We start from the raw sequence: 57,671 nt of genomic DNA on the forward strand, positions 1-57,671 counted from the left end.
GGCGGAGGCAGTGTTGGTCTCGTCCTCGTCGGTCCAAGCGTGCTTAGGCATGGGACGGAAGATCTGGAAGAGCATCGCGACCAGCAGCACGATAGCCACAACCGTCCAGATACCAAACTGGCCAAGAACGAGCAAGTTGTAGAACTGGTTGATGAACAGGCCGATGACCCATGCGAAGGCGCACTCGTAGCCGATGGCAATCGCGGTCCACTTGCCGGAGTCCATCTGATTGCGGATGGTGCCCATGGCGGCAAAGCACGGGGCGCACAGCAGGTTGAAGGCGCCAAAGGCAACGCAAGCGCCCATAGTCGGGAACATGCCGGCAAACGCGGTCCACAAACTCGGGTCGGTCTCGGCAGCGTCGGCAACCGACAACAGCGAGCCGGCGGTGGCGACGACGTTCTCCTTGGCGACAAGTCCAGAGACAGTCAGTGCAGTTGCCTGCCAGGTGCTAAAGCCGAGCGGGGCGAAGATCCAGGCGATCAGGTTGCCGAGCATGGCGAGCACGGAGTAGTCCATGAACTCCTCGGGGATGCCGCCCATCGCAGGCAGGAAGCCAAAGGAACCGTTGTAGCTACCAAAGTTGGACAGGAACCAAACCACGACAGTGGACGCGAAGATGACCGTGCCGGCCTTCTTGATAAAGGCCCAGCAGCGCTCCCACACGTGCAGCGCCCAAGAGCGGATCGCCGGGAAGTGGTAGGCGGGAAGCTCCATAACGAACGGCGTCGGGCGACCGGCGAAGAGCTTTGTCTTCTTGAGCATAAGGCCCGAGGCGATGACGGCAAAGACGCCCAGGAAGTAGAAGAGCGGGCTGATCCACGCCGCGGTGGTGGAAGAGTCGCCGATGATGGAACCCATGAGCAGGGCGATGATCGGCAGCTTAGCGCCGCAGGGGATGAACGTGGTAGTCATGACCGTCATGCGGCGGTCCTTCTCGTTCTCGATGGTCTTAGTAGCCATGACACCGGGGACGCCGCAGCCCGAAGACACGAGCATGGGGATGAACGACTTACCGGACAGGCCAAAGCGGCGGAACACGCGGTCCATGATGAAGGCAACGCGGGCCATGTAGCCGCAGTCCTCCAGGAAGGACAGCATCACAAAAAGCAGGAACATCTGCGGCACAAAGCCGAAGATGGCGCCCAGGCCGCCGACGATACCGTCACAGACGAGCGAATCGACCAGGCCACCGTCCTCGGTGCCACCCGCCACAAGCGCGTCGTGGACCATAGTAGTGATACCCGGAACATAGGGGCCGTACTGTGCCGGGTCGACCGAGTCGGCATTGTCGCCCGCAGCCTCGACAGCCGCGTCGTAGGCGTCGCGGCCCTGGCCGAGCACATACCAACCGTCGGTACCAAAGAGCTGGTCGTTGGTGAAGTCGGTCACCGTGCCGCCCAAGGTAGAAACGGCGATGTAGTACACGCAGAACATGATGACGACAAAGATCGGCAGGCCCAGAATACGGTTGGTAACCACGCGGTCGATCTTCTCGGAGGTGCTCATCTTGGCCGGGGCCTTGGTGAGGCACTCGTCGATGATGTGCGCGATCACGCCGTAGCGCTCACCGGTGATGATGGACTCGGCGTCGTCATCGCAATCCTGCTCGCACTGGGCGACCAGCTGCTCTACGCGAGCAGCCTTCTCCTTAGTGAGGTTGATGAGCTTGCAGGCGTCCGCGTCGCGCTCAAACAGCTTGACAGCGTAGTAGCGGCGCTTGTTGGCGGGAACGCTCGCCGGAAGGTTGTTCTCGATGTGGTCCAGAACGTCCTCGATGGAGGAGTCGAACTTGTGCTCCGGCACCTGGCCCTTGGAAGCGGCGGACTTCTTAACCTGCTCGAACAGCTCCTTGATACCCTTGTTCTTAAGAGCCGAGATCATCATGACCGGGCAGCCGAGCTTCTTGGAAAGCTTGTCAATGTCGATCTTGTCGCCATTCTTCTCGACCAAGTCGGCCATGTTGAGGGCAACGACCACGGGCAGGCCGGTCTCGATAACCTGAAGCGCCAGGTACAGGTTGCGCTCGAGGTTGGTGGCATCGACGACTTGGACGACAACATCGGGCTCGCCGCTCATGAGGTAATCGCGCGAGCATTGCTCCTCGGGGCTGTAGGGGGAAAGCGAGTAGATGCCAGGGAGGTCCGTAATGGTAACGTTCTTGTCGCTTAGGAGCTTGGCTTCCTTTTTCTCAACCGTGACGCCGGGCCAGTTGCCAACGTAGCCGTTGGCGCCGGTGATCAGGTTGAAAAGCGTGGTCTTGCCGCAGTTGGGGTTACCCGCCAGCGCGACATGGATCTGAGAATCCGCCATTCAATCCTTCTTCCTTGTGTGCCTGCGCTGCTTTCTCCGCGCAGGCTGGATAATGTGCTTCAAAGATGCTGCATTAAGTTAGAAAAACCTAACTTTATCTGCAGAAATATGCGCCGCGAGTCCTTACTGGACCTCGACGACGGCGGCCTCCTCCTTGCGGATGGAAAGCTCGTAGCCGCGCACGTTGATCTCGACCGGATCACCGAGCGGTGCAACCTTCACGACCTTGAACGAAGTGCCCTTGATGAGCCCCAAGTCCATAAGGTGGCGGCGAAGCGCACCCTCGCCGTGAAGCTTGACGATGGTGGAGCTCTCGCCCACCTTAACGTCACCCAACGTCTTCATTTACTTGTCCCCCTTTCAGTGCGTACAGAAATACCGTCGACTAACCGACGGTCATGATGTGCATGGCAACCTTGGAATCGATACCAAAGCGTGCGCCCAGCACAGTGACGATGATATTGGCACCACTCGAGCTCACCACGTGGATTTCGTTGCCCTCGACAAAGCCGAGGTCCTTGAGGTGGTGCTTCATATCCTCATTGCCCTTTACACGAGACACGCGCACGGTTTCGCCCGCTTTTACCATCGAAAGCGGCATTGCCGGCATCTGCGGTCCGCAAGACATGAGTGGCTCCTAACGTCAGTTCGTCCTCAACATCGACGCGGTAAAAGTTAACCACGCCTATGTTCGCTTTAGTAAACTAACACGTGGTTAACTTTTTGGAAAGGGTCCCCATTCAGATTTCGGAAAAGTTTCCTATACGAAACAAAGGCACCGCAAAGACCGTCTCTTTGCAGTGCCTATTGATACCAATTTATGCAACAGAGGGGACTGCCCCTTTGTCACATTGTTGAGGTTAAAGCGAGAGGTTCCTGATCGACGTGACGCAGGAGGCCTCATCCACGCCCGAAACGCGGAACACGATGTCTTCGCCACATTCGCCGTAGAGAGCCATGAGCCCTATAACATCGCGGCCATCCGTGTGGCGATTGCCGATACTGACTGACACGTCGCTACGATGCTTGGCAATGATGTCATAGAGCAGCGCAACCGGGCGGGCATGTAATCCCAACGGATCTTTAATCGTCTTTGTAAACTCGACCATGTCCCCTCCCGCGGCATCGCACATTCGGCCGGCAAAACCCAGCCACGTGGTAGCTATTGTACGTTACCGGCGCACCCCCGTTCCGAAAAAAACGAGGGAAGGCACGCGTCCTTCCCTCGTTACAGGCAATATGTAGCCGCTTGCCTACATCAGACGCAGGCTGACGTCCTTGAGCTGAGCGCCGGAAACGGCACTCGGGGCGCCCGACATGAGGTCGGAGCCGCTGGCCGTCTTGGGGAACGCCATGACGTCGCGGATGGAGTCGGAGCCGGTGAGCAGCATGCACACGCGGTCCAGGCCCAGAGCGAAACCACCCATCGGGGGCGCACCAAACTTGAGGGCCTCCATGAGGAAGCCGAACTGCGACTCGGCGCGCTCCTCGGTAAAGCCCAGGAGCTTGAGCATGGACATCTGCATCTCGGCGTTGTGGATACGCATACCGCCGCCGCCAGCCTCAAAGCCGTCCATGACAAAGTCGTAGGTGCAAGAACCGGCTGCCAGCGGATCGGCCTCGATCTTGGCGATGTCGGTCTCGGTCGGCAGGGTAAAGGGCTGATGCTCGGCAGCATAGGCCTTACGGTCCTCATCCCAGTGGAACAGCGGGAAATTGACGACCCACAGGAAGTCGTGACCCTCGCGCTTGATCTCGAGCGCGTTAGCCATGTGGGAACGCATGCCGCCCAGGATCTCGTCGGAGAGCAGGCGCGGGCCGGCGGCAAACATCACAAGGTCGCCGGGCTCGACGTCCATGCGCTCGCGCAGAGCCGCCATCTCCTCGTCCGAGAAGAACTTGACGATGGGGCTGTTGATGGAGCCGTCCTCGCGGAAGGCGATCCAGGCCAGGCCCTTGGCGCCAAACGTGGAGGCCACGCCAGCGAGCTTATCGATCTTGGCACGTGCCCAGGCACCGGCGCCCTTGGCGTTGATGGCCTTGACGACAGAACCCTCCTCGTTTGCGGCAGTCGCAAAGACCTTGAACTTGGAGTTGGCAAAGATGTCGGTCAGGTCGACCAGGTGCATGCCATAGCGGGTATCGGGCTTGTCGGAGCCATAGGTGTCCATGGCTTCCCAGTAGTTCATGCGACGCAGCGGCATGGGCATCTCGACGCCCATGCGGCCGAAGGCATCGGCAAGAACCTCTTCGAGCGCGCTCATAACGTCGTTCTGGTCCACGAAGGACATCTCGATATCGACCTGGGTGAACTCGGGCTGACGGTCGGCACGCAGGTCCTCGTCGCGGAAGCACTTGGCAACCTGGTAGTAGCGCTCGACGCCACCGACCATGAGCAGCTGCTTCAGGAGCTGCGGGGACTGCGGCAGGGCGTAGAAGTTGCCCGGCTGAATACGGCTGGGAACGATGAAGTCGCGGGCGCCCTCGGGCGTGGACTTGAACAGGGAAGGCGTCTCGACCTCCATGAACTCACGGTTGTGCAGCGCCTCGCGAATGGCAAAGGTAAAGTCGGAGCGCAGCTTGAGGTTGGCCATCATCTCGGGACGACGGAGGTCCAGATAGCGATAGCGCAGGCGGGTATCCTCGCTGGTCTCGATGCCGTCCTCGATCTGGAACGGCGGGGTGACGGACGTGTTGAGCACCTCGGCATGGTCGGTCAGGACCTCAATCTCGCCGGTCGCGAGCTTGGCGTTGGTGGTCTCCTCGCCACGGGAGCGCACGACGCCGTGAATCTTGATGGGCCACTCGGGACGCATGGTCTCGGCGATCTTAAAGGCGTCGCCGTCGGAGTGCTCGGGGTCGAAGGTGAGCTGCGTGATGCCCTCGCGGTCGCGAAGGTCGCAGAAAATAAGGCCGCCGTGGTCGCGGCGACGGCTCACCCAACCGGTGAGGGTGACCTCTTCGCCCACGTTCTCGCAGCGAAGCTCGCCGCAGGTACGGGTGTGCATGGAATGCTCGTCGATGGGACGGGTCTGGCTCATACCAGTGATCCTCCTTTATGGATCTGTGCCGCCCCGTGTCGTTCCGGGCGGCGTCGTACAGATTTGCCCGGCCTGCGTAAACCGCGCAGCCAGACATGGCGTTCTATCTTATCGCACCTGCGTCGATGTGCCGCGGAAAAGTAGCTCATGCCCAAAGACTTGACGGAGACGAAACAATTGATGCGCCGTGGCCGTCGCCAAGGCGCGCCGCGTGCGACAATGTGCCCCAATACAACTGCACTAGGAAAGGCCCGCCATGACTGCACGCCTCATCGTTATGGATATCGACTCTACGCTCATCAACCAGGAGGTCATCGACCTGTTGGGCGAGGAGGCCGGCGTGGGCAAGCAGGTAGCGCAGATCACCGATCGCGCCATGCGCGGCGAGCTTGACTTTAAGCAGGCGCTCGAGGAGCGCGTGGGGCTGCTTGCCGGCCTGGACGAGAGCGTGTTCGAGCGCACCTTTCCGCGCGTGACGTTTACCCCCGGCGCGCTGGAGCTTGTGCGCTCGGCGCACAGCAAGGGCTGGAAGGTCGGCGTGGTAAGCGGCGGCTTCCACGAGGTCGCCGATAAGATCGTGGCCGCTGCGGGCATCGATTTTTGTCTAGCGAACCGCCTGGAGGTCGTAGACGGCAAGCTCACCGGTAAGTTGGCTGCCGACATCGTGACCAAGGAATCCAAGCTCATCCAGCTGCTGGATTGGGCAGTTGAGTGCGGCGTCGATATGGCCCACACCGTCGCGATCGGCGACGGCGCCAACGACATCCCCATGATTCAGGCCGCGGGCACGGGCATCGCGTTTTGCGCCAAGCCCAAGACGCGCGAGGCCGCCCCGTTTGCCATCGACGAGCGCAATCTGATGCTCGCCATGGACATCATCCTGCGCGACTAGTCAATCCGTCTAACAACAGAATCAATTCCTCTATGTCTAGTTTCCGAACGATTTTGTTCTAATGTTCGGAAACTACCCTTCTCGTGCTAGACTTTGCACCGTCGAAGGGAACATATATGGATAAGCGAGATCTTGAGCAATTGCTGAGCGATGTTGCCGACGGAACAGTCACCCCGGCAGTCGCCCTCACGCGCATCCAGACGGCGCCAACCGCCGATCTGGGTTTTGCGCAGCTCGATCTTTCGCGCGGGGTGCGCCAGGGAGCCGGCGAGGTTGTCTACGGCGCCGGTAAAACCGCCGAGCAGATTGCCGCCATTATCAAAGCATTACTCAATGCCGGCCAGGTGCGCATCCTGGTCACGCGCTTGGACACCGAAAAGGCAGCCCGCGCCTCGAAGCTCCTCGGCAACGGCATCGACCTGGGATATGTCCCAGACGCACAGCTCGCCCTCGTGGGCGGCAAGCCCTCCCCTACCGGCAACGGACGCATCGTTGTCGCCTGCGCCGGTACGAGCGACCTGCCCGTCGCCGAGGAAGCCGCGTTGACGGCCGAATTCTATGGCAACGAGGTCGACCGCCTCTACGACGTAGGTGTCGCAGGCCTGCACCGCCTGCTCGCGCATGCCGAGGAACTTGCCCAGGCGCAGGTGGTCATCGCCATCGCCGGCATGGAGGGCGCCCTGGCGAGCGTTATCGGCGGTCTGGTGAGCTGTCCGGTCATCGCCGTTCCCACCAGCGTGGGCTACGGCGCAAATTTTGGAGGCGTAGCCGCGCTGCTCGCCATGCTCAACTCCTGCGCCAGCGGCGTATCGGTCGTCAATATCGATAACGGCTTTGGTGCCGCCTACCAGGCAAGTCTTATCAATCATCTGAGCGCCGGCACATCCTGCGCCCGTTAAGGAGCATTCCATGTCCAACCATCAGCACACGCTTATCATCGACGGCACTTCGGGCATCAGCGGCGATATGACCGTCGCGGCCCTGCTCGACCTGGGCGCCAGCGAGGAGCACCTGCGCGAACAGCTCGCCACGCTGCCGGTCGACGGCTTTTCGATCACTGTAACGCGCGTAAACAAGCATGGCATCGACGCCTGCGATTTCGACGTCCAGCTTGCAGAGGGCCTCGAGAACCATGATCACGATATGGCCTGGCTCTACGGCAACGAAGCAGCTGTCGAGCATATGCATGAGCATGAGCACCACCATCATGACCATGACGAGCACGAACACGAACACTGCCACGAGCATGAACACGTGCACTGCCACGAGCATGATCATGAGGCCCACGACCATGGCCACGAGGACCATCATCACGCCCACCACCATCACCACCGTTCTTTGGCGGACGTCACCGCCATCATCGACGGCTCGCAGCTAAGCGATGGCGCCAAGCGTCGCGCCCTCGCCATCTTTACCGCACTCGCTGCTGCCGAGGCCAAGGCTCACGGCAAAACACCCGAGACCGTCGTGTTCCACGAGGTGGGCGCCGTCGACTCCATCGTCGACGTCTGCTCCGTCGCCATCTGCCTCGATGACCTTGGTATTGAGGACATCGTGGTCGAGTCGCTTTCCGAGGGCCACGGCACCATTCGCTGCGCCCACGGCCTCATGCCCATTCCCGTCCCCGCTGTTGTCAACCTGTGCCAGGCAGGCAATATCGCCCTCACGCCTGCACCTGTCGCCGGCGAGCTCGTGACGCCCACGGGCGCCGCCATCGTCACCGCGCTGCGCACGTCCGACCAACTGCCCCCACGCTACCGCATCGAAGCCGTCGGCTACGGCGCCGGCAAACGCCCCTACGAGGGTTGCTCCGGCACGCTCCGCTGTCTGCTCGTTCACGCGGACGCATAGCCATGGATGCCCGCAAGGAAAAAAGCCGCGCCGCCATCGTCGCAGCATTCTCCGAGCTCCTGCGCGAGAAAGACTACAGCAAGATCACCGTCGGCGACATCATTGCTCGCGCCCACGTAGGTCGCGCGACGTTCTACGGCCTCTTCAAGAGCAAAGATGACCTGCTCGCCAAGCTCGTGAGCGACATCTGCACCCACGCTCTCGACGACGATGGCACACCACTCGACGACCCACTCGTGCAGGTCGAGCATATCCTCAACAACCTCTGGGAGCGCCGCCAGGGCGTCCGAGCTCTCGTAGCCGGCGCCGGCTCACGCATCTTCGCCGACAGCCTCCGCAAGACCATCATGGCCCGAGCAGCCGAAACCGTCCCTACCGACCCAAACGGCCCCGCCGCCACCATGGACCGAAGCTTCCTACTACACCACATAGCCTCAAGCTTCGTAGGAATGGTCCAATGGTGGGCCTGGCACAACTTCCAAGCAGATAAGGCCGAAGTAGCCAAAGACTACCTATCAGCTATTAAGCCTCTCTTCAAGTAAGTAAACCCCTCATCTCAAAGCCCCGCCCCAACCCAAAGCACAATCCATCCCAAAGTGCCAACAGCAGCCCAACGCCCCTACCAGCAACAAGCCCCTCCCATCCAAATTCAGATATATATGTTGGGTTGCTTGTACGAACGCAACAAAGACCCCGCAGCCGTCCGCATGGGGTAACTTCCCAGCGCACTCCGCAGGACGCAAAAAGGCTCGCCGCACAAAGTGCGCAGCGAGCCTTTTTGCATGTCCGAGGACGCGCTGGGAAGTTATCCCATGCGGACGGCGAACAACTATGTAGTCTTGGACTAGAACATGCCCAAGAAACCGTGCACAAACAGTGCGGCCAGAGCGGCACCGACAAACGGAGCAATGCCAGGAACGAGCAGACCGTACTTCCAGTTGTTGTCAGCCTTGTTCTTGATCGGCAGCACCTGATAGGCCATGCGAGGACCAAGGTCACGAGCCTGGTTCATGGCGAAGCCGGTGATGCCGCCCATGCCCATGCCAACGGCCCAAACGATCAGGCCAACGCAGATGGCGAGCATCAGAACGTTCTCGCCAGCGCGGCTAGCAGCGGCAAGGATAGCGCTGATGAACACGAAGGTGCAGATGGCCTCACAGAAGAAGTTGCGGGCATAGTTCGTGCCCTCGGTGGTGGGGTTGGTCGAGAAGATGTTGCGCTGGGCAATGGGGTCGACGACGCCCTCGGAAGCCTTGAACTCATCGGCATACATAAGCCAAGCGATTACGGCGCCCACAAAGCCGCCGAGCATATCGGCAATCATGAAGGGGATGCAGCTGCTCCACGGCACCAGGCCTACGATGCACTGGGCAAGCACCATGGCGGGGTTCATGCACACGGCGCCGCCAAAGACAAACAGGCAGACCGAGATGCCAAAAGACCAGGTGGTGATGGCAAACATGTGACCGGAGCCCTGATACTTGGTGCCCTTAAGCACGGTATCGCAGTGCACGCCCACGCCAAAGATGATCATGAGGGCCGTTGCGCCGAATTCGCAGAGGAGTTTGGTAAGCATAAAACCTTATCTTTCTTGTCGGTTATAAACGATTCGTTTAGGCCGCGTACTAGTGCTGAGCGACGACAACGCCCAGGCCATCGGGAATGACGGCCACCTTGGCATCGGCACCCTTCATCTCAAAGGCGAGCCTGAGCGCCTCCTCGATAGTGTTGACCGGCGTCATGTGCATATCCTTGATCATCTGGTGATCGCACAGATCGGTAACCATGATCACAGGGTGATGCGCCAGGATGCGGGCAAAGATCTGGCTCGTCCACTGGTCGGGCAGGGTCTCGTCCTTAGGACGGTCGATGCAGGCGCGCTCAAACTCTGCCGGATCATTGTCGGCGATGTTGTGATAGAAGCCCTCGCCACCGTGACCGTCGGCACAGCCGGCGACGTCGATGATCACACCGCCCTCGGGAAGCGTAGCCTCGGCAGAGCACATGCCCTTCACGGCCTGGTAGATGTTCTGGTCGAGCGGGTAGCCGCCGTTGGTGGTGATGGCAATCTCGCACTCGACGGGCTCAACGCCGGCAAGGCTCTTCACGAACTCACAGCCGGCCTCGTGCGCCTTGTGAATGTCGCCGGCAAAGGAGCCGATGACCTCGTGCTTGCCGTTGAGCACCACGTTAAGCACAAAGGCAAGGTGAGCCATCTCGGCAGCGGCAAACATGTCCTCGCTCACGTGGTTGTGGCACAGGTTGCCGGCACGCGAGTGGGAATCATTCACAAACTGACCGTTGTGGTTGTACATGATGGTCTTGTAGCTGGCGATGCCAGGCAGGACGGACTTGCGGCTACCAGAGAAACCGGCAAAGAAGTGCGGCTCAATAAAGCCCTCGGCAAGCAGCAGATCACAATCGGCGGCAATCTTGTTGATGATGCACTCGCCACCAGAAGGCAGGGTGCCAATCTTTTTCATCATGCTGTCGTCAGTCGCGACGTGCATAACGATTTCCTCGTTGGCAACGATCTCCTCGCCGTACTTGTTGACGAGCTCCTCGTGCGTCGACGGACGGTGCATACCCGTAGCAACCAGAATGCGCAGGCGAGCCTCGGGCGCAGCGGAATGGATGTGATGCAGCAGAATAGGCATCGTCACACGCGAGGGAACGGGACGCGTATGATCGGAGCTAATGATGACGATATCCTTCTTGCCAGCACAAAGCTCCTCGAGCGAAGGCGAACCATAAGGGTTGGCAAGCGACTCCTCTACCAGCTCTTCCTGCGATTTCGTGGTCTTAAACTCGTTTTGATGACCTTCCATCGCACCCGCGAAATTCTTATCCTCGAGCTCCAGATGCAACGTCTTGTGGTCAAACGGTAGTTCACATTCAAACAATGACGAGCGCCCTCTTCCTTTCAACTGACACACTAGATTAACCGTTGGAAGGATACGCCGCTCACCGAAAAACACCACCGTCCACCGACTCATTAACACAACGTTCATATTTGACCCACAACAAAACGGCCGCGACCCCAAACGGGACCGCAGCCGTCACAGCTGTAAGGCGCAAAGCGCGCCTTATTCCCTTCAGCTTTAATCCCAGAAGACCGAGGACGAAGGGGCCCGATGGGTTTCCCTCTGAATGCATTCCGCAGCACGAAGCCCCCTTATCCGCAGCTCCGAAGGAGCAGGATAAGGGGGCTTCAAGTGCGAGGACGCATTCAGAGGGAAACCCATCGGGCCCCGGTGAGAGCCACAGGGCTATCGATTACCCCGTGTTCTGCAAACCTGCCGAGACGCCGGTCACAGTCGAAAGAATCAGGCTCATGTACTCGGCCTTCTTCTCCTCGGCCATTTCGTCCTGGTTCATACGCACCTCGCGAAGGGCGCGGACCTGGGCGATGGACAGAGCGTCGACGTAGGGGTTGCGCACGCGAACGGCACAGCCGAGCACGCGGCGGCGCTGCAGCGGCCACTCGTCACCGACGATGGCAAGGACCCACTTACGCGTGAGCTGCATCTCGGTAAAGACCTTCTCGGACAGATCCTGGCGATCGCCCAGGTGCAGATACATCTTGGCGATGCGCTGATCGGTCTTAGCGATCGACATCTCGATGTTGTCGATAAAGGTGCGGAAGAACGGCCACTCCTGGTAGGCAGCCTTGAGCTGGTCGAGATCGCCCAACTGCTCGCAGGCGGTGCCCAGACCGTACCAAGCGGCCAGGTTAATGCGCGCCTGGCTCCAGCTGAAGATCCACGGGATGGTACGCAGGTCATCGAGCGACTTGGCGCCCAGACCGCGCTTGGCGGGACGCGAGCCGATCGGCAGCAGACCGACCTCGGTCAGCGGCGTCACGGTCGAGAACCACGGTGTAAAGTCCTCGGTGTTCAGCAGGTCCAGATAGCGTTCGTGGCTTGCAGTGTTGAGCTTCTCGGCCATATCCCAGAACTTCTGCGTGGTCTCGGTGTTGGTCTTCTCGACACTCGGGGCCGACTGCAAAAGCGTTGCGGCGGCAACGGACTCAACATGGCGCTGAGCCAGCGTGCGGTTGCCGTAACGGGCAAAGATGACCTCGCCCTGCTCGGTGAGCTTAAAGAAGCAGTTGACCGAACCCTTGGGCTGCGCCAGCACGGCCTTGTTGGCCGGGCCGCCGCCACGGCCCACGGCACCGCCGCGACCGTGCATGAGCACCAAGTCTATATCGTTCTTCTCGGCCCACTTGGCAATGCGCTCCTGCGCGGAGTGCAGCGCGAGCATGGCCGTGGTAGGACCGGCATCCTTGGAGGAGTCGGAATAGCCCAGCATGACCTCCATGCGGCGGTTGGTCTGGGCAAGGCGCTTCTGCACCACGGGGAGCGTAAGCATCTGGTCGAGCACGTCGACGCAGCCCTCGAGGTCCTCGAGCTGCTCGAACAGCGGGATCACGTCGAGCTCAGGGACATCCTCCTCGTGTGCAAAGGACAGGTGGGCAAGCTCAAAGACGTCGGCCACATGCTGGGCGCTCTTGGTGAACGAGATGATGTAGCGGTGAGCCATCTTCTTGCCGTAGCGCTTTTGGATGGAGCCGATAGCACGGAAGGTATCGATGACCTCGCGCGTCATGGGCTGCAGGTCGCCATGGATACCGTTCTCGTGGATATCCTTGAGGGCGCGGGCGTGCACCACGGAGTGCTGACGGAACTCCATCTCGACCATGTGGAAGCCGAAGGACTCGACCTGCCAGATGATGGTCTGGACCGGGCCGTAGGCAGCACGGACGGCACCGCAGGCGGCCAGCGAGCGCTGGACGACGCGCAGGTCCTCCAGGAACTCATCGGCGCTGTGGTACATGGTGTCGGTGATACGGCGCACAGTGGCGTTCAGACGGTCAGCCATGACGAGCATGACGGCGCGATGCGGCTCGTGCTCGGAGATCAGCTCGGCACGGGCCGTGTACTGGGTGCTCATCTCGACCTGATGGTTCCACAGGTTGATGAGCTCGGCCGACGGCTTGCTGTAGGTAGCCTCGAGCGTGAGGTTGCGGCCGATGCGGCGGCACTTGTCCTCGAGCTTGAGCACCATGTGGGTGAAGTACTTGGCGGCGACCTCACGGCTCACCTTGGCGGTGACGTTGGGGTTACCGTCGCGGTCGGAACCGATCCAGCTGCCGGGATGGAAGAACGCCGGGCACAGCGGCGGCACGGTACCGGCCTTGTCGCCCAGTACCCAGTCGTCAAAGCGACGATAGATGACGGGGATGACGTCAAACAGCGTGTTATCGAAGATGTCGATGATGGTATCGGCTTCCTCGACCGGCGTGGGCTTCTTGAGCGCGATGGGGCTCGTACGAACCAGGGCGTCGATCTCCTGCAGCATATGGCGCTCGTTCTCCACCAGGTCGGAGCCGCCCAGACGCGGACGCTCCTCCAGCAGGTTGGAGATACGGCGAATCTTGCCCTCGACGACCTTACGACGGGCCTCGGTGGGATGTGCGGTAAAGACAGGGTGGAACTCGAGCTTGCCGAGCAGCTCATTGGCACCCTCGACGCCCATCTCGTTTACCAACTGGTGATAGGCGACGGTGAGTTCGTTGGCGGGATCGACCTCGGTATCGGTCGATGCGCCGGCCTCGCGCTCGCGCAGCTGCGCCACACGGTAGTTCTCCTCCGACAGGTTTGCCAAGTGGAAGAAGCTCGTAAAGGCGCGAACGATGACCTGCTGCTTATCAAGCGGCAGGCTGTCAATCAAATCGACGACTTCGCGAAACGCCACGGCGGTGGGCTCGTCGGCAGTGGGCACGCCCTGTTCGTCAACGGACTCGTCGGCAGCGCGGCTACCGGGGTTGCCAGCATTGGCCACAATCTCGGCTGTCAAAATCTTGTCGAACAGGTCCGCGATCTCGGGATCATACTCGCTAAGCACACGACGTTCCAGGCGCAGGAACAGCGCCAGATTATCGCGCAGCTCCTCGGGGATCTCGATCTCGGCGAGACGCTCCCTGGACTCGGCATTCGAGCCGATTCGGTTAACGAGGCGGTTGACCACGGCAGCGACGCGCGCCGCGGCTTCGGGTACAGACTGGTTGCTTAGGTTCTCAGCCACGTTTCCTCCCATTCCTCCTTCTATGCACGTAACATGCGGTATTCATTATAGGCGCTTGAGAAATACTTTCGACACTGATTGCGCTTTACCACACAAAAGTATTTTCTGCATTGCAAGGGTTTTTGCCCCAAATGGTCGTATTTCTCGGTGGGCGGCATATGCAAACGAGGGCATTCCGCATAAATGCGAAACACCCCCGTAACAATAGCTCGTCGCGAGCGGGACATGTTAGCGGGTCCGCAGCTCAAAAATCATGCGCTACAGACGCTCGCGAACCGCCTCGACGACGTTGGCCAGATCGGCAAGAACCTCTTCGTGGCTCTCCATGTCGCGCACCTTGACCTTGCCGGCGGCAAGCTCGTCGCCGCCCAGGACCAGGATGAGCTTGGCGCCCACCTTATCGGCCTGCTTAAACTGGGCTTTGAGCGAACGGCCCTGATAGTCGGCCTCGGTCACGATGCCTGCGGCGCGAAGCTCCTGCGTAATGGCAAAGACGTTCTGGCGCAGCTCCTTGCCTGCGTTGGCGACATAGACGCACGGGGCCTCCTCGGCACCCAGATCGCTGCCAAAGGCCTGCAGGGCCAGCAGGGCGCGCTCAAAACCGACGGCAAAGCCGACGCCTGCCGTGGGCTTGCCACCCTCGAGCTCGACCAGGCCGTCGTAGCGGCCGCCGCCGCCGATGGAGCCGACGCCGGCGCCAGGGGCCTCGACCTCAAAGACAGTACGGGTGTAGTAGTCCAGGCCGCGCACCAAGGTGGGATCCTCGACATACTCGATACCGGCGGTATCCAAATAGCGCTTGACCTGCTCGTAGTGCTCGCGGCACTCGTCGCACAGGTTGTCGCCCATCAGCGGGGCGTCGGCCATGATCTCACGGCAATGGTCGTTCTTGCAGTCGAAGGCGCGCAGCGGGTTGAGCTCGGCGCGCTCGCGGCACTCGTCACACATCTCGTCTGCGTGATCGAGGATGAACTGCTTGACCTGCTCGCGGTAAGCCGGACGGCACTGGGCGTCACCCATCGAGTTGATGAGCAGACGAAGCTTGGAAAGATCGAAGCCCAGGCGCTTGTAGAACTCCATGAGCATGATGATGCACTCGGCGTCTGCCGCCGGATCGGGAGCGCCGAGCCACTCGATGCCCACCTGGTGGAACTGGCGCAGGCGGCCCTTCTGGGGACGCTCGCCGCGGAACATGGCCTCGGCGTAGTAAGCCTTAAACGGCGTGGAGCCCTGGGGCACCAGATTGTTCTCGACGACGGCGCGCACCACGCCGGCCGTGCCCTCGGGGCGAAGTGCCAGGCGCTGCTTGGGCTTGAGTTTGGTGTCGGTGCCCTCGGTAAAGACGCGCTCCAGGTTGGCACCGCTGAACACGCGGAACATTTCCTTGCGCACGACGTCGGTCGACTGGCCGATACCGTGGACAAACACGTCAACCTGCTCGATCGCGGGCGTCTCGATGGGTTTAAAACCAAACGGCTCGAACACGCCGGCCGCAATCTGCTGCATCTTTTGCCAGGCGCGCATCTCGGCGCCGATAAGGTCGCGGGTTCCCTCCGCCTTCTGTGCCTGCATGGGCAAACACCTTTCTTTTGTATCGCGTCATAGGTAGTGGACATTATACGGCACAAAGCAGCAACGCGGCGGCGCGCCTGACCGAACGAGGGTATGGGGACTCGTTCGGCCAGACGCGCCGCCGCGGACGAAGCGGACAAGCGGCGATGCGCTTTGGCCTACCTACTCCCCCGCCACGCTCGCGCGCAGCTTGGCGGCGATGGGCTCGGATGCCAGCAGGAACACGAGCATGACCACGGAGCACGCCAGACACACAATCCAGGCGCTCGCAAAGGAGCCCGTGGCATCGAACAGCACGCCCGAGACAATAGCGCCCACGGTGCCGCCGACCATCTCGAGCGAGGTAATGGTGCCCGTGACCTTACCCAGGTCGGCCATGCCCGCAGGCTTGAAAGGCAAGGTTGGGTGCTACCGGTGGTCGGCGATATAGCCCAAAGCGACGGCGGTATAAGCCGCAGCACCGAGCGGCAGCTCGGCATCGTTAAAACGTGCCTTGGGATGGTGCTGGGCAAAATGCTCGTCCGTGTCGGTTACGGCCGCGCCCACGGTAAAGTACGCACTCGGAATCTCGCTCGAGATAAGCGCGAAGTCCTCACTCGCCATGGCATGGAAAAGCGGCAAGAAAGCCGCCTTGGGCAGCACTGCGCCCACGTAGCCAAGCGACGCCTGAGTCATAACGCTGTCGAGTACAAGCGGCGGAACATCCGAAAGCGTCTCGATGGTCGCTGACGTACGATATGTTGCAGCAACGCCGTTTACGACCTCCGCGATGCGGGTCTTTAGGTGAGCCATGAGCTCGACGTCGAAGCCGCGCAGCGTGCCTTCGAGCACGCAGGTATCCGGGATGACGTTGGCCGCTTGGCCACCGGCAAACTTACCCACGGTCAGTGCGACCTCCTTGGCGGCCGGCACCTCGCGAGCGATGAGCTCCTGAAGCGCCAGGTGCACATGGACGCCGGTCGTGATGGGGTCGATGCAGATCTCGGGGCTCGAGCCATGGCCGCCCTTGCCCTGCAGCGTGATGCGGAAACCATACACGCCCGAAAGCGCCGGGCTCCCATAGAGCACCAGGCCGAGCGGCGATTGGCTGTTAACGTGCATGGCAAAGGCCGCCTGAGGGCGCGGGTTCTGCAGCAGACCGTCGGCGATGGCGGCGCGGGCACCCTCAAAGGTTTCCTCGCCCGGCTGGAACAGCAGTTTGACGGTAGCGTTGGCGTCGACGAGCTCGGCCTCGCGGGCCTTGAGCAGGCGCGCCGCACCAAGCAGCGCCGTCGCGTGCATATCGTGACCGCAAGCATGCATGCAGCCATTGGTGGATGCAAAGGGCTCGCCGGATTCCTCGACAACGGGTAGGGCGTCCATGTCGCCACGAAGCATGATGACCGTACCGGCCTGCTCATTCGTGCAGATGCCATTGCCTTGGGCCGCGGCGGCACCGGCGCCGACAAGGCCCACAACGCAGGAACCATCGACGAGCGTAGCAAATGGGATGTCCATCTCGGTCAGGCGCGCTTGGATATACGTAGAGGTCTGCGGGAGGCTATTACCCAGCTCGGGCATCTGATGTAAATCGTGTCGCCACGCAGCGAGCTCGTCTGCAAAAGCCTGAGCTTCTGCAACAAGACCGTCACCGATAGCGGTCTGCGCCGCCGCGGTGGCCTTGGGCGCTGATTGCGGTTGAAGATCGGACAGTGCTGGTGCCATAGATGCCCTCCAGTAACGTTTTTGCAGCAAGCACTTTGATAGCGTAAAGTGCAAGGTACTACTTTAAGGGCGACGCATAAAAAATGCCGCCCCGGGAGGCGGCGCAACAAATTGTTTACAATTGCGGACGCGGCTTTCGACGCAAAAAATCGAAATGCGTCTCGCTCAAGATAATCGACAGGAAGATGAGCGCGAAGCCGGCGAGCAGGCGCGAGGTGAGCGCCTCCCCCATCAGCAACACCGAGAACAGCACACCCGAAGGCGACTCCATCGAAAGGAGCAGCGAGCCCGTTGAGGCCGGGACATGCGCCAGGCCGACGTTTTGGATGAGCAGAGCCACACACGTACAGCCCACCGATAGAAACGCCATCACACCGATAAAGCTCGGCGTCCACACGGACGCGGGCGCTTGGGTCTCGAATAGCAGCGACGTTGCCAAGCTCAAGACGCCATTGCCCACAAACATCCAAAACGTGATGACGTTGATGTCCATCTTGCGGCCATACTTGGCGGTCACCGCCATCTGGATGGCAAAGAAGACCGCACCGCCCAGTGTGATGACATCGCCGACATTGAACTCGACGCTATCGAGCGCCACCAGACCAATGCCCGCCAGGCACAGCAACGCGGCGCCCAAGTTGTAACGGGTAAGATTTTCGCCGCTTAGGACGTAGCTCGCAAACGGCACGAGGATGCAATAGGTACCCGTCAAAAATGCACTCTTGCCCGCCGTGGTCTGTGCCAGGCCAATCGTCTGCAAACCGTACGCGCCCCACATAAGTGCGCCCATACCAAGTCCGACGATAAGGTTGCGGGCATTAAAGTGCGCGATGATGCGTTTGTGGAAGATGGCGAACATAACCAGCGAAGCCGGAAGAAAACGAATATAGAGCAGTTCGAACACCGGAATGGTGTCGAGCGCATCTTTCATGGTGGTAAAGGAATAGCCCCAGATGACCGCCACCGATAGCAGCAAGACCTTCCAGAAGAACGGGGAACGCGCGCCGGCGCCGCGGGAGGTGCCGCCGGCGCCCAGGTCCTCCCGTGCGACAGGGCTATCGGGCATGTTTTCGATTTCGTTGGCAGCGTATTGGGCCATGGAACATCCTCACACTCAATCTGGGCGTGGTGTCCGCACGCGTATGGCTGCGTGCCGCCTCATGGTCAAATAAAAACGGGGCGCACCGGACCCCCGGCACGCCCCGCTACTGTAGCAACAACCGGCGTTGCATCGCAATCCAGCCCACTAAAGCGTTTTGTTCCGCCGTTCTACCGAACGGCGGACCGGCCGACGCTGCGCGAGCCGCATTCACGCCAATCTGACGTTCAATTTCAAGGGCGCGACCAGAAGGTCAGCGCCCTTTCATTTCACGTCACCTTGGCGCAAATGCGGCTCGCTCGCTGGCATTAGTGCTACATCAGCGTTAACGTTGCCGCACTAAATTAGCTTTGTCGACTCCAGCTTTTCGATGATCCAGTCGTTGGCTTTGATGACCGGACGGCGGAAGACGACGCCCAGGGCCAGCGACGGAATCAGATAGCTCGCCAGAATACCCAGCTCAACCCAGTACTCCATATGGTAGGCGCCTGCCATGGCAGCATGCATGGCGTTGATGCCGTGAGTGAACGGCAGGAACGGATAGATCGCCTGGAACACAGGACCGGTCATCTCGATGGGGAACGTGCCGCCCGAACCGCCGACCTGCATGACCAGCAGCACAACGGCCAAAGCCTTGCCGATATCGCCAAACGAAACCGTAAGCGTGTAGACGATATTGGAGAACACGAGACTCGCGACCCAGCCCGCCAGCACAAACTGCAGCGGGTTGTCGCACTGGATGCCAAAGAACAGGATGTCGCCCGCGCACACGAGCGTTGCCTGCAGCAGAGCCAAACCGCCAAAGAACAGGTAACGGCCCAGATAGATCTCGTGCAGGCGCACGGGGATGAGCTCGTTGATAAGCTCATCGTCAACCGACACCTTCATCATGGCCGCCAGCACGATCGAGCCGACCCAGAGCGACAGAATCGTGTAGAACGGCGCCATGGCCGAGCCGTAGTTGCGGATCGGATAGACCGGTTTGCGATCGAGCGCGACGGGGCCGGAAAGCGACACGGCCAGACCCTCGGGATCATTGCCGATCATCGTCTTGATCGTAGCGAGGTCATCCGACATCAAGGCGCCGTCGAGCTCGTCCTTAAACGCACTGATCTTGTCCGACGCCTCGCCCAGCTGATCAGAAGCCTTGTTGACCAGCTTTGCAGCTTTGGAGAGGCCCTTTGCCAGCGAACCGGATGCGTCGGTCAGGCCAGCAACAGCACTATCCAGATCGTTCGAAATACCGTTCAGCGAATCCAAAACGCCCGAGATGGTCTTCTTGAGCTCCTTTGCCTTGGCCGAAAACGTAGAGTCGTAGTCAGTCTTGGCGCCCGAGATACCAGCCTTGGCATCCGCGATTGCCTGATCGACCTCGGCACGCGACTTATTAACCTCTGCCATGCTGTCAGAGAGAGACTTCGCGGTCGCCGTCAGGTCCTTGGCGTTGTTGCGATACTCCACCGCGATCCTGCTCAGCGATGTTGCCACAGACTTGAGGCTCTCCTGGAGCTTTTCGTCACTGACCTGCTCGGCAAAGCCGCGGAGCTGGTCGGCCGTGGCGTCGATATCGTCGGCACGTGTATTGAGCGCCGCCGCGGCATCGTTGAGCTGAGACACCGTAAGGTCAACATGCTGATTCGCGGCATCGAATGCCTTCGCAAGCTCGGCGGACACGTTGTCGAACGAGCCCGCGCTTCCATCGATCGCGGCATCGATGGCATCGTTTGCCGCCTTAAGCGCTTCTTTGGAATCATCGATGCCGCTTTTGGCATGTTCCATGAGCTGCTTTGTCGACTCATCGATGGCACCGGTCTGCTTGAGCATACCGCCCGCCGACGTCAGCGAATCGGACGTGGAGCTCAAAATGCCCGCAAGCGACGTTGCGCTGGCCTGAACGTCCTGCAGGTCCTGGACCGAATCGCCGAGCGTCGAGGACAGGTTGGCGATAAAGTTGCTGACCTGGTCGGTGCTCATGTAATCGAGCAGACTGGACACCGTCTTAAGACCGATGCTCGTAATGGTCTCGGTAAAAGATTCGTTAACCTGGTTCTGAACGGCGCTCGAACCCTTCTCGGTCACGATCTGCGCGATGGCGTTGGCCTTCTGGTTCTCGTAAAACTCGATATCGGCGTGTTTCACGTCGGTCGAGAAAAGCGTCATCATGTCAGCGCTAAACGTTTTGGGGATAACGACGGCAGCATAGTATGCGCCCGACTTAACGCCCTCGATAGCCTTTTCGCGATCGTTAAGCACAACCCAATCGAAGCTCTCGTTGCCGCGTAGGGTGGCGGTCACGTTTTCTCCCACGTTAACCTCGACGGGAATCAGATCGCTCTCGTAACCCTCATCGGTGTTGACCACGGCGATCTTAAGATTGCCGGTGTTGCCGTACGGATCCCAGCTGCCGGCGATGTTAAACCACGCGTACAGACACGGCACGATAATGAGGCCCATCACGACAATCAAGCCGATCACGGAGCGAGACACGTTTTGGACATCGCGCTTAAACAGATGCAGGATGTTCTTCATTTATGCCTCACCTCCTTTGGAGTGCTTGCCAAGCGCGGTGGTATCTCCATCATTTGTGGCTGTGCTGTCGCTGCCCTGAGATTTATGGTGCGAGCCTATATGCGGCAAGCGGCCCGTGGACTGATCGCCGCCCTTGGCACCACACTCGCTGGCGTTGAGGCCAAACATGTAGCGGGCAGCAGGAATGGCGGCCGTGTGCTCGCGCATCTCGCGACGCAGGTCCTCATCCGAAAGCGCCGAGATGCGCATCTGGGTATTGAGGCTCGCGCGGATATATTCGATATTGATAAGCCAGCCGCAGATGGCAATAACCGAGATGATCCAAATGACAAGCAGGATGATCTTGCCGTTATTGTCAATATCGAGAACCGTCGACAGGACAAAGAGCAGGACCTGAACGCCCACCACGGCGGCAAAACCGCCCTTGATGTAGTACGGGTAGCGATGTTCAAAGGCGACCGCATGATCGAGCAGTTCGCGACGGTACGAATCGGAATCGAGCATGACACGCATGGCCGTGCGCAGCGAGTAGCGCTGGCGCGGCAGGTCATTGGACTCGCAGATCATCATACCGGTCGTGGAAAGCTGTTTATCAAAGAGCAGGTTGAGGTTGAGCAGCAGCGGACGCAGCTGCAGACCGATAAAGAGCGCCACGATCAAGAACACGCCCAGAATGCACAGGTTAAACAGATAGTTGAACGAGTACATGCCGCCGACCGTCTCGCGCAGCAGATTGATGCCGTAGGTAAAGGGCAACAGCGGGTGCAGCCACTGGAAGAAGCCGGGCATCATCTCGATGGGGTACATGCCCGACGAACCCGGGATCTGCACGATAACCAGAATGACGCCGATTGCCTTGCCGATGTGCTTAAACGTAGTGGACAGCGCGTAAATGATGTTGACGTACGTAAATGAGATAGCGATGCCGCCCAGCACGAACAGCAGCGGGCTGACGCACTGCACGCCAATCACCAGATCGCCTACCGTAACGATGATGGCCTGCAACGCGCCCAGGATCACCAGGAGCAACCAGCGGCCAAAGTAGCCCTGACGCGCGGTAAAGCTGCCGATGCCTTCGCGGTCGACCTCGAGCTTGTAGATGGCGATGAGCACATAGCCGCCCACCCACAGCGCCAGATTGGTATAGAACGGGGCAATGCCCGAACCAAAGCTCTTGACCGGGTAAATTGACTTTGAGGTCAGCTCGACCGGAGATGCCATGAAGTCTGCAACGTCATCGACGTCGACGCCCATCAGGTCGGCCAACTCGCCCATGGACTCGGAGGTCTGTAGCGCCGCGATGTCGTTGGCGGCGGTTGCGAGCTTGTCCTGGACCTTGGCAAGCGAGGCATCGGTCTGGGACAGCGTGGTCTTGGCCTGACCGAGCGTAGCGTTGAGTTGCGAAAGTGTACCGCGCGCACTTGCAATAGTAGGCGTGAGGCCAGACACGATTCCCGTCAGATCACCCGAGACGGCGGCAAAGGAATCAAGCGCGCTCGAGGCCTTCGGCAGCGCGTTTTGGCCCAGGTCCGTCTGGGCCTGGCCAAGGTTGGTCGCACCGGTCTGAATTGCGTTATTGATAGCGTCGCTGGCACCCGAGACAGCCGCGGCGTCATTCGCCATGGCGCTCGACTGCGCAGACAGACCGTCCTTGATGCTCTGAAGCTTTTCATTCTGCTCTCGAAGCAAATCGATGGTCGATACAATGCGCGCGTCAATTTCCTTGGAACCTGTCGACGTGTCATTAACGAGAATTTCCAAGTGCCCGATAACGGCCTTATTGTGGTCGATCGTCGCTTGGAGAGACTCAAGCGAGTTGTCGATGCGGGTGGTCGTAGATGTGACCGCGCCCGTCAGCTTGCCAATCGCAGCGTTCGCGGAGGCTGACGTCTTGGTGAGCGCAAGGCTGCCTTCCGAGAGTGCCTTGGAGAGCGAGGCGACAGAGTTGCCCGCCGTAGCGCGCGCCTCGCCCAGCAGGTCATTGCCCTGAGCGATTGCCTGCGTTAGAGAGGGCGTCTGACCCTGCAGGCCCGCCAACGCGGCATCAGCCGAGGCAATGGAACCGCTCGTCTTATCGATGGCGGCATTCATGTCGCCAATCGAATCGCGCACCTCACCCAAGGTACCGGATGCCTCTGATACCGAACCAGCCAACGAATTCTGAGTCTGGGTTGCCTTGTCCTTTAAATCGACCCCGGCATCCTTGGCGATGCTGGCAACGGTCTCGCCCACTGTGGAGACAAATTCCGAGTTGATCTGCTCCTCGATGGTGCTTGCACCGGTGTCGGTAACCTTGGGCGCAATGGCGCTCTTCTTCTCATTGACGTAGTACGTAAGCTTGGGCTGATGGTAGTTGCCGTCGAGCATCGAAACCAGGTTATCCGAGAAGTTCTTGGGGATTACGATGGCCGCATAGTACTCACCGCTCTCGACGCCCTCCTTGGCATCGGCCGCCGAATCGACGAAGGTCCAGCCCAGCTGATCGTTCTCCTTGAGCCGATCGACGACCTTGTCGCCCGCGTTGAGCTCGCCCACCAGGTCGTTTTGGGTGCCCTGATCGTTGTTGGCGATGGCAATCTTGATACCCTGGGTGTTTCCGTACGGATCCCAGTTGGCCACGATGTTGTACCAGGCATACAGCGAGGGAATAACGCACACGCCGATGGTAACCACTAAGGCGACGGGGTTCACGAGCAGTCGCTTAATGTCGCGCTTGAATATCGCAAAGGAGACCTTTGCATCGGATAGTTTGCTGCCGAGACTCACGCTTGGACCATCCATCCTGTCGTTGAATCGAATCGTACTATCGACAACCATTGTACGTAGGCGCTTTAGCGTCTCAGAGCACAATGGTATTGAGTTTTGCGGGTAGCAATATACTACGAAGATGAGTTAGCGTACAGTTGTACAGTATCTTTAATTTCAGCAGGTCACAAAACCACAACCCGCACAAATTAGCAATTCAAATAGTCATCGGGGACGTTCTTAAACGACTAGTCAAACAAGAACGTCCCCAATGACTACTTAGGACCACGGCAACGTCGATGTTTTGGCAATGCCAGCGAGCGGGCGCCAGAGCGAACAAATTGGCATGAAAAGAGGACGGCATAGACCTTCTGGTCATGCCGTCCTCTTTGAATGACAAGTTGTCGCTCTGGCGCCCGCGCAGCGTCGACTGGTCCGCCGTTCGTTAGAACGGCGGAACTGAGGGCAGCGTCGAGCTGTTACGCGGTTTGGTAAAACCGCGTAACTACCTAACTACATCAAGTTGCAAACAGCCGCCGCGAAGGCCACGGGGTCCTCGGGGAGGATGCCCTCGACCAGCAGGGCCTGATCGTAGAGCAAGCCTGAGTACAGCTTGATCTTGTCAGTGTCGCCCGCCTTCTGAGCAGCGACGAGCTTGGCAAAGACCGGGTGCTTGGCGTTGAGCTCGAGCACGCGCTGGCTCTTGGGCATACCGTCGGGCGCGCCCTCGGGACCCTTCTGGAGCACCTTCTCCATCTCGAGCGAAAGCGGGCCCTCGGTGGTGATGCACGCGGGAGCATCGGTCAGGCGCGCAGAGACGGCAACCTTCTCGACCTTGTCGCCGAGTGCCTCCTTCATGGCGTTAAAGAGGTCCTCGTTCTCCTTGGTGGCGTCCTCGGCCTCCTTTTTCTCGTCCTCGGTCGCCAGGTCAAGATCACCGGTTGCGACGTTCTTGAGCTCCAGGTGACGATCCTCAACCTCGGGCTCGGCACCATCGGCCACGGCCTTCTCGGCAGCCTCGCGGGCGGCATCGTCCTCGTAGATCTTGGGCATATCGGCGGCAACGTACTCACGCATAGCCTGGAAGGTGAACTCATCCACGTCCTGCGTCAGCAGCAGCACGTCATAGCCGCGGTCGAGCACGCCCTTTACCACGGGCATCTTGGCCAAGCGCTCACGCGAGTCGCCGGCGGCGTAGTAGATGGCCTTCTGATCCTCGGGCATGCCCTTGGCATACTCGGCCAGGGTAATCATCTTCTGTTCCTTGGCAGACCAGAACAGCAACAGATCGGCGAGCTCATCGGCCTTCATGCCATAGCTCGAGTAGATGCCGTACTTAAGACCGCGGCCAAAGTTCTCAAAGAACTTCTCGTAGGCCTCGCGGTCGTTGTCACGCATATCCTCAAGGTCGGCGGTGATCTTCTTTTCCACACGCTTGGCGATGGCCTTGAGCTGACGGTTCTGCTGCAGCGTCTCACGCGAGATGTTGAGCGACACATCGGCGGAATCCACGACGCCGCGGACAAAGTTGTAGTAGTCGGGCAGCAGGTCGTCGCACTTCTCCATGATCAGGACGTTGGAGCTGTAGAGTGCCAGACCCTTCTCGTAATCCTTGCTGTACAGATCGAACGGCGCGCGGCCCGGCACAAACAGCAGGGCATCGTACTCGAGCGTGCCCTCGGCATGGAAGCTGATGGTGCGCGCAGGATCGTCAAAGTCGTGGAACGTGGACTTGTAGAACTCGTCGTAGTCCTTCTGCTCGACATCGGAGCTGCGCTTCTTCCAGATCGGTGTCATGGAATTGACGGTCTCGAGCTCCTGGTAGTCCTCGTACTCGGGCTTGTAATCGTCGCCGGCGTCCTCGGGCTTGGGTTTCTGGCGGCTCTTGGACACCATCATCTGAATCGGGTAGCGCACATAGTTGCTGTACTGCTGAATCAGGCTCTTGAGACCCCACTCGGTCAGGAAGCGATCGTAGGTCTCGGCCTCGCCGTCGGCATCGAGCTTCTCGTTCTCGCGCAGCGTCAGGATGACATCGGTACCGTGCTCGGCGCGCTCACCGTCCTCGATGGTGTAGCCCTCAAGACCGTCGGATTCCCACACATGGGCGACATCCTCGCCATAGGCGCGGCTGACGACCTTCACATGGCTGGCGACCATAAAAGCCGAGTAGAAGCCCACGCCAAACTGGCCGATGATGTCGACATCCGAACCCTGCTGCTCGGCGTTCTCGGTCTTAAACTCCTCGGAGCCGGAATGGGCGATGGTGCCCAGATTGCGCTCGAGCTCCTCGGCGGTCATGCCAATGCCGTTATCCGAGATGGTAATGGTGCGGGCGTCTTTATCAAAGGAAACGCGAATAGCCAGGTCGCCCTGGTCGATCTTGACGCTCGGATCCTGCAGGCTCTTAAAGTTGAGCTTGTCGACGGCGTCGCTCGCGTTAGAGATAAGCTCGCGCAGGAAGATTTCCTTATTGGTGTAGATGGAGTTGATCATGAGGTCGAGCAGTTTTTTGCTCTCGGTCTTAAATTGACGCATGTGCAGTCCTTTCGCGCTACCCCCGTCCGCAAAAACGGCCCGGTCGCCCGAGCCGAATCGCAGACCTGCTATGTTCAGACTTAGATTTTATAACCCATTAGCGCGCATATATACATACGGAATCGAAAAACTGTATGTCTAAGCGCTCCGATGCGCCAATTGCCAAGGAGCGTCCCCAACTGCCGGCAGAGACGATATGAGCAGGACATAAAAACATTGAGAGCCCCTGCTGCATGAAAGACCGCGGATTAGGCCGACAATGGTGAGTGTCTAATCCAACCGTGGCGGCCACGCCGCATTCATGGAAGGGGCTCCCATGCTCGATACTACCACCTTCATCGGCCTCGACGTCCACGCCCGCTCGATAAAGGCCGTCTCCCTCGACGTCATGACCGGGGAGGTACGTGCCGCGACCTTCGGCTACGACGCCGGCGCCGTCGCGGAGTGGGTCCGTTCCGTGGACCCCAGGGCCAGGTGCGTGTACGAGTCCGGGGTCACGGGCTTCGACCTGCAGAAGAGGCTTTCCGGCCTGGGGGTCGACTGCGTGGTCGGCGCCGTCTCGAAGATGATCAAGCCCAGCGCGGACAGGCGCAGGAAGAACGACCGCAACGACGCCGAGTTCCTCGCCCGCATGCTGTCGGTCGGCAACGTGGTCGAGGTGTGGGTCCCCGACGACGAGTGCGAGGCCGCCCGCGACCTGACCAGGGCGCTCGAGGACGCGAGGGACGACCTCTCGCGCTCGAAGCAGCGGCTCTCCAAGTTCCTGCTCAGGCACGGGCTCGCCTTCGACGAGAGGACGCCCACCGGCCGCAGGAAGGGCAACTGGACCCGGGCGCACTGGTCCTGGATCGAGTCGATAAGGTTCGCGGAGAGGGCCGACAACGACGTGCTCGCCTACTACGTCGACGCGGTCAGGCGGGCGGCGGAGGAGAAGGCGAGGCTCGAGGGGCTCGTCGAGGCCGAGGCCCGCAAGCCCAGGTGGAGGAAGAGGGTCGACTCCCTGCGCTGCCTCAAGGGCGTAGACACCGCGTCCGCCGCCGACCTCGTGTTCGAGGCCGGCGAGTTCTCGAGGTTCAGGAATGCCCGCTCGTTCGCGGCGTGGGTCGGCCTGACGCCCTCCGAGCACTCCAGCGGGGAGAGCGACCGCAGGGGCGCGATCACCAAGGCAGGCAACAAACACCTGAGGAAGGCGCTGGTCGAGGCCGCGTGGCACTACCTGACGTGCTCGGGGCGGCCGAAGGACCTCGCCAAGGGCCAGGCCCCGGACCGGGGCGCCCGGAGGCATGCCGCCAAGGGCGTGCGGAGGCTGGCCGAGAGGCGGGAGGCGCTGCTCGCGCGCGGGGTCCACGGCAACAAGGCGAACGTGGCCACGGCGCGCGAGCTCGCCTGCTGGGTATGGGCGGTCGGCCTCATGGCCGAGGAGGCGTAGGGGGGCCGGTCCCCCGCACATAAGCCGATCACCCCGGAAGCGGTTCGATCCGAAGCCGTTGAGGCGAACCTCAGGTCCCTTTTCTGCGAGCGCCCAGGGCGCCACACGCGTGCACAGACTGTCGGTTCGACGTAGAAGCCTCAGCCGTAGCAACGGATTGCCCAGCGAGAGATCGCCGCGGGCGGATATTAAACTGCAAAGACGAGCGTCGGTAAGACACGCCGAGGTCGCCGCGGACGGGCTGATATAGGGAGAGGGCCTGACCCCATATCGTTGGGGCCAGGCCCGATTTTGCCTCTTGACAATGTCCTGCTCATATTAAAAGGAACGTCCCTATCTGCCATCTACGCGCTTGGCCATCCAGACATGGGGTTGGCCCTCGTCTTCGTAGTCCACCGGGGCAATCTGCGTGTAGCCCGCCTTGGCATAGAGCGGCAGCACGTATTCCTGAGCATGCAGCTTAATGAGCTTGGCGCCGGCATCACGCGCGCACGTATCACTGGCCTCGACAATCTTGCTCGCCAAACCGCGACGGCGCATGCTCGGCAGCACGGCCACGCGCCCCATAATGTAGGTCTCCCCCGCCGCGACACCTTCGTCCAAGTCGCACGCCGGCGACACCGGAGCCTCTGCGTCAGCCGCGCGCTCAAGCTCTTCGGGAAACACGCGCGAGCAACCGGCAAGCTCGCCGTCTACATAGAGCGTCACATGAATGCAGTTCGGATCCTCGTCGATAGCGTCGAACTCATTCTCGTAGCCCTGCTCGTCCATAAAAATGACGCGGCGCACCAACGCCGCGTCATCAAAGCATCCCGTCTTAAGTTGGATATCCATGGCTGCCCTTTCATTCAATGCGAACGTTAGGGACAGATTTTAGCGAAAATGAGCTCCGCGCACGCTAAACTTCGCGCGAGCCTTCGCCAGGCAATCGTAATGACCCACGTTATGGGCATCGCTCGCGATGAAGCTGTACAGGTTCTGATCGAACAGGCGCTGTGCCGGCTTTTTCTCGCGACCAAAGCGACCGCCGGCAATAAAGTCCGCCGAAGCCTGCAGCTTGCAGCCCATATCGACCAGGCGCTCCGCCACGCTTACATCCTTTTGAACCGCACGATAGCGCTCAGGATGAGCGATGATCACCTGGTAGCCACGGCACTGCAAATCGTAAATCGTGTTCTCGTACTCTCTAAACGCATACGCATCGGCATGCGTCGAAAGCTCGAGCAGAAACTCGTTGGTCCCATCGAAATGCAAGTGCTCCGCGGCATCGATACCAAGCTCAACGAGCTTTCGATGGTTGACCTCGAAGCCCATCTGGAGCGGAAAACCGTCAGCGTTATCGCGCAGCAGCTCAAAGGCATCCCACATCTTGTCGTAATCAAAATAGGGATCACGGCAGTGAGGAGTGCAAACAATTCTGGTTACACCAGCCCGCTTGGCAGCCTCGAGCATCGCCAAGCTCTCATCGAGATCGGCGGCGCCGTCGTCTACACCCGGCAAGATATGGCAATGAATGTCACGCATAGGTCAGCCTTAATCAACTAAACGTTTGCTCGGTTGGTGAAGATGCCCTTTTTGGAAGTCCCCTGATCGTCGGAGCCCTTCTTCACCTTCTTACCGTCCTTGGTGTAGTAGGAGTAGTAGTACTCGCTGGTCTCGGTCTCGCAGTAGTTCATAACGGTACCGATGAGCTTGACCTTCTCGGACTTTTTTAGCTGACCGATGGCGTTGAGCGCCTCCTCGCGCTTGGTGAAATCCTCACGCACCACGAACAGCGTGCCGTCGGTCAGGCTGGCAATCTCGGCAGCATCGATGAAGGTGCCGACCGGGGGAGCATCAAAGATGACGTACTGGAACTTGGCGGACAGCGCCTTTACCAGCTTGGCAAAGCGGTGAGAGACGATGATGTCGGCAGGATTGGGAATATGCGGCTCGGCATCGAGGAAGTAGAAGTTCTTCTGACCCGTCTCGACAATTGCCTGGTCAATGGAGATCTGCTCGGAAAGGACCGCATAGAGTCCGCCGCGCGAACGAACGCCGAGCATATCGGAAAGGGACCTGCGGCGCATATCGGCCTCGACCAGAAGCACGGACTTGCCGCTCGTGGCGATTGCCTGAGCAAGGTTAATGGAAACCGTAGACTTGCCCTCGTTGGGAATCGAGGAGGTAACGGTGATGGTGCGAATGGGGTCGTCCACGCTCGCAAAGCGGATGTTGGCCAGAAGGGTCTTGGCGGCATTCTGTACAACGAGTTTATCGGTGTTCTTTGCCTTAGCCATGCCTATTTACCACCTTTCATAGCCGGAATTCGGCCAACAACGGGAATGCCCAGGAGCTCTTCTGCCTCTTCGGCACCGCGGATGCGGGTGTTGAGCATGTCTGCCAAAACGACATAGGCAACTGCGATAAAGATGCCCGCGAGGAACGCGACAGCAACGTACAGCATACGCTTGGGACCGCTGGGGGCTTCGGGGGTCTTAGCCTCGTCGATAACGTTGATGCTCTGGGCAGCGCCGACGTTCTGAGCGACCGTACTCACCGAGCTGGCCATGGCCTTTGCGACCTTAGCCGTCTCCTTGGCATCGGTGCCGGTAACCGAAAGCGTAATGACACGCGTGGTGGTCTCGGAGGAAACAGACACCTTGTAGTCATCCAGATCGGTGAGGCCCAGTTCATTGGCTGCGCCGCTCTTAACGCTATCACTATCCAGCAGCGTGGCGATATCGTTGGAAAGCATCTGACTCGCCGAGAGATCGTTGTAGCTCATCTGACCGCTATCGTCGGTCTTGGCGAGAATGTACATGCTCGTCGTCGCGGTATAGGTGTTGTCCATCGCAACGAAGGACACGATGCCCATGGCGATCGCGCAGACCACCGGAAGGGTGATGACCAGCTGAAGGTGCTTCTTCAGCAGCTGGAACAGTTCGAGAAGGGTCATGCAGCTTGCCTTTCATTTCCCCAGTTCGGATTGACAAAACTGTCCGTATGTTATCGCATCTTTTTACCGAGACCAAACTCTATACATAAGAAACAGGCTCTCCTGTAAAAATGTCGGAAGCAATCGTAAAATTGTACAACAACGCCGCACCCGAAAGTCAAATGCGGCGTCTGCATCAATATCTATGTTGTATCGCTATGCGAATGGCTCGTCCTGCCGTATGGGAAACGTCACCGTAATGGTGGTTCCCACGCCCAACTCGCTCGACAAATCGAGCGTGGCGTGATGATACAGGGCCGCATGCTTGACAATTGCAAGCCCCAGACCGGTTCCGCCGCGCGCCTTGGACCTACTCTTGTCCACGCGATAGAACCGCTCAAATACCTTGCCCTGTTCTTCAGGCGCGATACCGATTCCCGTGTCGGCGACCGCAAGGAACGGATGGCCTTCGTCGTTGGTGCCGCACTGCAGCGTAACCGTACCGCCGGGTCGATTGTAGCGGATGGCGTTGCTTGCCAGATTATAGATGAGCTCGTCAATCAAGCGCGACACGCCCTCGATGACCACAGGCTTGGTCTCATGACTTATCGTCACATTCGCCTGACGGGCGACCTGTTCAAGACGCTGCTCAACCGCATAGACGGCGCGCGAGAGCTCAATAGGCTCCGTGGACCCAATGGGCACCGTCTCGCCCTCAGTTGCACGCTCGGCCTCGTCCAAGTTAGACAGCGTAAGGATGTCGTTGACGAGCGCTGCCAAGCGGCCCGCCTCACGATAGATGCGACCGCCAAAGTTGCGCAGGTCGTCCTCGCCCTCGACCATGCCGTTTGCGATGAGCTCGGCATAGCCCGAAATCGCCGTAAGCGGCGTCTTGAGCTCATGAGTGATATTCGCCGTGAACTCGCGGCGCATACGGTCGTTGTCCGCTAGCACCGCCATTTGGCGCTTGAGCTCCTGGCGCTGCGACTCGATACGCTCAAGCATGGGGACCATCTCGGCATAGGCGTGCTCATAGCTACGGCGTGGGTGGTCCAAATCCACCTCTTGCAAAGGCGCGATGATGGCACGGGACTCGCGGCGCGCCATAAAAAACGAGAGTACCGCACCCGCTGCCGCGATAAGCAGCATCGGCGCCACCATCGACAGCAAAATCGCCGCAACGCCAGGCTGGGCCTGTGCCAAGCGGACAACCTGGCCGTTATCAAGGGCGACGGCGCGATACAGCATAATCTCGTCGAGCGTAGAGCTTGCGCGCTCCGCGGAACCCGAACCATTCTCAAAGGCCTCGATGACCTCGGGGCGATCGCCGTGGTTGGGCAATGTGGAAGGCGACGCCTCGTTGTCGTAGGCAACCGATCCATCCTTGTTAATCAGCGTGATGCGCAAGTCCTCGCGATCGAGGCTACGCAAGAACGGGATGGGCTCCTGCTGCTCGTCGAGGGCGGCAGCAATGAGCTCGGTTTCCTGCGCCAGATTGGCACTCGTGGCATCCGCCAAGGTGTTTTGCACAAAGAACGCACCCAGCACCGTAAACGCCACGATAACCGCCATGGCGCAGACAAAGATCGTCACAAAAACGCGGTGCGACAGCGTATGTTTTCCATGGGGGGCGAAGACCACGGGTTACTCCTCCGATGCGGTGGCCGCGGTGTCGTCACCTTCGGCACCATCACCGGCAGAAGGCTCGGCCAAGCGGTAGCCCACGCCGCGCACGGTCTCGATGGCGCTGGCATGCTCGCCCAGTTTTTGGCGAAGCGTCTGCACGTGCACGTCAACGGTGCGCGAACCGCCGTCGAAGTCCCAGCCCCACACGCTCTGCAGCAACGACTCGCGGGTAAAGACCACGCCGGGCTTACGCATGAGGTACTCGAGCAGGTCGAACTCGCGCAGGGTGAGCTTAAGCGGCTCGCCGGCAACGGTCACCTCGCGATGGCTGGGCGAGAGCACGATGTCGCCCACGCTGAGCACATCGCTCGCCTGCTTGACCATGCCGCCGCGACGCAGCAGTGCGCGGCAGCGGCTGGCGAGCTCCATGAGCGAGAAGGGTTTAGTCAGGTAATCGTCGGCACCGCCATCGAGCGCCATCACCTTGTCGAGCTCGGTGTCCTTGGCGGTAAGCATCATGATGGGCACCGTCGCCGTCAGGCGGTCGGCGCGCAGGCGGCGCATAATCGCCAAACCATCGGTATCGGGCAGCATGATGTCGAGCAGGACAGCATCGGGTACCCGTCGCGCCACGGCGGCCTTAAACTCGCCATCGCACGAAAAGCCCTCGGCCTCGATTCCCTGCTTGCGCAGCGCGTAGACCGTCAGATCCCTGATGTTGTCATCGTCCTCGACGTAATAGATCATGTTGAACCCCTTTGCGGCCGGCATGACCGCATCTTAACCCTAAAGGTACCTTTACTAGATGGTATCAGCCAAAACGTCCCGTCAAATAATCCGCCGTGCGCGGATCGGTCGGATTCTTGAAGAGTTGCGCGGTGGGCGCGTGCTCCACCAGCTCACCCAGCAAAAAGAATGCGACCGAATCGGAGATACGCGCCGCCTGCTGCATATTGTGCGTAACGACCACGAGCGTGCAGGTCTCTTTGAGCTCGCAGGCCAGCTGCTCCACCACCAGCGTCGACACAGGATCGAGTGCCGAGGTCGGCTCGTCCATCAGCAGAATGTCGGGCTGCACGGCAAGTGCGCGGGCGATGCACAGGCGCTGCTGCTGGCCGCCCGAAAGACCCAGACCCGACTCTTTGAGCTTGTCCTTGGCCTCGTCCCACAGGGCGGCGCGTCGCAGGGAGTCTTCGACCAGCTCGTCGAGCACGACGCGATCGCGCACACCCATACCGCGCGGCCCATAGGCGACGTTGTCGTAGATGCTCATGGGAAACGGGTTGGGGCGCTGGAACACCATGCCCACGCGCTGGCGAAGGCGGCAGATGTCGTAGTCGCCCAGGATATCTTGACCATCGAGCGCAATCTTGCCCTCGATTCGGCAGTCCTTGATGCCGTCGTTCATGCGGTTAAAGCAGCGCAGCAACGTGGACTTTCCGCAGCCCGAAGGCCCGATGAACGAGGTAATCTGCTTGTCGCGGATCTTGATATTCACGTCCTTGAGCGCATGGTGGTCGCCATAGAACAGGTCGAGGCCCTCAACATCGATTCGCGTCGGCGAGGCGGCAAGATCCTCTGCCGTGGGGCGAGTCGCATCCCCAACCTCGCGCTCGTGCGCGGCCTCGGCCTGCGCTTTCATGAGTTCTTCAAGCTCCGTGGGCTCCACAGCCGCAGCAGCCGTCATACCGCATACCTCCACATCGATATCAATTCAGCAGTATCGATAGTAGGAATCGCGGCTCATATGCACGTGAGCGCATTGTCAAGTGTTTGTAAGGGCACGCTGGCTATGCGGCGGGCAGCTCGATGGTGAATATCGTGTGTTCGGGCGTCGATTCACATGCAACGGTACCGCCGTGCGCGCATACGATCTCCTTGGCGATGGCAAGCCCCAGTCCAGCGCCGCCGCGATTGGTCGCACGCGCCGCATCCAGGCGATAGAACTTCTCAAAGATCACCTTGAGCTTAGCCGCAGGGATGGGATCGCCCTGATTGATAAAGCGCACGCGCACGCCACCGCCGTCCCGGCGTCTGGCCTCGATCGTGATGGTCGAGCCCTCATAGCTATAGGCAATAGCGTTTTTCATGATGTTGTTGAACACGCGGGCCATTTTGTCGCCATCCACGAGCACCGTCAGGTCCTCGCGAATATCAACTTGGACTTCCTTATGCTGCTCGTTGAGGATGGGATAGAACTCGTCAGTCACCTGAGCCAGCAGCAACCCCAGATCAACATAGCCGCGCGTGAGCACGATATCGTGGAAGTCAAAGCGCGTGATATCGAAGAACTCTTCGATGAGCGTATCGAGCCGGTGCGCCTTGTCGAGCGCCACGCCCGTAAAGTGCGCACGTTGCTCAACCGGCAGCTCGGGAGCCTCTTGCAGCAGCGAAAGATAGCCCACCACACTGGCAAGCGGGGTGCGTAGGTCATGTGCCAAGTACGTGACCAAATCGTCCTTGCGATGCGACTCGTCACGCAGAGCTTGCTGCACCTTGCGCTCACGGTCACGCACGCGGTTAAGGGCGCCCTCGACCTCCAAGAAGTCGCCGTCGATGTTATCCCAGGTGTCGGGGTGATCGATCAGGCGATCTTGAATACGAGCGGCCAGCACACAATCGGCATGCTGCTCGCCCTGCTCGTAGCCCTGGTAGTACAGGGCGCGGCCACACAAGAACAGCACGCACGCGGCAAGTGCCAGCACAAAGCCAAGCATGTTGAATACAAAGCCGGCATCGAACAGCACCGGCCCTTCGATGCCGCCGAGCGCCATGGCGCCAATCGCCAACGTCATGGCCCACGCGGCGCCGCCAATCACCACGCAGCGGCACACGATCTCAAATCGATCGATCAGCAAAAAGCCGACAAGCAGCACCGCCAAGATTCCGACGATGTTGTCGATGCCAATCAGCAGCAGGCTCAGCAAAAAGAGCAGCACCGTTGCAAGCGCGCGGTTGTCGACGACCGACCTCACGTATTCAAAGAGTCGATCGGGCACCTCGAATGCCTGCCTATCGTCTTTTGTCATATCCACTTCCCCACCATCAAAGGCGTTATTCGATTATGTAGCCGACGCCCCAGACGTTTTTGATAAAGCGCGGCTTTTGAGCGTCGTCACCGATCTTTTCGCGCAGGTGGCGAATGTGCACCATCACCGTATTGTTGGAGCCGGGCATAAAATCCTCGTTCCACACCGCGCGGAACAGATCCTCCACGGCCACCACACTGCCGCGATGCTCGACCAGATACAGCAAAATGGAATACTCGATGGGCGTGAGGCGAACCGGCGCACCGTCCACCGTTACGGAACGGGCATCGCGGTTGATCTCCAGGCCGTCGAACTGGATGGTCGGCGACTCGGCCGCCTGTGCACGGCTACCGTAGCTGGTGTAGCGGCGAAGCTGAGCATGCACGCGCGCGATGAGCTCAAGCGGACGGAACGGCTTAACCACGTAATCGTCCGCGCCAAGCGAAAGGCCCTCGATCTTGTCTTGCTGGGCATCGCGCGCCGTCAGCATGATCACGGGATAGGTATGGCTGGAACGGATCGTACGCAGCAACTCAAGCCCATCGATATCGGGCAGCATGACATCCAGCAGCGCCAGATCGAACTCCTGCTCCAAGATTGCCTTGGCAGCATCGGCCCCGCTATAGGCGACCTGTACGTCAAAGCCTTCTTTTGTAAGGTAGATACCAACCAAGTCGGCGATGGCCTTTTCGTCATCAACTACCAAAATGCGCTCGTTCATGCGTGCTCCTCTCGCGCTCCATTATGCCCGAGGGGGCGCATGCCACACACAACAAGCGTGGGTGATTAAGTCGGCCTTAAGCACCCTTGTGCCCGTTCGGGCGCGGATGTGGGCCACGCACGCACGCGATGATCGCCGACACCGGTAAACGATATACTCTAGTTCCAGAAGAGACCATCCCGTCGAAAGCGAAATCTGTGAAGTCCCTCACCTCTTTTGCAAAGCGCTCAGCCCAGCTTGCCGCCGGCTTTGTCTGCGCTATCGCCCTTGCCGCTGGCGTGCCCACCGTCGCCGGCGCCCAAGTACTCACGACCGACAATGTTTGCGGCAAAACCGCCGATGCGCGCGGCATCACGGCAGAAAACCTGCCCGATATCGATGCGACCAATGCGCTCGTCATGGGCAAAGACGGCACCGTCTACTATGGGCGCGGCGCCGATGAGCAGGTCAAAATCGCCTCGATCACCAAGGTCATGACCGCAATCCTAACCGTCGAGAATTGCAAGATGGACGAGAAGGTCACGGTGAGCAACGCCGCAGCCACCGTGGGTAATTCGACCGCCGGCTTGCTCGAAGGCGACGAGCTTACCGTGGAGCAGGCACTGCGCGGCCTGATGATTCCCTCGGGCAACGACGCCGCCGTCGTGCTCGCCGAATATGTGGGCAAGAAGATCGAGCCTAAGACCAAAGACGCCGAGGCAACCTTTGTGAAGGCCATGAACGAGCGCGCTAAGAAGCTCGGCTGCACCGGTACGCTTTTTGAAAACCCGCATGGTCTGGACTTTGATGAGTGGGCTGGTGATATGCACTCAACCGCACACGATGTAGCGCTGATGATGCAGGAGGCCATGAAAAACGATACGATCCGCGAGGTCGTAGCGAGCGAGGATTCCTGGATCGAGGTCACGGGCGCCGACGGCACCGACCATTCGCATTCCATGGACACGCATAACGTTTTGCTCGGTCAGGACGGAAACATTGGCGGCAAGACCGGCACCACCGACGACGCGGGCTACTGCTTCACGAGCGCCTACAACCGCGACGGCGACGAGATCTACACCGTCGTTTTGAACTCCACCACCACCGACCAGCGCTTTACCGATACCGCCACCCTTGCCAACTGGTACTACGGCCACAAGGTGACGGTCGCAATCGCCAACACACAGGAAAAGACCGCCAACGGCAACCCGCTTATGGCGCGCATTGGCCAAACCGACTGGACGGATAAGACGATCGACGCCACACTCGCCGATCCCACGGCGCAAGCGACCGTGTTTTCCCTTGCCGGCGAGGTGACCGAAAAGGTTAGCTACGACGATCTTTCGGGCACGGTGCATGTGGGCGACAAGGTGGGTAGCGTCACACTCAAGCAGGACGGCACCAAGATCGCCGTCATGGACCTGGTTGCCGACGAGGAAGGCACAGGGCCGAATCCCATTGAATGGCTGCTCGTGAAGCTCGATCGCTTGGGCCGTCGCATCGACAACCGCCCACTCACGGCAGAAAGCGAGACCGTCGCCAAGGCGCCCGAGGTGTAGGGCCGGAGCGATTTCACATCGAACCAAATGAGGCGTCCAACGGGGCGCCTCATTTTTGAGGGTTCGAATCCCCAGTGCCCTTTCTCGATAATAAAAAAGGGCCCCCAATGGGACCCTTCTTTAAAGTTAAACTGGCGGAGAGCTGGGGATGTCCGGGCATGCTGCGCATGCCCTCCGGCTTCAAAGCCTGGCGGCTTTTCGCCCACGGGCTACAAACGCTTTCGCGTTTGCTTAACGCCCGTGCCCTCTCGGGTTCGAATCCCCAGCCGCCATTCTTGATAATAAAAAGGGCCCCAAATGGGACCCTTCTTTCAAGTCATACTGGCGGAGAGCTGGGGATTCGAACCCCAGATGCCCTTTTGGGGCATACTCGCTTAGCAGGCGAGCACCTTCGGCCTCTCGGTCAGCTCTCCGTAACAGCCGTTCTATAGTAACCAAACAGTCGAAGTTGGGCAAGAGGGAATTTTCTAATTGTCCAGTGGCCTTTCCTCCTTGCAGTTTTCGCTACTACCCCAGCGAGCGATTGAGGGAGCCGAGCTCGTCGTTGCCCATGGTGCGCCACATTTGGAAGATGCAACCGCGTGCCAGGAAAAAGAACCCGTTGTCGACCAGTTGCACAGCGGCATCTGCCAGCTGATTCGTCACGGCGGACACTGGCGGCAGCTCGAGTCCAGCCTTGTGGATGGTCTCGACCGCCTCCTCGAACGTCGGAGGCTCGCTGACGCCCATCTCGTTCATAAGGCCCTGCATTTCTTCCAGCGCGCTGCTGCCCGACTCCTCGCCGCGCGGCACCAGACGGTAACAAGCCAGCGCCAGGTCGAGCTGATCGCAATTCCAATAGGCAAACGCCAAGCGATAGAACAGGTAGCCGATTGCAGAACGATCGCTGGCAATACGTAGGCCGTGGCGCGCCACCTCGATAATCTCGTCAAAGCGCTCCAGACGCGCAAGCACGTTGATGAGCGCAAAGTGCGACTGCATGGACGAGCGCGCCAGATCGTAAAGATGGCGCACCTCGGGCAGTGCTCGTTCAAAGTCCTCTTGCTCGGCGTAAAAGCTGCAGATCTCGTGCTGGGCAAAGTACAGCGCATCGGGCGCACGAAGGATTCGCACAGAGCGGTCTTCTTCCAACACCGGTAGCACCATGCGCACCAGCTGGTTATCGCAAAACTGCGTTTGAACCGGACCTGTCGCCAAAAGCTCGGCGACGGCGCACTTAGCCTCCAACTCCTCAACAAGACGGGAAAAGCCTTCAAAAGCACCTGTACGGTCGACTTTTGCCTGCTCGCGCAATTCAACAACACGGGCCACGTATGGGTCGTCGTCCTCTTCCATGACCTCCAGCTCGTCAGCCGTATCGGCAAGCAGCAGATCGCGCAGCGCCGGCGGCAGCATGCGATGGTCATCACGCGGACGAGCATGAACCTCCGCAGGTTCAATCGTCTCCGGAGCGGTTGACTCATATGCCTCAAGCACACGCTTGCACGGCATATCGTCCATGTCCATGCTCTCAAGATCCTTGGCGACAGGCACGCAATCGGCCAGATAGGCCGCGCGCCCAAAGAAATACGTTGCGACAACGCGCTCGCCCTGCTCACTGTCGGGAGCAGCAATCTGCACATAGCAGCGCGTGATGCAGGTGCCCGCGGCAAAACACGCTGCCGCAAGCGTGAGTGCCACGCGCGCATCGTGCTCCGCGGCCCAGATCGCGCGCGTGTCCTCGTCCAACTCGCGCCAGGCGTCATCTTGAGCGTCGTATTCACGTTGTGGCATAGCATCAACGACAGACTGCCCAAACCGAACGAGCATGATCCCCTCGGCAACGTTTGCCCGATAGGTATAGTCGAGCCGCGTGACCACGTTAAGTGCCTCGACAATACGCGCGAAGCGGGTACGCACATCCCACTCACCGCCCGGCTGGCAAGCCACCGTACCCGGTTTGCCCCACGGGTTATCGCTCGAGGCCGTATCGAGCAGTCGGGGAACATCGTTGGTCGTCTTGGCGATATGCCACGCATCAAAGAGCGCGCAGCCCTCAAGGCTCGGCGAGGATGCCGCAGGGACCAATCCAGCCCCGATGCGCTCAAGGATGCCGGAGAGACGGTTAAGGCGGCACTCGATGGCAAGCAGCATGTCAATCTCGTCCTGGTCCAGCAGGCTGCGATCAAAATTGAGATAGAAAAGCTTTGAGCGATCGATGCGAGCCAGGCTCATCTCGGACTTAGCGGCGATGGTGCGCAGGCGAGGCAAGTCAATTTCACTCATAAGGGCGGCGGCATAGCGCTCGATACCGCTCGGATTCTCGGCATGGTCAACGCGGTAGAGCAGCGTCTCGATAGCGTCAGGTAGCGGTGTCGTGTTAAAGCCCAAAAACACCTCGACCGGCTCGGGCAACTTTACGAGCTTGATCTTGTCGACAACGTTTTGCATACCCTCGTCGAGTCCGTCGGCGTCCGCCGTGCTCGCAATGGTATTTTCGGAGTCAGCGAATATCACGTAGCGCAGGAACATCGATGCCATGAACTCACCGTAAGGAAGGGAGCGGGTCGAATTCCATGTCTCGTGATCGGACTGTTCGCGCATGGGACCTTCGGGAGAGCCGACGGTTCGCGCGCACGCGCGCATCGTGCCGTTTGCTCCCCTCACCATAATCTCACCAATACCGGAGTCCGACTCGTCAAGGACCAGTTCCATGTCGGGATCGTTGGGCAGCGGAGCCTCGCTAACGGGGCGGTCCACCTTGTACACCTCACCCGAAACGCTTACATAGCCCAAAAGCGACACATGGCTTTTGCCAACGAATTCGACGACATAACAAGATTCATGCTGATCCTCGCCAAAGAGTTTCCAGACCACGCCATATGAGCGTCCCGCAGGCTGCTCGGGCATCGCCGGAAAGCGCTTCTTGGGATCGAGAAACCTGAGCTTGTATGTCGGACGCTCTGCCACGAAATATCACCCTGATCGGTCGCTTGAGAAGGAGTGGTCGCGAATAAGTCGCGACATCTACTCGGAATCTTACACGAGTCGACAGGAAATCGTCCCTTTGGACGAAAGCACTCAAGCTGGCGCAAAAGAAAAGCCCCCGTTGCCGGGAGCTTTAATCTCAAATGGTGCGGCGTATAGGATTCCGCGCATCCGCTGCGCGGATCCGCACCGGCTTCGCCCGCCTGCCGGCGCGCTCGCCCGCGGGCTAAAAACGCTCCGCGTTTTCTTGACGCCCGCGCCTCGACCGAGGTTCGAATCCATGCGGTGCTTACGTAAAAGAAAAGCCCCCGTTGCCGGGAGCTTTCAATCTCAATTGGTGCGGCGTATAGGATTCCGCGCATCCGCCGCGCGGATCCGCACCGGCTTCGCCCGCCTGCCGGCGCGCTCGCCCGCGGGCTAAAAACGCTCCGCGTTTTCTTTACGCCCGCGCCTCGACCGAGGTTCGAATCCATGCGGTGTTTACGTAAAAGAAAAGCCCCCGTTGCCGGGAGCTTTAATCTCAAATGGTGCGGCGTATAGGATTCGAACCTATGACGTTCTGATTCGTAGTCAGACCCTCTATCCAGCTGAGGTAACGCCGCGACATGTTGATTATTATGCACATCGACTGAATAAAGGTCAAGCATTTTTCGAAAAAAGTTATCGAATTTGATTTTTACTCATTTTTGACCACTTGATGCGATCTTCAACGCATCGCGATATAAGAAAAGCTCCCGTTGCCGGGAGCTTTAAAATCAAATGGTGCGGCGTATAGGATTCCGCGCATCCGCTGCGCGGATCCGCACCGGCTTCGCCCGCCTGCCGGCGTGCTCGCCCGCGGGCTAAAAACGCTCCGCGTTTTCTTGACGCCCGCGCCTCGACCGAGGTTCGAATCTCCGCAATGCTCCCATATAAGAAAAGCCCCCGTCGCCGGGAGCTTTAAAGTCAATTGGTGCGGCGTATAGGATTCGAACCTATGACGTTCTGATTCGTAGTCAGACCCTCTATCCAGCTGAGGTAACGCCGCAACGCACGGATTATTATGCACGTGACCCCTCGATGGGTCAAGCGACAATTTGGAAAAATTTTACGAAGTGATGATTAAGACGCTCGCGCCTCGCCCGAGGTTCGGATCCATGCGGTGTTGCCATAAAAGAAAAGCCCCCGTTGCCGGAGGCTTTCAATTTCAATTGGTGCGGCGTATAGGATTCCGCGCATCCGCTGCGCGGATCCGCACCGGCTTCGCCCGCCTGCCGGCGTGCTCGCCCGCGGGCTAAAAACGCTCCGCGTTTTCTTTACGCCCGCGCCTCGACCGAGGTTCGAATCCATGCGGTGTTGCCATAAAAGAAAAGCCCCCGTTGCCGGAGGCTTTCAATCTCAATTGGTGCGGCGTATAGGATTCGAACCTATGACGTTCTGATTCGTAGTCAGACCCTCTATCCAGCTGAGGTAACGCCGCAGCGCAAGACATATAAAACCACTTTAGCTTATTGGAGTCAAGCACAATTTCAAACTTTTTTGTGGAACGCAGTCTTGTCATGCTGCTCCGCATATACCGCCGTTCCCCGTACGATCGATTGGCTTTTCGATCACGTCAAACTTAGCATCAAGTTCCCTCAGGAGCGATCTCACCCGCTGGGCACAATCATAATCGGCAAACGAGATGCTCAACATGCGAGCAACCTGGTTAGATGTCCGGACCCCATAGAAGTGCTCCAGGGCCACCAGCCCCTCGTGCGCCACAAACGTCTCAACCACATGCGGCGACTCCTCGTAGCACCATTGGGTCAACGGACCCTCGCTCGTCTGTCGAACCACCAGGCCACCCATGCCAGACGGCTCACACGTTACAAGCAGGTACTCCCCGCCCTCGTCGCTCTCAAACAAAACCACCCGATCATCAAACAGCTCCATCGCATCCCCTTTCTCTCGCTCTTATCTAGTAAAAGCATAGCAGGTAGATGACTGTATACAGAACATTTGTTCGTGTGTTTTCTATTGAGCTGTCCGCACGGCATGGTATGGACCTGCGCACAAAATAGGGCGCCCCCGAAGGAGCGCCCTTGCATATCGCCTATGCAGCCAAGTTACGCGACCGGCTCGATCTTCTCGAGGCCGCCCATGTAGGGACGCAGGACCTCGGGGATCGTGATGGTGCCGTCGGCGTTCTGGTAGTTCTCCAGAATGGCAGCCATGGTACGACCGGCCGGCAGGCCGGAACCGTTAAGGGTGTGCAGGTAGCGCGAACCCTTGAAGTTCTCGGGGTCGCGATACTTGATGTTGGCGCGGCGAGCCTGGAAGTCACCGCAGTTGGAGCAGGAGCTGATCTCCTTGTAGGCGTTGTAGCTCGGCAGCCAGACCTCGACGTCGTAGGTCTGACGGGCAGAGAAGCCCAGGTCGCCGGTGCACAGGCTAATCACGCGATACGGAAGACCCAGCTGCTGCAGCAGGTACTCGGCCTCGGCGGTCATGCTCTCGAGCTCCTCGTCGGACTCCTCCGGCTTAGCGAACTTGACCATCTCGACCTTGTCGAACTCGTGCTGACGGATGATGCCGCGGGTGTCGCGACCGGCGGAACCGGCCTCCTCGCGGAAGCAGGGAGTGAAGGCGGTGTAGCGGCGCGGCAGGGTGTCGGCGTCGAGAACCTCGCCGGCGTGCAGGTTGGTGAGCACGACCTCGGCGGTGGGGATCAGGAAGTTGTCGCCCGAGACGTGATAGGCGTCGTCCTCAAACTTGGGCAGCTGGCCCGTACCGAACATGGTCTGACGCTTGACGACGATAGGCGGCCACCACTCCTTGAAGCCACGGCTCGTGTGCGTGTCCAGGAAGAAGTTGATAAGGGCGCGCTCCAAGCGGGCGCCGGCGCCACCGAGAACGGTGAAGCGGCTGCCGGAGAGCTTGTTGCCGCGCTCGAAGTCGAGGATGTCCAGATCGGTGCCCAGGTCCCAGTGCGGCTTAAAGTCGAAGTCGAACTCGCGCGGGGTGCCCCAACGACGGCGCTCGATGTTCTCGTCCTCGTCCTTGCCGTACGGCGTGGCCTCGCAAGGAATGTTGGGCAGGTGAGCCATAAAGTCGTACTGCTCCTGCTCGAGAGCAGTGCGGCGCTCGGCCAGACCGTCAATTTTCTCGTTGACGGCGCGCACGGCCTCTTTGGCGGCCTCGGCCTCGTCCTTCTTGCCCTCCTTCATCAGGGCGCCGATCTTCTTGGACTCGGCGTTGCGCGTGGCTTGAAGTTCCTCAACCTCAGTGATGACGGCACGACGCTCGTCGTCGAGCTCAAAGAACTTCTCGCGATCCCAAGACGTCTGGCGGTTAGCCATGGCGACATCGATGGCATCGGGGTTCTCGCGAACAAACTTGATATCAAGCATTAGATCCTCCGGCGATATACATTCCATTTAGGTTGCAACCTTGTACATGTATGGGCAAGTATATACTTATGAGCGTTTACGACCCAACTCAACTACGCAAGAAGGCACCCAATGGACGCAGTTTTTTCCTTTTTGTTTGGCACCCGCACCGGTTTTGCCATCCTTTTCGCCGGCGGCATCCTGCTGTTTGCGATTCTTGCCTTTGTAATGGAGAAGCGCACCCATAAGATGTATGTCGACCGCGGCCCCAAGTCCGAGGACGAAGAAGACAGCTTCTGGGACTAACCTGCCAAAAAGGGACAGGTTTATTTTGGTCGGTTTTATCTGGGCAAACGTAAGCGCCCCGCAACTGGAATTGAGCCAGTTGCGGGGCGCTTTTCGCTAAAAGGACAAAACCGCAGGAAAAACCTGCCAACATAAACCTGTCCCTTTTTGGTCGGTTTTACTGGAGGGTTGCGTCGATTGCCTTGACTAGGGCGCTGCGCATGCCGGCGTCCTCGAGCGCAACGACGCCCTTGATGGTGGCACCGCCGGGCGAGCACACGGCATCCTTCATCGCCGCAGGATGCTGGCCAGTTGCAAGCTGCAGCTTTGCCGTACCCAGCACCATCTGGCTCACAATGCGATAGGCATCGGCACGCGGGATACCGTGCTTGACCGCCGCATCGCCCAGGGCCTCGATTGCCATGGCGACAAACGCCGGAGCGCAACCGCCCACGGTGCCGCCCACAAACAGCAGGCTCGTATCGAGCTCGACGACAGCGCCAAGCTTACCGAGCAGGTCGAGCACAGCAGCACGCTGCTCGCCGTTGAGCGTGGAAGCCTTCTCGCAAGCGATGACGCCCTCGCCCACCGAAACCGGTGTATTAGGCACCGTCGAGATATGCGCGACGCCCGGCAGGACCTGCTCCCACTTGGCACTGTCCCAGGTCCAGGCAACCGACAGAACGACCTTTTTGGCAAGAGCATCCTTGAGCGGGGCGAATACCTTCTCAATCATGTACGGCTTGACCGCAGCGACCACGATATCGGATGCGGCGACAACCTCGGCAGCATCGTGGCAAGCGGCCATCCCGCGCGCCTCACAACGCTCAACCAGCGCGTCGTAGCGACCCGCACAGGCGCACATATCGCTCGCAGCTACACCGGCAGCGATCCAGCCATCAGCCATAGCGCTCGCCATATTGCCAAAGCCGACAAATCCAATCTTCATATCACATAGTCCTTTCAGACACATTCTTCAAAACGAAAGGTATTGTCCCACGCCATTGTTTCGTATTGCCAACCTATTTGTGATACGGCTCGCCACGACTGATCTTGCAGGCACGGTAAATCTGCTCTAGCAGCACCACACGCGCCAGGTTATGCGGCAAGGTAATGCGTCCAAAGCTGAGCATCTCGTCGGCGCGGGCGCGCACCTCATCACTCACGCCGTCCGAACCGCCGATTACAAAGGCAATGTCGCTGCTGCCTCGCAGCATAAGATCGTCGAGCCTCGCCGAGAGCTCCTCACTCGAACGCTCCTTGCCCTCGATAGCCAGCAGGATCACATGCGCCCGAGACGGCAATGCAGCAAGAATTGCCGCCCCCTCCTTGTCGCGTGCGGCATCCACGCCGCCCGCCTTAGCCGGGTCGATATCGGCCACCTCGCGGATATCAACCTTGGCATAGGCACCTAGGCGCTTGGTGTACTCAGCGCACGCGTCCTTCCAAAAGCGCTCCTTGAGCTTACCAACACAAACGACGGTGTATTTCACGCGCGCCTACTCCTTCGAATCGTTTTGAACTTTGCCGGCAGCCAGCATCTGCTCGAACATAGAGGCCGACTGCGAGAAGTCGCTCGGCAGCACGACCGTCGAGGTTTTGCCCGTACGTGCGAACTCCGTCATCATCTCGGTCCACTGCGTAAACATGAACAGCTGGTTGGCCTCATCGTTGCCAACGCCCGTCTCCTGGATAATCTCGAGCGAATCCTTGATACCCAGCGCGATGGCCTTGCGCTGGTTGGCGATGCCTTCGCCTGCCTTTTCCATCGCCTCGGCCTCGGCGGTCGCCTCGGTGACGCGCTTGATGCGGTCGGCCTCGGCGAGCTCCTGCGCGGCAGCGCGCTTGCGCTGGGCGGCGTTGATGTCGTTCATGGAGTTCTCGACCTCGGTCGGCAGCGCGATTTTGGTGATGAGCGTCGACACAAGGGTGAAGCCGTAGGCGGCCATCTGCTCGGAAACGGTAGCGTTGACATCCTTGGCGATGTCATCCTTCTTGGCAAAGACCTCATCGAGTGTGTAGACGGGGATGGAGGAGCGCAGGGCATCGGTGATGAAGTCGCGCATCTGGTCGACGGGCTCCTGCAGCATGTAGTAGCTCTTGTAGATGCCCGAATCTGCCGGGCCGGCGCCCATGTCGTAGCTCACGTGGTACTGAGCGGAGACCTCAAGACCGATGGTCACGTTGTCCTGGGTCTTAACGTCAATGCCAAAACCGTTTTTCATGGTGCGCAGACTCACCGTGGCGGCCTTGCGGTCGATCACGGGCACCTTCACGTGGAAGCCCGCGTTGACGATACGATTGAACTTACCCAAGCGCTCGATGATCACAGCGTGCTGCTGCTCAACGACGTAGCAGGCGTTGGGGACCAGCAGCAACAGGATGATGATGGGAATCAAAAGGCTGGTAAGGGCGGCGATGATACCGGAAAACAGCATGGTCTCTCCTCTGATAGGCACACGTTAGCATTAGGATACCCGTCCAAGGAGATCGTGCATAACAAAAAAGCTCCCATTGCTGGGAGCTCTTTCAATCAATGGTGCGGGCGAAAGGACGTCCGCGTATCCGCTTCGCGGATCCGCACCGGCTTCGCCCGCCTGCCGGCGGACTCGCCAGCTCGCTAAAAACGCTCCGCGTTTTCTTGACGCTCGCTCCTTCACAGGTTCAAGTCCCTGCAATGGGCCCATAACAAAAAAGCTCCCATTGCTGGGAGCTCTTTCAATCAATGGTGCGGGCGAAAGGACTTGAACCTTCATGGGGTTGCCCCCATACGGACCTGAACCGTACGCGTCTGCCAATTCCGCCACGCCCGCGTGCAGGAATTAGAATAACGGAGCGCCACCACGAACGCAAGAACTATTTTTGAAAAAGTTTGCAGGCATTCTCCCAAGCGGCTTGCGCGATTGTCTCGGCGTCCTCACCAGTGCGATCGACACGATCGTTAACCAGCGCGTTTGCCGTAATGGAGATCATTGCGGGCTCGCATTCAAGACCGCGGATGGGCTCCGGAGCCATATACGGGCAATCCGTCTCGAACAAAATGCGGTCGAGCGGGGTCGCCGCAAATGCCTCGCGCACGTCGTCGTTGCGCTTAAAGGTGGCCGCACCACCATAGGCGATATAGCAGCCCAGCTCCACAAAGCGCTCCATCGTGGCGCGGTCCTCGCCAAAGCAGTGCAGCACACAACCGGCCTGGGGCACGCCCACCTCACGAAGCACATTGTAGGCGTCCACGTGCGAGGTACGCTCCTGGTCCATGTCCTCGTGACGCAGATGCAGCTCCACCGGCACATTGCGGCGCACGGCAACTTCGAGCTGGCGCGCCATGCAGTCAATCTGCACGCTGTGGGGCGCCGGCGCGATGTCGTCGTCGTAATCCATGTGGTAGTCCAGACCAATCTCGCCGATACCGGCGCATAAGGGGTCATCGAGTGCGGCAACGACCTGTGCGTGAACGTCGTCGGTATAGTCCGGCGCGCCATACGGATGCACGCCGGCAAGATACTTGATCTGCGGGATATCCTGCATCGGCAGAATCTCGCGCGTCAGCCAGTCGCTATAGTCCGTCACGCTGCGCTTATCGGCAATGGGATCGAAGACCGTCACCAACAGGTCGATGCCCGCGGCTTTGGCGCGCACGAGTGTCTCGGGCACATCCTTGCCCCAGAACGAAAGCAGATGCGCATGTGTGTCGGCAAGCGGCGCCAAGGGCACGGGACAAGCAACCGTCTTCTTTTTCTTGGTAAACGTCACGCGTTCGGCATTAAGCGTCATGGGAAAGCTCCCGAGCCAGGCACACAAAGGCGGCGACGTCGAGCGTCTCGGCGCGCGTGGTGGGTGCGATACCGCAAGCCTCAAAGGCGGCATCGAGCACGTCCTTGGCAAAGCCGTTGGCGCTCATGGAATTGCGGATGGTCTTGCGACGCTGAGCAAATGCAGCGTCAATCACACGGGCCACAAATTCGCGATCGAGTCCTTCGGGCACCACACCGTCAACACGGTCGATACGCACGACGGCCGAGTCCACGTGTGGCGCCGGCATAAAGCAACGCGGCGGCACCTCAAAGCGACCCGTCACCTGCGCATACAGGCCAAGCTTTGCCGTATAGCCGCCATAGGTCTTGTTGCCCGGCACTGCGGCAATGCGATCGGCAACCTCCTTTTGCACCATGACGACGGCGCGCTTGAGCGCCGGCATCGTCTGGAAAAATTGCAAAATGATCGTCGCCGCCACGTTATAGGGCAAGTTCGCGACAAATACCGTCGGCTCACCGCCCGCAGCCTGCTCAATCTGCTCCGGCGTCACCCTGAGCGCATCGTCCATGATAAAGCGGAAGTTGGCATAGTCGGCGGCGTGGGCATCGAGCACCGGCTCAAGCTCGGGATCGGCCTCAATGGACGTAACGCACGCCGCTTCCTGCAGCAACGCAAGTGTCAACGTACCGCAACCCGGACCCACCTCGAGTACGCGCTCGTCACCTGCAAGCTCGGCAAGCTCGCAGATACGTTCGATCACATGATTGTCGATCAGGAAGTTTTGGCCCAGGCGATGCTTGGTCGCAAGGCCAAACTCCTCTAGCAGCTCCCTAGTTGCCGTGGGGTTTGCCAAAGGCGAAGTTGTCATGGTTGCCTCCTTAGCATGATGGCGGCGTCTTGAAACAAAAGGGCATGGACCGTGGCGGCCATGCCCTTACAGCTAAACAGCAAATTGCCGATATGGCGCTTGCGCGGTCTCTACGCCAGACGCGGGAACAGCGGGTCGCCCTTCTCGACGGGCTGACCGCCGGCAAGCAGGCCCCAAGTGCAAATGCCCTTGAGGTCGTCGCTCGCGGCCTCGCCCTCACAGGACAGGCGGCGCAGAGCCTCGATAGAAGTCTGGGGCATGAGCGGCATCAGCAGGTGGGCGGCGATGCGGATGGCCTCGAGCAGGTTGTAGATCACAAATGCCAGCTCGTCAGCCTTGGCCTCGTCCTTGGCAAGCGCCCAGGGCTCGGAGTCCTCGATGTAGTGGTTGGCGGCATGGATGAGCTCCATAACCTCATCCTTGGCTCCACCGTAATCGAGCACGTCCATCTTGGCCATGTAGCGCTCGACCAAACCGTCGGCAATCTTTGCCAGCGGGTTATCGAACGCGTCGGCAGACGCCGGTTTAGCCGGGGCGCAGCCGTCAAAGTACTTTGCGCTCATGTTGAGCGAGCGCGAGATGAGGTTGCCCCAGCTGTTGGCCAGATCGGCGTTGTAGACCTGCTCCATGCGATCGAAGCTGATGGCGCCGTCGGTGCCGGGGACCACGTCGGTCATAAAGTAATAGCGGTAGCCCTCGACGCCCAGCATGTCGATAACATCCTGCGGAGCGATGGCGTTGCCGCGGCTCTTGGACATCTTCTCGGCCTTACCGGTCTCGGCATTGCGCACGGTCAGGAAGCCGTGGGCAAAGACGTGCTCGGGCAGGGCCTCGCCGATGGCCATGAGCATGGCGGGCCAAATGACGCAGTGGAAGCGGATGATGTCCTTACCCACGATGTGGAACTGCGCGGGCCAGCGATAGGCCAGCTCGGCACGGGCCTCGTCGGTGTCGACACCGTAGCCGACGGCCGTCATATAGTTGAGCAGCGCATCGAACCACACGTAGGTCACGTGACCCTCATCAAACGGGACCTGAATGCCCCAGTCAAAGCTCGTGCGGCTCACGGAAAGGTCGTTAAGGCCGCCCTCGACAAAGCTACGTACCTCGTTCATGCGGAACGCAGGCTCGACAAAGTCGGGGTGCTCGTCATAGAGCTTGAGAAGCTTGTCCTGGAAGGCGGAAAGCTTAAAGAAGTAGGACTCCTCCTGCACGCGCTCAAGCGGACGGTGGCAGTCGGGGCATAGATGCTGACCGACGCTGCCGTACTCCTCGTCGCCCTTCTGGACCTGCGTATCGGTGAAGTAGGTCTCGTCAGGCACGCAATACCAACCGTCGTAGCTGCCCTTATACAGGTAGCCGGACTCCTTCATGCGCTCCCACAGATACTGCACGGCATGATGCTGGCGCGGCTCGGTGGTGCGGATGAAGTCGTCGTTGGAAATCTCGAGCTTGCTCCAAAGCTCCTTGAAGTGCGGGGCCTGACTATCGGTCCACTCCTGCGGCGTCATGCCATGCTTGGCTGCGGCCTCGGCGACCTTCTCGCCGTGCTCGTCCATGCCAGTCAGGAACTTGACGTTATAGCCGGCGGAGCGGCGATAGCGAGCCTGAACGTCGGCGATGATGGTGGAATAAGCCGTGCCCAGGTGCGGATCGGCGTTGACGTAGTAGATGGGCGTCGTGATAAAGAACGAAGGCTTGCTTTGATCCATGGGGTTTGTCCTCCAGAAAAACGTTGCATACAGGGGATGATTCTAGCGCAAGGGCTGGATATCCTCCATCTATTGCATATCGAGCACCATGGCATAGACATCGCGCTTGCGGCGCGAATACTTCTGAGACAGGCGCTTGGCCACCGCAGAGGCGGGCTCCCCCTCCTCGAGCGCGGTGCGGATATCCTCGCGTAGGGCCTCGTCGGGATCCACTACCGCAGCGCCAACCGGCGCGATGCCGGCCTCCTCATCCTCGCTCGGCGGCGCGATGACCAGCGCAATCTCGCCCTTTACCTCGCCGCGAGCACGCAGCTCCTCGGCAAGCTGGTCAGCGGGCCCGCGCAAGACCTCCTCGTGCAGCTTGGTGAGTTCGCGGCAGACGGCAACCTCACGCTGGGGAAAGACCTCCGCCACGGCCTCGAGCGTCGCCACGATGCGATGTGGAGACTCGTAGAAGATGAGCGCGCCGGGCACCACGGCAAGGCGCTGCAAACGGCGCACACGGTCGCCGTGCTTTCGGCCCAAAAAGCCCTCGAAGAAAAAATGCTCGCAGGGAATGCCGGACGAAACAAGCGCCGTGACGCAAGCAGAGGGCCCGGGAATAACTTCGACGGGCACATCGGCCTCACGCGCCGCCTCGACCAACGCCTGGCCGGGATCGGACACGCTCGGCATGCCGGCGTCCGAGGCAAAGGCGAGGGTCTCCCCCGCCAGCAGACGGTCGACCAGGCCGGCAGCGCGGCTAGCGATCACATTCTCGTCGCAACGGACAAGCGGCTTGGAAATGCCCAGGTGCATCAGCAGCTTTGACGTCACACGCGTGTCTTCGCAGCAGATGGCATCGGCGGCGGCAAAAGCCTCACCAACGCGCGGGGACAGGTCGCCCAGGTTGCCGATGGGCGTGCCGACCACATAGAGTTTGCCCGTATGGGCGCTGTTTTGCGTCATATCAACCTATTCAATCATGCCGCGCTCGAGCGTACCGAGCGCCGCGCGGGCGTCCCATGCTGCAATGCGCTTCTCGGTCTTCCACGTTTGGAAGAACCAACCGGCAGCCGGCGCAAACGAAGCCAGCTGGTTGGCGATAAACACGCGCTCGTAGGCATTGCGGCCCTCGGGCGTAACCGACGAGTTGGCAAAAATCGCCGCGCCCGACCATTCGCCCACCAGCACGGGGAACCCAGTCGAAATCGCTTCTTTAAGTTCGCGCTTGTTACGCGAAATCGCCGTCGTCAGCCCGCGAGGGCTCGTGATGTCGAGCGCATACTCGTCGCGGTAATGGTACAGGTGAAGGTCCATGTAGACGTTCTTGTACTTGGCGCCGCGCATAAAATGCTTCCACTCGCTGGGATACCCCGACGACGAGAAGACGACGATCTTATCCTCGGGCATATACGAACGGACGAGCTCGTAGGCATCGCGATAGAAATTGCGCAGGTAGTGAGCGGGAATGCCATCCGTCATGGTGAAGAGGCTCTTGCGAACGCTCATCTGCGGCGTGTCCAGCAGCTCAATGCCCAGCAGGCTCTCGGCCTCGCCATAGCGATCGGCCAAGCGCTCAAGCACGTCGAGTGCGACATGACGGCCGTTGGTGGACGAATGCCACTCGGCGACAGCCTCCGGCGTGGTGGGTGAATCGTTGGAATCGCCCTGGCCACCTGGCACAGTTGCCAGATCGAGCAGCACGCGGATGTCGTATTTGGCAGCCCACTCAATCGCGCGGTCGATGTAATCGACAACCGATATGTAGGAGGCATCGGACTCCTGTGAGCCAAAGGCATACCAGGGCACCGGCAGACGCACGGCATTGAGACCGATCTGCGCCATGCGGCGAAAATCGTCCTCGCTCACAAACGTCTCGTAATGGCGGCGCATGCGCTCGTTATAGGCGGCGGTACCCATGGCCTCCTGTAGCTCGGCCGCGTTGGATGCACCGGTCGCCGCGTACAGCGACGGGGTCACCCAAGGCTCGGGAATAAACCAGCCAGAGAGATTAACGCCGAGTATCCTCTCCATCACTGCCCCCTTCGGATCATGCAGGTCGAACCCGCATCGTATTGCATAGGATAAGTATCGTTTTGAGTATACCCGCGTGTGCGGACAGGCGACCGAACGGTCTGTAAAGTGACGCGAAAGTGGAAGGAATGTCTGGGAGCAGACGAGCTCGTAATGGTGCGACGAGGCGTGTACGCGCGCCGGAGGCAGGCACCGGAAAGCGCGTCCCGTTCTATCGCTCAATAATGGGGCGCATTTTCCGCAGAACCCTACATAAAAGAAAAGGACCCCTTTGCAGAGGTCCTAGTCAATTCAAGGTGGCGGGGAAGGGAATCGCGTCCGCGCGCTGCGCGGACGGACCGCTGCGGCGCTTACGCGCCTTGCGAGCTGCGCTGGCAAACGCTTACGCGTTTACTCAGTTCCGCGCCCTCACGGGGTTCGATTCCATGTGGGGGCTGCATAAAAGAAAAGGACCCCTTTGCAGAGGTCCTAGTCAATTCAAGGTGGCGGGGAAGGGAATCGAACCCCTGACACGAGGATTTTCAGTCCTCTGCTCTACCAACTGAGCTACCCAGCCATTTGAGGTGTGCCTTGTTTCAAGGCTTGATTAGTATAACCAAGGACGCGTTCCGGTCAACCGAGAATTTCAAAAAAGTTTTTGAGCACAGCCTCGGTTCTTTAAATCGGCACGTCAGAGGCATCAGCCGGCAGCAAGAAGTTTTTCGCTCAGAGCCGCACGGGCAAACTCACTTGGCGTCATCCCCTCGGCAGCCGCCCGTCGACGAATGGCCTCCTTCATTCCCAGAGGAATCTTGACCGACAGCGTTGCCGTCCCCTCACCTGAGAGTGGGGGCCGTCCATGCACGATCCCACCAACGGTGTGTTCGCCATCCGGAAACTCTCCGCGCTCGTACGACTCGCACCACGCGTCAATCATTTCATCCGTTACAACCTGACCATTAGCGGCCGTATACGTCTTGCCCATCATCGACCCCTTTGCCGAGCCCGTTCAATCTCCTGCCAAAATTTCTTCTGGACTGGAGACAAGGCATGAATGATAAGCCACCCACGGACAAGCTCGACCGCGACAAGCTCCACGCTTCGTCCGTCTGGGAGCCATCCAATCGCAAGCCATCTCGGCGGCTCGTCCTTCGACTCGCGACGAACGCACTCAGTAACCGCAAGCCAAGCGCTAAGCACCTGCTTTTCCGTCAGGTGCTTTTTAGCGTTGGGATGGATCTCAACATCCATGCATCTTCTCCTCCATCTTACCCAATTTCGTATGACGAAAGTCCGCTGTCGCCAATTCTTAAGCCGGCACGCGTTGGAGAGCAGGGGTCGAAACAATGATTGAAGGGCGCTCTAGTGCGGCCCAGGCGCCGGGGCAGGAGCACATACGCCAGGGACGTACGTTTTCGTAGCGCGCGAGGATATTGCCGTCGCGATCGATGAAGGCGATGTCGATGGGATAGGCCATAAAACACGTATGGACCGAAGAGCAGCGTGGAAATGCCATGACGAGCGGCAGACCGTTGGCGGCAACCGGACACCGTCCCAGCATGCCGCGCAGGCGCACGGCAAACGACTCCGCCACCGCAAACTCGGCCGGCGTCCAGCCCAGCCTATTGAGTGCCCGCGCGTAGGCGATGTAGGACGAGACCGCGGTCACATGACCACCCCCGGACGCCATGGATCGACCGTCACCGCGCGCTCGTGCGACAACGTTGTCGGCGCCCCCAGCGGAACGCCAGCGATGCTGAGAGAAGTCGGCCACGGCTCATAGTGCATGGTGCAGGTGTAGGTCCTAAACGCACCGGATAGGGAGAGCAGACCACCATCCGATGCCTCCGCGCCTTGCTCGCTCGACACTTCGATCTGCAAGTCATAGCCTTCCATGGCATTCAGAATTTGAGTCTGGACCGTCGCCGAGGCATCGACAGAGCTTTCGTCGCCCTCCCCCTCCGACGCCACGGCGTGCGCCAACACGATGTCGGGCACCACGCGGTCGAAGCGCGCGACAGCGCTGGCAAAGATCATGACGTTGTACACAATGAGTGCCAGCACCAGCAAAACGGGCGTAACCACTGCCATCTCCACCGTCGCTTGGGCGTGCTCCTCGCGCAGACGCATGCGGATACTCATTACGACCCACCGCCCAGAGCGCCAACCAGCGTGGCGACATCGACGGTGAGCGGGATGGAACCGCCGCCGGGCAGAGGAATCTCCGCAAGCGTGAACACCGTACCGCTGATGGTGCGTTCGACTTGATATTCCAACGCCTCGCAAAGCGCCTTGGGATCGGTCACGCCCAACGGAATACTTCGCAGTTTGTCTTGCGCTTGAGAGAGGCCAGCAATGTCAGACCCCGGGCTCTTAATGACGTTGGCGGAATCAGTCAGCACCGGCTTTCGCAGGCGCAAGTCGCACGGTTCCAAACCCAGCGCCGCCACGGACGCCGAAACGGTATCGCCGAGCCACGATGCAATGGAGCCCAACGCGCCGCTGCCCCCTCCTAGGCCTTTAATCATCTCGTCCATAAGTTCGTCGGCCGAACCTTGGATGTCTCCGTATCCCACAAGCAGCCGTCCCCAAACATCCATGACGCCATCGAGTACGCCGGCAACGCCACCCGAGCGTTCCTTCAATGTCGAGAAAAATCGCGAAAGCACGTTGTTTTGCGCCGTCGCCTCATCGGGCGCCAGTACCGCGGCAGAGATGGCACCGCGACTGCCAAGCTCAACCGCCGTGTTAAACGAAGAGTTAAGTTGATCGGGGCTGGTAATATCACCCGAAACTGCAAAGGCGACTACGCCGTTGCGGCCAGGTGGGGCGATACGCGGACGCTCACCGGAAAGTTCTTTGATGGCGGTATCGAACGCATTGCCCGCACGGTCGGCTTCGTCCTCGGTCTGACGCTCGAGCTCGAGCTCCTTGTTGCGGCAGTCGACGTAGTCCTCCAGGGCGTCTTTAAACTTGTCAAAGTGATACTCGAAGCCGTTTTCGATAGAGGTTGAAGGCGCCGCAACAGCACCAAGCGACAAAACGCCAAAATGGCATTTGCTGCATTTATCCTGTCCATCGTAATCGGCAACCGAAGCAAATCCGCTCGGCGTCCCTTTCTTATAGTTAGGGCAGGTCGTCCCGTAATGCAGATACGCCTTGTCATCGTTCACGCTCGTCGGCCACACCGCATCGGTATAGAGTTCCGTCGCCCGAACCTCATCAGAGTTGCGCGGCAGCAGCGGAATATAGGAGGAAACCCTGTCTCCGTTCTCGGTTATATGTGCCCGATCGACCTCCGCGCTCGCATAGGTATAAAACGCCTTACGCGCCGCAGACTCTGCCTTCATCTCGACACTCGAGCCGTGGGGCTTCTCATTTGTCAGACGCCAATGGTAGTAGTCCTTCGCGCGATCAAGGGCAACTTGGGGCTCCCACGTAACGCTCGATGAGTAATGCGGATTTTGAACACCGGAGAGATCCGTTAGGCTTTTCGCACGCTCCCACATGCAAGAACAGCTGCCGACCGAGCCCTTGTCAGACCCACCACAATCCGCCAGCCAAGCACGCTCTTTAGCCTTCGCCGTGTCCTCAGAAGCCTTCCGCAGCTCCTCGGCCGCACACTCTAAATCATCTGATGTGTCTTTAATGGTATCGGTCGAGATCTCTGATCCTTTGAGCGCAGCGAAGTCAGACTCGGATGTCCTGGGCACGGCAAGCGCCGTACCGGTATAGGTCACACTATCGGTATCCTGCGCCGACACCGCCTGCGTGGCACGCGCGGCGATCAGATACGGCAGAGCCGTCTCGATTTTCTGTAAGCCTTCCGATGCGCTTTTGGCAAACTTGTTGCGCGTTTTAATGATCTCAATCCCAGTGTCGACCATATTGCCGGCAACCGGCTCGGCACCCGGGATGAGGATGGCGACCAGGCCCGTCCCGATCGTGGCAAACCCCGCCAGCCCCAGACTCAAGATGCTCGCATCAACCACCGTGGCAGCCGTGTGATAGGACGACACTACGTTGGCACCCGCCAGCGCGCCGCTATCAGCCGCCACCTGGGTATCCCCGGCACGCGACATGCTCCATATCGCCGCGGTCGACGAAAACAACAATGTGAGCACCACTAGGATGACCACGGCAGAAGAAAGCGTGGTATAGGCGCCGTCTTCGATAAACAGATCGACACCGGCTCGACCCATAAAGCCGCCTCGCTTGCGATGGCAGCTCGGACGGTGCGTCAAAACGCGTCTAGACCAGAAACGCTTAATCCCATGCAGCAATCCACGAATCATAATCTCCCTCCAGCCATTCGGGACGCGATTGATACGAGACATCGACCTTGAGTTCAACGTAGCCGCCTTCGGCGGTACCACCCATAGCCTGCGCAAACGCACCGATCACAGGCAACGGCTTGACCTCGCCGGAAACGGACACGGACGAGACGTCACCCGCACCGGCCCGGCCAAGCTCGATATCCCACGACAACGGCCCGCCGGCATGAAAGATCGAAACGTTGGGCACTGCGGCAAGTCGGCGGCGGGTGAACTCCTTAAGATCGTCGTCCTCCGCCGTCGTCGTGGTCATGAGCCGCGCGGTCTCGGCGGCGGCAGACTCCATGACCGCGCGCGTATAGAGCAGGCACACCGGTTGCAGCGCGAGAAGGATGAGTGTCAGAAACGTCGGCAGCAAAAAAGCGGCCTCGACCGTAGACTGCGCCCGGTCCTCGCGCGCGGCATCAATACAACGCGATGTCCTTAGCGGCCGCAGCGGCGTCGATAACCGACGTCGAGGCAACGCCATGGGATGCCGCCCGCTCAACCAGCGCCGCCAAGCGCCCATCGGTGCCGGCACGCCAAAGTCCCGCGATCGCCAGCACGATCGATAACAGCGCCACCGTGACGATGGCGTATTCGACCGTCGCCTGGGCAGATTCCTCACGCAGGACATCATGCATTTCACGATCCCTCCTTTGAGTCCGTTGCCTGCGGGCTCAGGCGCACGGCGCGCAGACGACACGAAGCATCGCCAGCATCCGCGGCAATTGTCACCATATCGACCCAGCCGCGTCCGTCGCGCACGATGGCGCCCCACACGTTTCCCT

General features: G+C 59.7%; 49 protein-coding genes and 6 tRNA genes (2 of these 55 running past the window's edge). 7 read left to right on the top strand and 48 right to left on the bottom strand.

What is annotated here, in order from left to right; all coding sequences use genetic code 11:
• The 5 genes from feoB to aspS all read right to left on the bottom strand — a co-directional run.
• Positions 1 to 2,313 carry the 5' portion of a ferrous iron transporter B gene (feoB, locus tag ACEG18_RS03940; RefSeq protein WP_372541331.1) on the bottom strand. 15 nt of this gene lie to the left of the window's left edge, so 2,313 of the gene's 2,328 nt are visible here — the first part of the coding sequence; it begins with the start codon at positions 2,311 to 2,313; its stop codon lies beyond the left edge, outside the window.
• A 123-nt stretch (positions 2,314 to 2,436) separates the two neighbouring features.
• Positions 2,437 to 2,658 (bottom strand): FeoA family protein, encoded by a 222-nt coding sequence (locus tag ACEG18_RS03945; protein ID WP_006234774.1) that lies wholly within the window; start codon positions 2,656 to 2,658, stop codon positions 2,437 to 2,439.
• Between the two features lie 40 nt (positions 2,659 to 2,698).
• Positions 2,699 to 2,941 (bottom strand): FeoA family protein, encoded by a 243-nt coding sequence (locus ACEG18_RS03950; RefSeq protein WP_022094360.1) that lies wholly within the window; start codon positions 2,939 to 2,941, stop codon positions 2,699 to 2,701.
• A gap of 232 nt (positions 2,942 to 3,173) precedes the next feature.
• Positions 3,174 to 3,422 (bottom strand): HPr family phosphocarrier protein, encoded by a 249-nt coding sequence (locus ACEG18_RS03955; protein ID WP_372541333.1) that lies wholly within the window; start codon positions 3,420 to 3,422, stop codon positions 3,174 to 3,176.
• 144 nt (positions 3,423 to 3,566) lie between these two features.
• Positions 3,567 to 5,354, bottom strand: a complete 1,788-nt coding sequence (aspS, locus tag ACEG18_RS03960) for an aspartate--tRNA ligase (protein ID WP_372541334.1) — start codon at positions 5,352 to 5,354, stop codon at positions 3,567 to 3,569.
• Between the two features lie 256 nt (positions 5,355 to 5,610).
• Between aspS and serB the strand changes: the two genes are divergently transcribed.
• The 4 genes from serB (at position 5,611) to ACEG18_RS03980 (ending at position 8,639) form a co-directional block, all read left to right on the top strand.
• Entirely contained in the window at positions 5,611 to 6,246 is a 636-nt protein-coding gene (gene serB / locus ACEG18_RS03965) for a phosphoserine phosphatase SerB (RefSeq protein WP_372541336.1), read from the top strand.
• A gap of 116 nt (positions 6,247 to 6,362) precedes the next feature.
• Positions 6,363 to 7,145 carry a nickel pincer cofactor biosynthesis protein LarB gene (larB, locus tag ACEG18_RS03970; RefSeq protein ID WP_372541338.1) on the top strand — a complete coding sequence of 261 codons (783 nt, stop codon included), beginning with the start codon at positions 6,363 to 6,365 and terminating at the stop codon, positions 7,143 to 7,145.
• 10 nt (positions 7,146 to 7,155) lie between these two features.
• On the top strand, positions 7,156 to 8,097 hold the full coding sequence (gene larC / locus ACEG18_RS03975) for a nickel pincer cofactor biosynthesis protein LarC (protein ID WP_372541339.1): 942 nt from the start codon (positions 7,156 to 7,158) through the stop codon (positions 8,095 to 8,097).
• A gap of 2 nt (positions 8,098 to 8,099) precedes the next feature.
• Complete coding sequence (locus ACEG18_RS03980) at positions 8,100 to 8,639, top strand: TetR/AcrR family transcriptional regulator (RefSeq protein WP_372541341.1); 540 nt, start codon at positions 8,100 to 8,102, stop codon at positions 8,637 to 8,639.
• Positions 8,640 to 8,941: 302 nt separating this feature from the next.
• On the opposite strand, the gene larD is transcribed toward ACEG18_RS03980, so the two are convergent.
• The 10 genes from larD to htpG form a co-directional block, all read right to left on the bottom strand.
• Positions 8,942 to 9,673, bottom strand: coding sequence for a D/L-lactic acid transporter LarD (gene larD / locus ACEG18_RS03985; RefSeq protein WP_152067525.1), 732 nt, complete (start codon positions 9,671 to 9,673; stop codon positions 8,942 to 8,944).
• A gap of 49 nt (positions 9,674 to 9,722) precedes the next feature.
• Positions 9,723 to 11,000: a nickel-dependent lactate racemase gene (larA, locus tag ACEG18_RS03990; RefSeq protein WP_372541343.1), complete on the bottom strand. Its 1,278-nt coding sequence runs from the start codon at positions 10,998 to 11,000 to the stop codon at positions 9,723 to 9,725.
• 373 nt (positions 11,001 to 11,373) lie between these two features.
• Complete coding sequence (locus ACEG18_RS03995; RefSeq protein WP_372541344.1) at positions 11,374 to 14,187, bottom strand: phosphoenolpyruvate carboxylase; 2,814 nt, start codon at positions 14,185 to 14,187, stop codon at positions 11,374 to 11,376.
• A gap of 258 nt (positions 14,188 to 14,445) precedes the next feature.
• Positions 14,446 to 15,759 (bottom strand): histidine--tRNA ligase, encoded by a 1,314-nt coding sequence (gene hisS, locus ACEG18_RS04000; RefSeq protein WP_196031739.1) that lies wholly within the window; start codon positions 15,757 to 15,759, stop codon positions 14,446 to 14,448.
• Between the two features lie 162 nt (positions 15,760 to 15,921).
• On the bottom strand, positions 15,922 to 16,158 hold the full coding sequence (locus ACEG18_RS04005) for a hypothetical protein (RefSeq protein WP_372541345.1): 237 nt from the start codon (positions 16,156 to 16,158) through the stop codon (positions 15,922 to 15,924).
• Positions 16,159 to 16,167: 9 nt separating this feature from the next.
• Positions 16,168 to 17,463, bottom strand: coding sequence for a M20 family metallopeptidase (locus tag ACEG18_RS04010; protein WP_372541346.1), 1,296 nt, complete (start codon positions 17,461 to 17,463; stop codon positions 16,168 to 16,170).
• 115 nt (positions 17,464 to 17,578) lie between these two features.
• Positions 17,579 to 18,562, bottom strand: coding sequence for a DMT family transporter (locus ACEG18_RS04015; RefSeq protein WP_372541347.1), 984 nt, complete (start codon positions 18,560 to 18,562; stop codon positions 17,579 to 17,581).
• 339 nt (positions 18,563 to 18,901) lie between these two features.
• On the bottom strand, positions 18,902 to 21,091 hold the full coding sequence (locus ACEG18_RS04020; RefSeq protein ID WP_372541349.1) for a YhgE/Pip family protein: 2,190 nt from the start codon (positions 21,089 to 21,091) through the stop codon (positions 18,902 to 18,904).
• A complete protein-coding gene (locus ACEG18_RS04025) occupies positions 21,092 to 23,857 on the bottom strand; it encodes a YhgE/Pip family protein (protein WP_372541350.1) in 2,766 nt (921 codons plus the stop codon).
• A gap of 492 nt (positions 23,858 to 24,349) precedes the next feature.
• Entirely contained in the window at positions 24,350 to 26,374 is a 2,025-nt protein-coding gene (gene htpG, locus ACEG18_RS04030) for a molecular chaperone HtpG (protein ID WP_372541351.1), read from the bottom strand.
• 316 nt (positions 26,375 to 26,690) lie between these two features.
• Here htpG and ACEG18_RS04035 point away from each other — a divergent pair, with 316 nt between their 5' ends.
• Positions 26,691 to 27,803 (top strand): IS110 family RNA-guided transposase, encoded by a 1,113-nt coding sequence (locus tag ACEG18_RS04035; RefSeq protein ID WP_372541353.1) that lies wholly within the window; start codon positions 26,691 to 26,693, stop codon positions 27,801 to 27,803.
• Between the two features lie 333 nt (positions 27,804 to 28,136).
• Here ACEG18_RS04035 and ACEG18_RS04040 read toward each other — a convergent pair whose 3' ends face one another.
• From ACEG18_RS04040 to ACEG18_RS04080, 9 genes are all read right to left on the bottom strand, one after another.
• A complete protein-coding gene (locus ACEG18_RS04040) occupies positions 28,137 to 28,637 on the bottom strand; it encodes a GNAT family N-acetyltransferase (protein WP_372541355.1) in 501 nt (166 codons plus the stop codon).
• Between the two features lie 39 nt (positions 28,638 to 28,676).
• Positions 28,677 to 29,327 carry a tyrosine-protein phosphatase gene (locus tag ACEG18_RS04045; RefSeq protein WP_022094060.1) on the bottom strand — a complete coding sequence of 217 codons (651 nt, stop codon included), beginning with the start codon at positions 29,325 to 29,327 and terminating at the stop codon, positions 28,677 to 28,679.
• 17 nt (positions 29,328 to 29,344) lie between these two features.
• Positions 29,345 to 30,082, bottom strand: a complete 738-nt coding sequence (locus ACEG18_RS04050) for a CpsD/CapB family tyrosine-protein kinase (protein ID WP_055309657.1) — start codon at positions 30,080 to 30,082, stop codon at positions 29,345 to 29,347.
• A gap of 2 nt (positions 30,083 to 30,084) precedes the next feature.
• A complete protein-coding gene (locus ACEG18_RS04055; protein WP_022094058.1) occupies positions 30,085 to 30,741 on the bottom strand; it encodes a YveK family protein in 657 nt (218 codons plus the stop codon).
• Between the two features lie 195 nt (positions 30,742 to 30,936).
• Positions 30,937 to 32,361, bottom strand: coding sequence for a sensor histidine kinase (locus ACEG18_RS04060; RefSeq protein ID WP_372541357.1), 1,425 nt, complete (start codon positions 32,359 to 32,361; stop codon positions 30,937 to 30,939).
• A gap of 3 nt (positions 32,362 to 32,364) precedes the next feature.
• The gene (locus ACEG18_RS04065) at positions 32,365 to 33,093 is read right to left on the bottom strand and encodes a response regulator transcription factor (RefSeq protein ID WP_089572665.1); all 729 of its coding nucleotides are present in this window, start codon (positions 33,091 to 33,093) and stop codon (positions 32,365 to 32,367) included.
• Positions 33,094 to 33,157: 64 nt separating this feature from the next.
• Entirely contained in the window at positions 33,158 to 34,033 is an 876-nt protein-coding gene (gene pstB, locus ACEG18_RS04070; RefSeq protein WP_006234803.1) for a phosphate ABC transporter ATP-binding protein PstB, read from the bottom strand.
• 103 nt (positions 34,034 to 34,136) lie between these two features.
• Positions 34,137 to 35,375 (bottom strand): sensor histidine kinase, encoded by a 1,239-nt coding sequence (locus ACEG18_RS04075; protein ID WP_055285943.1) that lies wholly within the window; start codon positions 35,373 to 35,375, stop codon positions 34,137 to 34,139.
• Positions 35,376 to 35,400: 25 nt separating this feature from the next.
• Positions 35,401 to 36,096 carry a response regulator transcription factor gene (locus ACEG18_RS04080; RefSeq protein WP_117716623.1) on the bottom strand — a complete coding sequence of 232 codons (696 nt, stop codon included), beginning with the start codon at positions 36,094 to 36,096 and terminating at the stop codon, positions 35,401 to 35,403.
• A 197-nt stretch (positions 36,097 to 36,293) separates the two neighbouring features.
• Between ACEG18_RS04080 and ACEG18_RS04085 the strand changes: the two genes are divergently transcribed.
• Entirely contained in the window at positions 36,294 to 37,634 is a 1,341-nt protein-coding gene (locus ACEG18_RS04085) for a D-alanyl-D-alanine carboxypeptidase family protein (RefSeq protein WP_372541360.1), read from the top strand.
• A gap of 322 nt (positions 37,635 to 37,956) precedes the next feature.
• Here the strand turns inward: ACEG18_RS04085 and ACEG18_RS04090 are convergent.
• The 7 genes from ACEG18_RS04090 to serS all read right to left on the bottom strand — a co-directional run bounded on the left by ACEG18_RS04090 (position 37,957) and on the right by serS (position 43,972).
• A tRNA-Ser gene (locus tag ACEG18_RS04090) sits at positions 37,957 to 38,047 on the bottom strand.
• Between the two features lie 94 nt (positions 38,048 to 38,141).
• Entirely contained in the window at positions 38,142 to 40,583 is a 2,442-nt protein-coding gene (locus ACEG18_RS04095; protein WP_372541362.1) for a tetratricopeptide repeat protein, read from the bottom strand.
• A gap of 543 nt (positions 40,584 to 41,126) precedes the next feature.
• Positions 41,127 to 41,203 (bottom strand) — tRNA-Arg (locus tag ACEG18_RS04100).
• Between the two features lie 348 nt (positions 41,204 to 41,551).
• Positions 41,552 to 41,628, bottom strand: a tRNA-Arg gene (locus tag ACEG18_RS04105).
• Positions 41,629 to 41,983: 355 nt separating this feature from the next.
• Positions 41,984 to 42,060 (bottom strand) — tRNA-Arg (locus ACEG18_RS04110).
• 77 nt (positions 42,061 to 42,137) lie between these two features.
• Positions 42,138 to 42,515: a hypothetical protein gene (locus ACEG18_RS04115; protein ID WP_117778819.1), complete on the bottom strand. Its 378-nt coding sequence runs from the start codon at positions 42,513 to 42,515 to the stop codon at positions 42,138 to 42,140.
• A 173-nt stretch (positions 42,516 to 42,688) separates the two neighbouring features.
• Positions 42,689 to 43,972, bottom strand: a complete 1,284-nt coding sequence (gene serS, locus ACEG18_RS04120; RefSeq protein WP_040359108.1) for a serine--tRNA ligase — start codon at positions 43,970 to 43,972, stop codon at positions 42,689 to 42,691.
• Positions 43,973 to 44,083: 111 nt separating this feature from the next.
• On the opposite strand from serS, the gene ACEG18_RS04125 reads away from it, so the two are divergent.
• On the top strand, positions 44,084 to 44,257 hold the full coding sequence (locus tag ACEG18_RS04125) for a DUF6724 family protein (RefSeq protein ID WP_006235069.1): 174 nt from the start codon (positions 44,084 to 44,086) through the stop codon (positions 44,255 to 44,257).
• Positions 44,258 to 44,414: 157 nt separating this feature from the next.
• Here the strand turns inward: ACEG18_RS04125 and proC are convergent, their stop codons facing one another.
• From proC to ACEG18_RS04210, 17 genes are all read right to left on the bottom strand, one after another.
• Complete coding sequence (gene proC / locus ACEG18_RS04130) at positions 44,415 to 45,185, bottom strand: pyrroline-5-carboxylate reductase (protein WP_372541365.1); 771 nt, start codon at positions 45,183 to 45,185, stop codon at positions 44,415 to 44,417.
• A gap of 73 nt (positions 45,186 to 45,258) precedes the next feature.
• Positions 45,259 to 45,729, bottom strand: coding sequence for a 23S rRNA (pseudouridine(1915)-N(3))-methyltransferase RlmH (gene rlmH, locus ACEG18_RS04135; RefSeq protein WP_035136824.1), 471 nt, complete (start codon positions 45,727 to 45,729; stop codon positions 45,259 to 45,261).
• 6 nt (positions 45,730 to 45,735) lie between these two features.
• Positions 45,736 to 46,674, bottom strand: coding sequence for an SPFH domain-containing protein (locus ACEG18_RS04140; protein WP_372541367.1), 939 nt, complete (start codon positions 46,672 to 46,674; stop codon positions 45,736 to 45,738).
• Between the two features lie 288 nt (positions 46,675 to 46,962).
• Positions 46,963 to 47,049 (bottom strand) — tRNA-Leu (locus ACEG18_RS04145).
• Between the two features lie 43 nt (positions 47,050 to 47,092).
• A complete protein-coding gene (locus tag ACEG18_RS04150; RefSeq protein WP_372541368.1) occupies positions 47,093 to 48,010 on the bottom strand; it encodes a TatD family hydrolase in 918 nt (305 codons plus the stop codon).
• Entirely contained in the window at positions 48,000 to 48,860 is an 861-nt protein-coding gene (gene rsmA / locus ACEG18_RS04155; RefSeq protein ID WP_372541370.1) for a 16S rRNA (adenine(1518)-N(6)/adenine(1519)-N(6))-dimethyltransferase RsmA, read from the bottom strand. Before rsmA ends, ACEG18_RS04150 begins: the two co-directional genes overlap by 11 nt.
• A 110-nt stretch (positions 48,861 to 48,970) precedes the next feature.
• A complete protein-coding gene (metG, locus tag ACEG18_RS04160) occupies positions 48,971 to 50,572 on the bottom strand; it encodes a methionine--tRNA ligase (RefSeq protein WP_372541371.1) in 1,602 nt (533 codons plus the stop codon).
• Positions 50,573 to 50,641: 69 nt separating this feature from the next.
• Positions 50,642 to 51,520 (bottom strand): 16S rRNA (cytidine(1402)-2'-O)-methyltransferase, encoded by an 879-nt coding sequence (gene rsmI, locus ACEG18_RS04165; RefSeq protein ID WP_372541372.1) that lies wholly within the window; start codon positions 51,518 to 51,520, stop codon positions 50,642 to 50,644.
• Positions 51,521 to 51,526: 6 nt separating this feature from the next.
• Positions 51,527 to 52,588, bottom strand: coding sequence for a glycoside hydrolase family 5 protein (locus ACEG18_RS04170; protein ID WP_372541373.1), 1,062 nt, complete (start codon positions 52,586 to 52,588; stop codon positions 51,527 to 51,529).
• A gap of 483 nt (positions 52,589 to 53,071) precedes the next feature.
• Positions 53,072 to 53,144 (bottom strand) — tRNA-Phe (locus ACEG18_RS04175).
• Positions 53,145 to 53,267: 123 nt separating this feature from the next.
• A complete protein-coding gene (locus ACEG18_RS04180; protein WP_035137167.1) occupies positions 53,268 to 53,552 on the bottom strand; it encodes an ATP-binding protein in 285 nt (94 codons plus the stop codon).
• A gap of 324 nt (positions 53,553 to 53,876) precedes the next feature.
• On the bottom strand, positions 53,877 to 54,236 hold the full coding sequence (locus ACEG18_RS04185) for a DUF192 domain-containing protein (protein ID WP_233511294.1): 360 nt from the start codon (positions 54,234 to 54,236) through the stop codon (positions 53,877 to 53,879).
• A complete protein-coding gene (locus ACEG18_RS04190) occupies positions 54,233 to 54,709 on the bottom strand; it encodes a hypothetical protein (RefSeq protein WP_372541375.1) in 477 nt (158 codons plus the stop codon). The genes ACEG18_RS04185 and ACEG18_RS04190 overlap by 4 nt, the downstream gene beginning before the upstream one ends.
• A complete protein-coding gene (locus tag ACEG18_RS04195) occupies positions 54,709 to 56,769 on the bottom strand; it encodes a hypothetical protein (protein ID WP_372541377.1) in 2,061 nt (686 codons plus the stop codon). The genes ACEG18_RS04190 and ACEG18_RS04195 overlap by 1 nt, the downstream gene beginning before the upstream one ends.
• A 64-nt stretch (positions 56,770 to 56,833) precedes the next feature.
• Entirely contained in the window at positions 56,834 to 57,370 is a 537-nt protein-coding gene (locus ACEG18_RS04200) for a TadE/TadG family type IV pilus assembly protein (RefSeq protein WP_372541378.1), read from the bottom strand.
• A complete protein-coding gene (locus ACEG18_RS04205; RefSeq protein ID WP_117563704.1) occupies positions 57,306 to 57,524 on the bottom strand; it encodes a hypothetical protein in 219 nt (72 codons plus the stop codon). The genes ACEG18_RS04200 and ACEG18_RS04205 overlap by 65 nt, the downstream gene beginning before the upstream one ends.
• A gap of 1 nt (position 57,525) precedes the next feature.
• Positions 57,526 to 57,671: the 3' end of a hypothetical protein gene (locus ACEG18_RS04210; protein WP_368145756.1), read on the bottom strand. It continues 418 nt past the right edge of the window; 146 of the gene's 564 nt are visible here — the last part of the coding sequence; the start codon falls outside the window, past its right edge — the gene reads right to left on this strand; the stop codon is at positions 57,526 to 57,528.

Origin of the sequence: Collinsella aerofaciens, assembly GCF_041537385.1 — a bacterium.
GTDB lineage: Bacteria > Actinomycetota > Coriobacteriia > Coriobacteriales > Coriobacteriaceae > Collinsella > Collinsella aerofaciens_BV.

What these genes read in the sequence shown, in the direction of transcription:
- ACEG18_RS03945 (WP_006234774.1), bottom strand. Translation starts at nt 2,658, where the DNA reads ATGAAGACGTTGGGTGACGTTAAGGTGGGCGAGAGCTCCACCATCGTC.
- ACEG18_RS03950 (WP_022094360.1), bottom strand. Translation starts at nt 2,941, where the DNA reads ATGTCTTGCGGACCGCAGATGCCGGCAATGCCGCTTTCGATGGTAAAA.
- ACEG18_RS03955 (WP_372541333.1), bottom strand. Translation starts at nt 3,422, where the DNA reads ATGGTCGAGTTTACAAAGACGATTAAAGATCCGTTGGGATTACATGCC.
- aspS (WP_372541334.1), bottom strand. Translation starts at nt 5,354, where the DNA reads ATGAGCCAGACCCGTCCCATCGACGAGCATTCCATGCACACCCGTACC.
- serB (WP_372541336.1), top strand. Translation starts at nt 5,611, where the DNA reads ATGACTGCACGCCTCATCGTTATGGATATCGACTCTACGCTCATCAAC.
- larB (WP_372541338.1), top strand. Translation starts at nt 6,363, where the DNA reads ATGGATAAGCGAGATCTTGAGCAATTGCTGAGCGATGTTGCCGACGGA.
- larC (WP_372541339.1), top strand. Translation starts at nt 7,156, where the DNA reads ATGTCCAACCATCAGCACACGCTTATCATCGACGGCACTTCGGGCATC.
- ACEG18_RS03980 (WP_372541341.1), top strand. Translation starts at nt 8,100, where the DNA reads ATGGATGCCCGCAAGGAAAAAAGCCGCGCCGCCATCGTCGCAGCATTC.
- larD (WP_152067525.1), bottom strand. Translation starts at nt 9,673, where the DNA reads ATGCTTACCAAACTCCTCTGCGAATTCGGCGCAACGGCCCTCATGATC.
- hisS (WP_196031739.1), bottom strand. Translation starts at nt 15,759, where the DNA reads ATGCAGGCACAGAAGGCGGAGGGAACCCGCGACCTTATCGGCGCCGAG.
- ACEG18_RS04010 (WP_372541346.1), bottom strand. Translation starts at nt 17,463, where the DNA reads ATGGCACCAGCACTGTCCGATCTTCAACCGCAATCAGCGCCCAAGGCC.
- ACEG18_RS04015 (WP_372541347.1), bottom strand. Translation starts at nt 18,562, where the DNA reads ATGGCCCAATACGCTGCCAACGAAATCGAAAACATGCCCGATAGCCCT.
- ACEG18_RS04020 (WP_372541349.1), bottom strand. Translation starts at nt 21,091, where the DNA reads ATGAAGAACATCCTGCATCTGTTTAAGCGCGATGTCCAAAACGTGTCT.
- htpG (WP_372541351.1), bottom strand. Translation starts at nt 26,374, where the DNA reads ATGCGTCAATTTAAGACCGAGAGCAAAAAACTGCTCGACCTCATGATC.
- ACEG18_RS04035 (WP_372541353.1), top strand. Translation starts at nt 26,691, where the DNA reads ATGCTCGATACTACCACCTTCATCGGCCTCGACGTCCACGCCCGCTCG.
- ACEG18_RS04040 (WP_372541355.1), bottom strand. Translation starts at nt 28,637, where the DNA reads ATGGATATCCAACTTAAGACGGGATGCTTTGATGACGCGGCGTTGGTG.
- ACEG18_RS04045 (WP_022094060.1), bottom strand. Translation starts at nt 29,327, where the DNA reads ATGCGTGACATTCATTGCCATATCTTGCCGGGTGTAGACGACGGCGCC.
- ACEG18_RS04050 (WP_055309657.1), bottom strand. Translation starts at nt 30,082, where the DNA reads ATGGCTAAGGCAAAGAACACCGATAAACTCGTTGTACAGAATGCCGCC.
- ACEG18_RS04055 (WP_022094058.1), bottom strand. Translation starts at nt 30,741, where the DNA reads ATGACCCTTCTCGAACTGTTCCAGCTGCTGAAGAAGCACCTTCAGCTG.
- ACEG18_RS04065 (WP_089572665.1), bottom strand. Translation starts at nt 33,093, where the DNA reads ATGATCTATTACGTCGAGGACGATGACAACATCAGGGATCTGACGGTC.
- pstB (WP_006234803.1), bottom strand. Translation starts at nt 34,033, where the DNA reads ATGACGGCTGCTGCGGCTGTGGAGCCCACGGAGCTTGAAGAACTCATG.
- ACEG18_RS04075 (WP_055285943.1), bottom strand. Translation starts at nt 35,375, where the DNA reads ATGACAAAAGACGATAGGCAGGCATTCGAGGTGCCCGATCGACTCTTT.
- ACEG18_RS04080 (WP_117716623.1), bottom strand. Translation starts at nt 36,096, where the DNA reads ATGAACGAGCGCATTTTGGTAGTTGATGACGAAAAGGCCATCGCCGAC.
- ACEG18_RS04115 (WP_117778819.1), bottom strand. Translation starts at nt 42,515, where the DNA reads ATGGAGCTGTTTGATGATCGGGTGGTTTTGTTTGAGAGCGACGAGGGC.
- serS (WP_040359108.1), bottom strand. Translation starts at nt 43,972, where the DNA reads ATGCTTGATATCAAGTTTGTTCGCGAGAACCCCGATGCCATCGATGTC.
- ACEG18_RS04125 (WP_006235069.1), top strand. Translation starts at nt 44,084, where the DNA reads ATGGACGCAGTTTTTTCCTTTTTGTTTGGCACCCGCACCGGTTTTGCC.
- proC (WP_372541365.1), bottom strand. Translation starts at nt 45,185, where the DNA reads ATGAAGATTGGATTTGTCGGCTTTGGCAATATGGCGAGCGCTATGGCT.
- ACEG18_RS04140 (WP_372541367.1), bottom strand. Translation starts at nt 46,674, where the DNA reads ATGCTGTTTTCCGGTATCATCGCCGCCCTTACCAGCCTTTTGATTCCC.
- ACEG18_RS04150 (WP_372541368.1), bottom strand. Translation starts at nt 48,010, where the DNA reads ATGACGCTTAATGCCGAACGCGTGACGTTTACCAAGAAAAAGAAGACG.
- rsmA (WP_372541370.1), bottom strand. Translation starts at nt 48,860, where the DNA reads ATGACAACTTCGCCTTTGGCAAACCCCACGGCAACTAGGGAGCTGCTA.
- metG (WP_372541371.1), bottom strand. Translation starts at nt 50,572, where the DNA reads ATGGATCAAAGCAAGCCTTCGTTCTTTATCACGACGCCCATCTACTAC.
- rsmI (WP_372541372.1), bottom strand. Translation starts at nt 51,520, where the DNA reads ATGACGCAAAACAGCGCCCATACGGGCAAACTCTATGTGGTCGGCACG.
- ACEG18_RS04170 (WP_372541373.1), bottom strand. Translation starts at nt 52,588, where the DNA reads ATGGAGAGGATACTCGGCGTTAATCTCTCTGGCTGGTTTATTCCCGAG.
- ACEG18_RS04180 (WP_035137167.1), bottom strand. Translation starts at nt 53,552, where the DNA reads ATGGGCAAGACGTATACGGCCGCTAATGGTCAGGTTGTAACGGATGAA.
- ACEG18_RS04190 (WP_372541375.1), bottom strand. Translation starts at nt 54,709, where the DNA reads ATGAGTATCCGCATGCGTCTGCGCGAGGAGCACGCCCAAGCGACGGTG.
- ACEG18_RS04195 (WP_372541377.1), bottom strand. Translation starts at nt 56,769, where the DNA reads ATGGGTCGAGCCGGTGTCGATCTGTTTATCGAAGACGGCGCCTATACC.
- ACEG18_RS04200 (WP_372541378.1), bottom strand. Translation starts at nt 57,370, where the DNA reads ATGGCGTTGCCTCGACGTCGGTTATCGACGCCGCTGCGGCCGCTAAGG.
- ACEG18_RS04205 (WP_117563704.1), bottom strand. Translation starts at nt 57,524, where the DNA reads ATGCATGATGTCCTGCGTGAGGAATCTGCCCAGGCGACGGTCGAATAC.